The sequence below is a fragment of the Pseudoalteromonas rubra genome (assembly GCF_005887115.1).
GTDB lineage: Bacteria > Pseudomonadota > Gammaproteobacteria > Enterobacterales > Alteromonadaceae > Pseudoalteromonas > Pseudoalteromonas rubra_F.
In genome coordinates, this window is sequence record NZ_PNCJ01000017.1 from 346,028 (window position 1) to 403,698 (window position 57,671).

The following is a 57,671-nucleotide window of genomic DNA, read 5'->3' on the forward strand; positions in this document are numbered from 1 at the left end:
TTGCCTGTGTTTCATTATCCACCGCCGTGATCTGTGCCTGAGTTTGTGTTGCCAGCAACTCAGTCGCAAAGCCTTTACCACAGCCGATGTCCAGCACGGTTTGAGGGGCAAAGGGAACATGCGTCAACGCTTTGTGCGTATCGGTATTGCTGCCCGGTCCCCAGCGTTCTAACTGATGAAAGACCGCCATAAAGTCGGCCATATAAGAATCGTGTTCATTCATGTCTTTTGATAACCATTTTAAGTACAGGGCCTGCTGTTCATCAAACCCTTGTTGTTCAAGCCAGTGTCGATGTGCATCGGGTGCCAGTTTGTCGGCCTGTGCATGCCAGTCGCGCAGCGAGCCGTGCCCAAGCAGCGCCGATAACAAGGTATGCGCCTGTTGCTTGTGCGCTATCTCGGCTTCCAGCTCAGCCAGCCTGTGGCTGAGCACCGTGCGGTCTAGCTTAGCTTCCAACGCCTGCTTGCACTCGCTCAGTGTCAGCCCTCCGGCCTGTAACTGTTGCAGCAGCCGCACCTTTTGCAGATCCAGCTCGCCATATAGTCGATAGCCATTACTGGCGCGACGGCCACTGAGCAGTCCGCGCTTTTCGTAATACAACAAAGTCGAGCGCGACAATCCAAGCTGCGCAGCCAATTCAGAAATCCGATACACCCGTTGGCTCCCTATGTATGCCTGACCGGCACGAAATAAACGCAGCCAGGCTGTAACAAATGAAAACGATAAACTATGAAGTTATAGACAGGTCAACGATTGAGAGCAAAAAATTGGGATGTTTAAAGTACCTATTTAAGCGTGTCTGTCTTCGCTTAAATGCAAGAAAATTGCCTTACAGCACATTCGTTGAATGAGCTGATTAAGATCATAAAAGTATTCATAAAGAGCAGGTTGGGTGTTAGTTGTGTTTCCAAAATGTTGCGTTTTGTAATTTGCTTGCTAGTTTAGCGACAATAATAAATAGGGAGATGCATACGCGTTAGGAACAGTCCTGACAAGCGCAATTACAAAGTGGAGAATTTCAGGCGCTATGTACAGCGCTTTTTTTATGAAGATATACATAATCTTGCTTTAGCCCGTGAATAGCGCTGGACAATCAGCTAATAACCTGTTTTATCAGTTTTTATGCTTTACACTGGGAATTATTACAGCGAGTTATCAAGACTGGTTAGGCTGGTTTCGAAGTCATCCGCTGGGACGCATCAAGTATGCTAACTATCACCAACTTATCTAAACATTTCGACAGTCATTGCGCGCTTAAGCAGGTTTCTTTTTCCGTAGAGCCGGGCACGGTATTAACCATTTTAGGCCCCAATGGCGCTGGCAAAACCACCTTGTTTAAAATACTGGCCGGCTTATCTCACGACTATCAGGGCAGCATCTGTTTTGGCCCGGACCAAAAGTTGCAGGCGCATGATATCGGGTTTGTATTTGACTCTTCCAGGGCGTTTTACCCCAAATTGACGGCATTTGAAAACCTTCGCTACTTTGGCGTTTTAAAAGGGTTATCACGGCGGGTTGCAAAAGACACTGCGCAGCAACTTCTTTTGAAGTTTAACTTATCAGACAAAGCCCGGCAGCAGGTGCAACTGCTATCCAGAGGTATGCAACAGCGCCTCGCATTGTGCCTTTCACTGATCTCCAGCCCTAAAGTTTTGTTGCTTGATGAGCCCACGTTAGGGCTAGATATTGAGAGTCAGAAAGAGCTTGAAGCATGTATTGAACAAGTCAAAGAGACAGGCACTATTGTCCTGATAGCGACACACCAGATGGATACGGCGCAGCGACTCGGTAATTATTCATTACTGCTTAATAAAGGGGAAGTGGTACGCTTTGGCAATACACAAACCTTACTGGCTAGCACTAGCGGTGAGCAGTACACCATTACAACGCAGCATACGCTTCCTGAGGTGCTCCCTATGCAGTGTGAGCGATTGTCTGAGCAGTCACTCAGGTTTGACACCGCTGTGAGCAGCCTTAATGAGATGCTGACATTGCTCACGCGATTTAACATCGTCACCGTTGAAAGACATCAGGCCAGTCTGGAAGGGTTGATCCGCAGGGAGTTAAACTTATTATGAATTTTATGACTTTACTCGGGCTGGAGCTCCATCGAAAGTGGGTGACTTCAAAGCGATACCCGCTGAACTTTTATGCCAGTATTGTCTTTGCTGCTGTCATTCTCATCCTGGTTATTTCGGGCGCCTCTTATCTGTCTGGCGGGGCATTATCTTTGCAGCGGATGGAATCTTTGGTTTTGGGGTATTACCTGTGGACACTGACGGTGGGTATTTCATCTGCCGCCGCTGAAGAGATTGTTGAAGACGCCAAGTTAGGTACGTTACCACATATTTTAACGTCAGCGACATCCCTGTTTAGTGTATTGCTGGCACGCAAAGTGGTGCTGGTTCTGTATCAGTTGCTGGTTGTGGGTGTTGGGTTTGCATTTATCAATTGGTATTTTGACCTGCAAGTGCGCTTTCATCCGTTGATGCTGCTGGTCTTTTTGCAGGTAGTCGTTGCTGGGTTTGCGGTGTCTTACCTGTTAGGCGCCATCGCCCTGATAAATAAGCAGATGAGTACCTTTGTTGCTTTTGTTCAGCTGCTCCTGCTCATGGTGTTTTTGGTACCAATAGAGAGTGAGCTAAGCCTCTATATCCCCGTCAGTGGTTCGATGTATTTGCTCAGATCTTTAGCCGGTGGCATACCTGTCGAAGCAAGCCAGATGGTGCTCGCAAGCCTGCCCAGTGTTATTTTATTTATGCTGAGTTCGCTGTTTTTCCACTTTATGTATAAACAGGCCAAGCGCCGGGATGTGGTCACTCAGCTGTAACGGGTAAAACCAGCGCCAAAGAGCCCAAGTTTACCGGGCTTTTTGCTCTGCCAGATACGCCTGCACATCTTCGCATTGCGCACAAATAGATGGCCTCACCGTAATGGTGACGTCAATGGAGTCAAAGTGGATCTCTTCGCCTAAGAATAATGTGGCATCGACTAATGCAGATGCCGCAGCTATTAATTCCAGTTGAGCAGAGCGATATTGGCGTTACCTTCGTAACGGAAGGTTAGGTTTACTTTGGCACCTGTTGCTCGCATAGAATACAACTGGTCACAGTCTACATATTCGGTGCAGGTAAAGGGTTTACCCAAGAAACGATAGCCTTGTTCTTTGTCATCATACACCAGAGTATCTGGCTGTAAATTTACATCTGACAGAATGTATTCAGTCCCAATATTATCCTCTTTTACCGAGCTTATGGCTTTGAGTTGAACCTTTTTGCTTGAAGCGTCGGCAGGCGTATTATTGACCTCTGACTCTGTCACCTCTAGCTGGTAGTGGTGGCCCCATTGATATTCAAACCCTTCAATCAAGCCATAATGCAATGAATAGCTTTCCTCATCAGAGGGTTTGACCCTGAGACATAATTGTTGTGCCACTCCGGTACAATGTTGAGCGTAAGCATCAATGCTCCAAACCTGTGTTTTTGTTTCTGCACGCTCATTTTTATTCTGTAACGATGGTGCAGCGCTGGAGTCTGATGAGCCGCACCCTGCGAGATAAAGCACCGCCACGCTGGAGATGAGCGCTTGCCTGCTGAGTAATGTCATTTTTGTCATGTCCATATTCCTTGTTTATTTGACTACACGATGATGTTAACTGTACCCCGTTTGTGTTTCAATTGGTGTCGACAGATTAATCGGGCATATTTAAAAAAGGCACTAATGTGTATGACTTGCAGAAATTATTCAGTCACTTGAAAAAATTAACCTTAAATAGAAATACTCAACCGGAGCAGGTAGTGACTATTGAAGAGCTCATTAAATTGAGTCAGGATTATGACGGTCACAAACGAGAAAACGCCGTTTTAAGGTTAGGTATGATGGGCGATCCGGTGGCTATTCCCTGTCTAATTATCCGGGTGAATGATTGGGTGCCTCACGTTAGAGGTGCGGCAGTAAAAGCGTTGAGCAAGTTGATGGTAGACGAAAATGTTGAGGCCTTTATTCAGTGCCTTCCTCAAGTATATCATCTACAGGACTGCCATAGAGCCAGTCATCAAGATGTTATTCGGCAAGTAGAGACTTTTCTGTTAACAGAAACAAACCGAGGCCATTTGTTGGCAGCTGTTCAAAGCGCAAACAGTTATGTAGCCAGGCTCTGCTTGAATTTAGTCATTGAACATCAGATTGTTGATGCCCAAACGCTGTTACCTATGGCCTTTGCGAGTAAAGATGTCTTAGTCAGGGCCCATGCTTTTCGCTGGTCTGGCGTTCACTATCCGCAAGTGCTGGAGAAGTACTACCTAAGCTTATTAAATGATAAGTTTATGCCAATCCGAAAGGCCTCATTAAAGCACCTACTAATGGCCACTTACAGTGCTCAGGTAGCTGAAAAAGGACTAGTTGATCGCCATTCGTCGGTACGTGAGCTGGCTGTAAAGCACTGCCTGGAAAATGGTAATGATGTTGTGGCATTTTACAGGGAGCATCTTACTAAAGACTCAAGTACTAAGGCGGCTATCTGGGGGCTTGGCTATCTTAAGTGTGTTGATGCACTAGACAAGATCAAATTCTTTTATCAGCATGGCGCACCCTCTCTCAGAAAGCAGGCGCTAAACAGTTTATTGAAGTTAGACTCCCACAATAGTAAGGCTTATCTGTTGAACGGGCTAAAAGATCCCTCTCCTTCAGTATGCAAGGAGGCAGCAAGACTGATTGTAAAAACACGGGTCTACCTGAATGCGAAAGCGTTGATGGATATCATTTGTGGCTCAGATCATCCGCATACCGCACGAGCATGTGTCGCGCTGTCTCATCAAATCAATAAGTGGGAAAGAGTGGTATTTTTACTGATGCTAATGTCAAACGAGCAGGTCGTTTCTATATTTGATGAACGTCATATTAAATCAGAGCTGGCGAATTGGGGGGATGACTATAACCGTTCATTTATCCAGCCTACGCAAGCGCAAATTTATGAGATCCGCGTGTTAATGGCGGGAGTGCCCGCAACCAGGTTTAGTGAACACTTCCGCAGCTTTGCGCACGCCCTTAAAACGTTGGGCATTCATTAAAGAGTAATTTAATCATTTTGTTATATCTGCATGAGGGGCGGCAGAGGCAATGAAGTGCGGGAGTGTTGAACTAAAAAGCCCCAACAGCTGGGGCTTTTCAACGAGTTTAGTTTTAATCACTCAATATTCTGGATCTGCTCGCGCATTTGCTCAATCAGTACCTTAAGTTCAACGGCGGCGTTGGTGATCTCGGTATTGATGGATTTAGACGCCAGGGTGTTAGATTCACGGTTGAACTCTTGCATCATAAAGTCCAGACGTCGGCCACATGCGCCGCCTTTTTTCAAAATCTTATGGGTTTCTTTAACGTGTGACTTGAGGCGGTCGAGTTCTTCTGCCACGTCCTGTTTTTGCGCCAAATAGATAAGTTCCTGCTCCAGGCGGTTCTCGTCGATTTCGGCTTTCAGGTCTTCCAGCTTAGCGGTGAGTTTTTCACGCTGCCATTTGGCGACTTCCGGCATATGGCCTTCGACGATGGCTACCTGCTCCAGAATACTGTCCAGGCGGGTAGTGATCATGGTTTCCAGGTTGTTACCTTCACTGGCGCGTGCGGCTTTAAAGTCTTCAACCAGCGCATCAAAGCCTTTTAACAACTCGCTATTCACTGTGTCCAGATCCACTTCTTCGGCTTCCATGACGCCTGGCCAACGCAGGATATCAGTAGGATTGATCTCGCCACCGCTGTGCGATTGCACCCACTTGGCGTTTTCAATCAGCTGCTTGCTCAGGGTTTCGTTGATCGACAGCTGACCTACGTGCGCCGGGTTGGCGGTGAACTTTAAAAATACTTCCACTTTACCGCGCTGTAAGTGTTTGCGCAGGCGCTCGCGAATAACCGGCTCCAGGCCACGGAATTGCTCCGGTGCGCGGATAAAGGTTTCAAGATAGCGTTGGTTTACGGAGCGGATCTCCCACACACCGGTGCCCCAGTCGCCCTTGATCTCTTTACGGGCATAAGCGGTCATACTATGGATCATATAAGTTCCTAATCTAATTTAAGGTTGTGGCGTGTCTGCATGTGGTGACCAAAGGGTCAGCGCTGTCGTTGCTGAACACACACATCGCCATGAACGAAACACCGCCATTATAGCTGAAACATCGGCCAGCTCTAGTGGCTGGGCGTGAATTATTCGCGATCCGCATGGCATAGCGCCTGGGAACCCTTTATAATATCGCGAAACTTTGATCATAGGGGAAGGTGGATGCGTCCAAGCGAAAGAACTGCAAATCAAATCAGACCGGTAACTTTTACACGTAACTATACTATGCATGCCGAGGGCTCGGTGCTGGTAGAGTTTGGCAACACTAAGGTGTTGTGTACTGCCACGGTTGAAGCGGGGGTACCGCGTTTTATGAAAGGCCAGGGCAAAGGCTGGATCACTGCAGAATACGGGATGCTTCCGCGTTCTACTCATACGCGTAATGGTCGTGAAGCGGCAAAAGGCAAGCAGGGCGGTCGTACTATGGAAATCCAACGTTTGATCGCGCGTGCATTGCGTGCCGCGGTTGATTTGAGCGCGCTGGGTGAAAACACCATTACTATCGACTGTGATGTCCTGCAGGCCGACGGTGGTACACGTACTGCGTCTATCAGCGGTGCTTGTGTTGCTTTGGTTGATGCGCTGACGCACATGCGTGCCAAGGGCATGATCAACGCGAACCCGCTGAAGTTTATGATTGCGGCTATCTCTGTGGGCGTATACAACGGCGAAGCCATTACCGATCTGGAATACCTGGAAGACTCAGAAGCCGAGACCGACATGAACGTGATCATGACCGAAACCGGCAAACTGATTGAAGTACAAGGTACAGCTGAGGGCGAACCTTTCTCATTTGAAGAGCTGGATGAGTTGCTGGCACTGGCTAAGCATTCAATTCGTGAGATCATCGACCTGCAAAAACAGGCACTGGCATAAGTATTCGTAAATAAGAAGGTATCGTATGAAACAGTATCAAAAAGACTTTATTGAATTTGCTCTGCAAAAGCAGGTGCTGAAGTTTGGTGAGTTTACGCTTAAATCTGGCCGTACCAGCCCTTATTTCTTCAATGCGGGCCTGTTCAATACGGGCCGTGATCTGGCACGTTTAGGTCGTTTTTACGCAGCCGCATTGGAAGATGCTGGCATTGCGTACGATGTCCTGTTTGGTCCGGCGTATAAAGGGATCCCAATTGCGACCACCACTGCCGTGGCACTGGCAGATCACTACGACAAAGACGTACCATACTGCTTTAACCGTAAAGAGAAAAAGCAGCACGGTGAAGGCGGCAACCTGGTAGGGTCTGAGCTGACTGGCCGTATCATGCTGGTGGATGATGTGATCACGGCAGGCACGGCTATCCGTGAGTCGATGGAGATCATTGCTGCCAATGACGCCGATCTGGCCGGTGTGCTGATTGCCTTGGATCGTCAGGAAAAAGGTAAAGGTGAGTTGTCTGCCATTCAGGAAGTTGAGCGTGACTTTAATACCGCTGTGGTATCTATCGTGAAACTGGCTGATTTAATCACTTACCTTGAACAGCAAGGTGATATGGCCGAGCACCTGGAAGCGGTAAAAGCGTATCGTGACCAGTACGGTGTTGCTTAATTAAGTAGACCGTTAAAATCGTATTTAAAAACCGGCTTGGGTGACGTACTTAAGCCGGTTTTTTCATGCCTGAAAAAGCGACTTTGTACCAGCTGCAAAAGTGTTTTGTGTGGTTCTGCTCACAAAACCAGCCAAGGTTCAGGCGAGTATGATAACCTAAGCGGGTTAGTCAGCTTATTAGTTAATAAAATCATGCATATTCACATTCTTGGGATCTGTGGCACCTTTATGGGTGGCATTGCGGCGATTGCGAAGTCGCTGGGCCACAAGGTGACGGGATCCGACCAAAACGTTTATCCACCTATGAGCACTCAGCTGGAGTCGCTTGGTATTGAATTAACCCAGGGCTATGATCCGGCCCAGCTGGACCCGGCACCCGATATGGTGGTGATTGGCAATGCCATGAGCCGGGGGAACGCCTGTGTGGAATATGTACTGGAGCGCGGCTTGCCTTATACCTCAGGCCCTGAATGGCTAAAACATCATGTGCTGCAAAACAGATGGGTACTGGCGGTGGCCGGTACGCATGGTAAAACCACCACCGCCAGTATGCTGGCCTGGTTGCTGGAATATGCAGGATTACGCCCGGGTTTTCTGATTGGTGGCATAGTGCAAAATTTTGGGGTGTCGGCACGCACCAGTGATACCCCGTTTTTTGTCATTGAGGCCGATGAATACGACACAGCGTTTTTTGATAAGCGCAGTAAGTTTGTTCATTACCTGCCGCGCACCCTGATCATGAATAACCTGGAGTTCGATCACGCCGATATTTTTGCTGATCTGGCCGCCATTCAGACCCAGTTCCACCATTTACTTCGTACCTTACCCGCGCAGGGTAAAGCGATTTACCCGGCAGCGGATAAACCCCTGTGCGAAGTGATAGACAAAGGCTTTTGGAGCCAGCAAGAAACCCTGGGGGGCGACTGGGATTATCGTCTGTGTCAAGCCGATGGCAGCCAGTTTGAGGTGTTACTGAACAACGAAAGTCAGGGCACTGTGAGTTGGCAGGCCATTGGTGAGCATAACGTCAAAAATGCCCTGATGGCCATTGCGGCTGCCCGTCATGTGGGGATTCCTGTGTCTGTCAGTATTGAGGCGCTCGGTGAATTTATCTCGCCCAAGCGACGCATGGAATTGCTGGGGGAGGTAAACGGCGTGTGTGTGTATGACGATTTTGCACATCACCCTACGGCCATTGAAACCACTTTGGCAGGATTACGTGCCAAAGTGGGCGATGCCCGCATCACTGCGATTTTGGAACCACGCTCCAATACCATGAAAATGGGCGTCCACCAGCAAACCCTGATGGACTCGCTGGCGGCAGCCGATGAGGTGATGTTGTTTGAGCCGCCCAACCTCAGCTGGTCATTGCAAGACGCGGCTAAGCGGGCGGGCTATGACTGCTATCACAACACAGATGACATCGTCGCGGCGGCGGCGGCCAAAGCAAAACCGGGTGAACACGTCTTGATCATGAGCAACGGTGGGTTTAATGGGATCCACACCGCAGTGTTAAGTGCACTGCGCGAAAAGAGGTCATAAAGTTATGTCACAATTTAAGCCGGCCATTACGCTGGCATTTAGCGGCGCATCCGGCGCGCCATATGGTTTGCGTTTACTCGAAGTGCTGGTGGCGCTGGATTATCAGGTTTATGTGCTGATCTCCAGTGCGGCGCGAGTGGTGCTGGACACCGAATCTAACATCAAGTTATCTGGCAACGAAGGCAAGGCCACAGCACAGCTCAGTGAGCTCTATCAGGCCAGGGCTGGGCAGATCCAGGTGTTTGGTAAAGACAACTGGTTCAGCCCGGTGGCGTCGGGCTCTGCGGCGCCCAAGAAAATGGTGGTCTGCCCGTGCAGCGCGGGTAGCGTGTCGGCGATTGCCATGGGCGCGTCCGACAACCTGCTAGAGCGCGCGGCAGATGTGGTGATCAAAGAGCGCGGTGAACTGATCCTGGTGCCCAGAGAAACACCGTTCAGTGCCATTCATCTGGAAAATATGCTTAAACTGAGCCGCCTGGGGGTCACTATTATGCCTGCGGCGCCCGGGTTTTATCACCAGCCACAGAGCATCGAAGATCTTGTCGATTTTATGGTGGCGCGTATTTTAGATCATTTAGGCATAGAACATCAGCTGGCGAAACGCTGGGGCTATGGCGATTGATGCCACTCGGTTAAACAGCGTATTGGTACAAACAAGTGAAAACAACAACATGGGGATGTGAGGAAAAACAATAAGATGACAAAGGCATTAAATATATCTGGCCTGCGTAAGGTCTACAGCAACGGCGTTGAAGCCGTTAAAGGAATTGATTTACAGGTTGAGCAGGGCGACTTTTTCGCGTTGCTGGGCCCAAATGGTGCAGGTAAGTCGACGACCATAGGGGTTATTTCTTCTTTGGTGAACAAAACGGCGGGTCAGGTTGACGTATTTGGCCACAGCATAGATACCGACCTGGAAGCGGCCAAGTCTCACCTTGGCCTGGTGCCGCAGGAGTTCAATTTTAATCAGTTTGAAACCCTCAATCAGATTTTGGTCAATCAGGCCGGCTATTATGGTGTGCCGCGGGCGCTGGCCCATGAACGCGCCGAAAAATACCTGAAGCAACTGGGCTTGCTGGATAAAAAAGACAAGCAGGCACGCACCTTATCGGGCGGTATGAAACGCCGCCTGATGATTGCCCGTGCTTTGATGCATGAGCCAAAGCTGCTGATTTTGGATGAGCCCACTGCCGGGGTAGATATTGAGCTGCGCCGCTCTATGTGGGACTTCCTGCGTGAGATCAACGCGCAGGGGATCACCATTATCCTGACCACCCATTATCTGGAAGAAGCTGAGCTGCTGTGTCGTAATATCGCCATTATCGATCAGGGCAAAATCGTCGAACATACGACCATTAAAGCCTTGCTGGCAAAGCTGGACAAAGAAACCTTTGTGCTGGACCTTAAAGCGCCCATCAACCCGGTAAAACTAGAGGGCTATGAGTATACCCTGACGGATGACCACACGTTGGAAGTCGAGGTGGCTAAGTCTCAGGGTCTGAATGGGGTGTTTACCCAGCTCAATGAGCAGGGCAATACGGTGCTGAGTATGCGAAATAAGGCAAACCGCCTGGAAGAGTTGTTTGTCGGATTACTGGAACAGGGGCGCAGCGAATGAAAATCTTAAACTATGGCGTAGCACTGAAAAGTATCTGGATCAAAGAATGTATCCGCTTCTTACGTATTTGGGTGCAAACCCTGGTGCCACCGGCCATCACCATGACTCTATACTTTGTGATCTTTGGTTCTCTGATCGGCTCACGTATTGGTGAAATGGGCGGGTTTAGCTACATGGAGTTCATTGTACCAGGTCTGATTATGATGTCGGTGATCACCAACTCTTATTCCAATGTGGCATCGAGCTTTTATTCCACTAAGTTCCAGAAAAGCATCGAAGAGTTGTTAGTGGCCCCGGTGCCTAACTACATTATTGTGCTGGGTTACATGGGCGGCGGTATGGCCCGTGGCATGCTGGTGGGTCTGATCGTTACTTTGGTTAGTTTGCTGTTTGTGGATATTCAAATTCACAATCTGGCGGTGATAGTACTCACGGTATTGCTGACCTCGGCAGTCTTCGCGCTGGGTGGTTTGATCAATGCGGTGTTTGCCAATAGCTTTGATGACATCAGTATCATTCCAACCTTTGTGCTGACGCCGCTAACTTATCTGGGCGGGGTGTTTTACTCCATCACTTTGTTGCCGGAGTTCTGGCAGGGGGTGTCTCAGGTCAACCCGATTATCTACATGGTGAATGCCTTCCGTTATGGCTTCCTGGGTGTGTCTGATGTCAATATCACACTGGCCTTTGGCGTGTTGATTGGCTTTATCACTGTGCTGTTTGCAGTAGCACTGAACCTGATCAAGCGCGGCGTTGGTTTGCGTCATTGATCAGAAACGTGGCAGAGGTTGCTCTGCCACACTACCGCTTACTTAATCGGGCTGACTGAGATAAAATAGCGCCATTATTTTTCAGACTATGAGCATTGATACGCTGTTATGTCAGACGCAAATTCCAGAAGCATCACCAGTAATCAGGCTGGGCTCCACGAAAAGTTAGACGAAGTGGTTCAGAAACACCTCAACACACCATTCAAAAAGCCCATTGCGGCCCATACACAACAGGCTTTTGAGCAGGTGAATGAAAAAGTGCAGGCATTCGGTGGCCCCATTATTCTGGACTCCTGCTGTGGGGTAGGTGAAAGCACGGCAAACCTGGCAAAACTGCATTCGGATGCGCTAGTCATAGGTATCGACAAGTCGGAACATCGTCTTGAAAAGCACGATATTGAGTACAAACAGACGGAATCTGGGCAGTATATTCTGGTTCAGGCCGATCTGAACGACTTCTGGCGTCTGGCCTGTGAGGCCAACTGGCAGCCTACGCATCATTATTTACTCTATCCCAACCCCTGGCCGAAAGCCAAACACCTGCAAAGGCGCTGGCATGGTGCAGCAGTGTTCCCTTATATCGTTGAGCTGGGTGGCCGACTTGAGTTGCGCAGTAACTGGTCAATTTACGTTGAGGAGTTTGCCCGCAGCCTCGAACTGGCAGGTAAAAAGGCAGAGGTCAGTGTTTATGAAAGTGATACGTCAATGACGCCGTTTGAACGTAAATACTGGGCCAGCGGACAAAAAAGTACCCGACTTATCGCGCAACTGTAATTTATGCAGCCATATCTCAAGCGCCAGTGATATGGCAGCTTAAATCAGGCACTGGCGCGAATGTCTTTACTTATACTGCCTGAGTTAACGTTTATATGCGGCCCCGGCGCGCCAATCAGGCTTCCTTCAACCAGTTTCACGTTACAATCCAGCAGTTGTTCAAGCTGATGTTTGCTTTGTACGCCATCCACAAGCAAAGTGATTTGGCGTTCATGGCATAATTTGGCGATGTGCTCAATATATTCGTGAAGCTGGGTATCTTCGCTCAGTTGTTCAATCACGCTGGATGTTAGTTTAACGCTGTCTATGGTGAGTTTTAGTACTCTGCTGATAGTCAGTAAGCCGCTGTTACTCGATGCCACCATAATATTTACGCCTTTGCTTTTCAGTACATTGATATACACCCGCATGTCAGCAAAGTGTTCAATCACTTCCTGCTCTTCCAGTTCAAAGGTAATTTTGGCCGGTTGCGGGTAGCGTCTTAGCTGAGCAAAAATAAATTCCATCATTTGTGGATCGGCCAGGTCCTGCCAGCCTAGCTGCATACTCCAGGCATGATGCGATTTACGAAAATGTGCGGTGCACAACTCTAACATCACTTTGGTCAGCTGTGAGCTCAACCTGGAATGACGGATAACATCTGAAAAGGAGTCAGGCCGTAAGATCAGACCCTGTTCAGTCAGCACTCTGGGTGTGCAGTGGTATTGCTCAACCATTTTACTCTGTGTCCCCATTCGTGGCGTAAAATAGGGAAGAATTCGGTGTTGCTCAAACGCACTTTGCACCGTTTTTGCTATGGCAATATGAGATTCCTGAATAGTCTTTATCTGAGTCGGGTCCTGGCCATATAAGCACACGCGTTGCTGCTTTTGTTGTGCCTGACGACAGGCAATAAACGCATTTTCCAGTAACAGGCGCTTATTGCCACTGGCGATCCCTGCGGTGACCTGAATGTATAAATGTGGATCCTGCAGGATAGGCGTAGTCGTTGGGAATTCATTAATCAGGCTACTCAGATAGTGTTCTCCCTTATTGGCATCACTGAGCAGCACCAGCTTGGCAGTTGCAAGACGATAGACCTTAAATGGCACGGTGAACTCACTAAAGTGGGTCATCACTTTACGCATGATTTCATCGCCAACATCTGTGCCATAAAAGCTGACGATTTCTTCCAGCTCTTTAATTGCGATAATAGCCAGGCTCAGGTGCTGATTTGGGTTTTTGGCCAGATCCTGCTCCAAAGCCAGACGATTCGGGAATCCGGTACGAGCATCGGTTGTGAGTGTTTTCCTGACTATTAATAAATACATACCGGCAACCAGCAAAGCAATTGCAAAGAAAAAGCAAGCTGTAAACAAGGATTCTTTAACGCTTTTAGCCAGCTCAGTTTGAATATGCGAAGTTTTAATGTCAGCGCCGGTGAGGTAAACCCGCCCGTCACGTGTCACATGAGGGATAAAAATGGTTTTAAAGTGCCCCCATTTGTCTTGTGAGACTTCGTACAAAGGCTGAGTTGAGCGAAAGGCACTTTTATTAACTGCGGTGGCTTCTGCATACAAGTCCAGCTTGCGGGTGACTTTGTCCTGTAAAACGTCATTCTGAGTGTAACTGGAGGCGCTGAAACGAACAGAAGGTGCATCGTAAATCATAGCATAGACGTATTCTACACCGAGATGCTGCGCTAGCTGTGACAATTGAGCGCTTTTATGACGGTATTCTTCACTGCTGACTTCATTGAGTCTGTCATGATAATCATCGCCCAGTATCAGCTGGGCACTGCGCGCAGCCATCAACAACTTTTGATCTATGCTCTTAACTATGGTGGTACGAGTCTGATGATAGGTATAAAGCACGTACGCCGACAAAGAGGCAACAAAGATCACAAAGCCAATGACTATCCAGGTCAGTGATAGCGCCTTTAAGGCAAAATTCCGTTTATTCATGTCAGTTTCCGTTTGAGTCTTCAAGTCTGATGGCGTGGATTGTTCCTAATACTATCCATTTCTCGCATTGCTGACAAAATATTTAACGAATTCGCGCTAGTTTTGAACCCTAATCCTTACATGTATCGTACTAAAGGGTCGGGTTGACTCTTTTTACTGTGTCATCAGAGGTTCATCAAAATATCAAGCAGAGTTCATTTTTTTTGACGGTATTGCAGACTTTCCCATCGCTTTACAGTAAAGTTAGTCATTTCGTATCAACTTGGCAAGGTAACTCCCGACATCAGTTACCCACGCATGATTAGGTATTAAAATGGGTCCAAAGCGTTGTGCAGTCGCTTCTGAAGAAAGCTTAATGCGTATCTTTACCGTTCCAGAAGCACCCAGCTCCACGTTAAGTGTGATAGAGCAGGAAATTTCCAGTAATCTGGCTGGCTTTCTGAATGAAAACATCGCCGCAATCGAAAAACCATTGCATGAGATAGAAAAAGACTTTCAGTCGGCAATGATCCCGGAAGAACCGATGTTTGTGTCTGATTATGCTCAGGATATTATGGAGCAACTGGTCGCGCATTCTGTTCATACCGCGTCGCCAAGTTTTATCGGCCACATGACATCCGCATTGCCGCACTTTGTTCTGCCACTGTCTAAATTGATGGTGGGGCTGAACCAAAACCTGGTAAAAATAGAAACTTCAAAGGCATTCACGCCATTGGAGCGTCAGGTTCTGGGGATGATGCATCATCTGGCCTATGGCGAAAATGACAGTTTTTATGAAAAGTGGATGCACAGTGCTAAGACCGCGCTGGGGGCATTTTGCTCTGGCGGCACCATTGCCAACATTACGGCTTTGTGGATTGCCCGCAACCGATTGCTGGGCCCGGATGGTGACTTTAAAGGCCTTGCCAGCGAAGGGATCATGGCTGCGATGCTGCATTATGGTTATAAAGGCTTGGCAGTACTGGTGTCTGAGCGTGGCCACTACTCTTTGGGTAAAGCCGCGGATGTACTGGGCATTGGTCGTAGTAATTTTATTGCTGTCAAAACCGATGATAATAACAAAGTGGATGTTAGTGCGATGCGTGTTAAAGCGCAGGAACTGGCTGAAAAAGGCACCAAAGTGATGGCGATTGTCGGGGTCGCGGGTACCACTGAAACGGGTAACATAGATCCGCTGCCAGAAATGGCGGCACTGAGTCAGGAGTTAGGCTGTCACTTTCATGTCGATGCAGCTTGGGGTGGTGCAACCTTGCTGTCTGCCAATTATCGCCACTTACTTAACGGTATTGAGCAGGCTGATTCCATCACGATAGATGCACATAAACAAATGTACGTGCCTATGGGCGCAGGCATCGTGTTGTTTAAAGACCCCACTGCTACAGATGTAATTGAGCACCATGCTGAGTATATCTTGCGTAAGGGCTCAAAAGATTTGGGCAGTCACACACTCGAAGGCAGTCGGCCTGGTATGGCAATGCTGGTGCACGCATGTTTACGCGTGATCGGGCGCAAAGGCTATGAGATGCTGATCGATAAAGGGATCGAAAAAGCACAGTACTTTGCAGCGTTGATCCGTGAAGAAGAAGATTTTGAGCTGGTGTCGGATCCTGAGCTGTGTTTGCTGACCTATCGCTATGTACCAAAGCCGATCCGTCAGGCAATTGAGCGTGCAGACGAACAAGAGCGCATCGACATTTATGCTGCGTTAAACCGCTTTACCGCCAGTATGCAGAAACGTCAGCGCGAATCGGGACGCTCGTTTGTTTCCCGTACCCGCTTAACGCCACCTCAGTATCAACATCAGCCCACAGTAGTATTTCGAGTGGTGCTAGCTAACCCTTTAACGTCAAAGCAGATGCTAAAAGAGATTTTGGCAGAGCAAAAGGGACTGGCTCAGAGTGATCCGGTATTTAAGAAATATCTTGCAAAATACATGGCCTAGTTCGGCCATCTGCTCTTGATGCACACGCTCTTGGCAAGAAAACAATGCATTTTGTCGCAGGCGAGATATTATTAGAGTATAACAACGGTATGGCATCGCAGTAAAACGATGCCCTAATTCATCAGCTTTGCGACTTGGTAGTACCTTTGAATCGATTAACTCAGAGCACGCAAAAATTGCGGCGGATCAGCTCGCAAGAGGTCGATGTTTCCGGTGAGCATCAGAGCTTTTTACGAGATATCATTTTTGAGGCAAAGTCTTTGCTTCAAGTCGATCGTGTGTCGGTGTGGTTGTTTGACGACATGCATCAGCCGACCAAGTTACTCAATTACGCCAATACTGACTGGCAGGCGGTGCCGCAGCAGTTGCCAGTGTTGACGATTGAGGATTTCCCTACCTATTTTGCAACCATCATCAGTGGCCAGTCGATTGCTGCTGAGGATGCATGCACTGACCCTCGTACCTGCGAATTTACCGAAATCTACCTCAAGCCTCACAATATAGCGACTATGCTGGATACGGCCATTTTTAAAAACGGTATTGCATTAGGTGTGGTGTGCTGTGAAGGGCTTGCTGATGTGCGTCAGTGGCAGGAGTGGGAAGTGACCATCACGGAGATGGTTGCTGATTGCTGTAGCCGTCGGTTGTTGGTGCATGAGTTATATCAGATGCAGCAAAAGCTCACTAAAATGGCGTTCCAGGACATGCTGACGGGCCTGAACAACCGCCGTTTCCTGATGGAGCATGCAAAGCGTGAGATGAGCCGTCATCAGCGTACGGAGCGACCAATGAGCCTGATCATGATGGACCTGGACAGGTTTAAACGCATCAATGACGACTTTGGTCATGATGCAGGCGACAAAGTGCTGCAAAAGTTTGCTCAGTGCTGTCTGGATGTGGTGCGCGTCGAAGACTGTTTTTGTCGCTTAGGAGGTGAAGAGTTTGTCGTGCTGTTACCAGAAACCTCGGTCAGCGATGCGCATATGGTGGCCAACCGGCTATGCACAGCCGTCCGCGATATGGAGGTGCGCCAGGAAAACATGTTGATCCACGTCACAGCCAGCTTTGGGGTTGCTGAGGTTAACCCCAGTATGCCATTTAGTCATGCCCTTAAAATGGCCGACCAGGCGGTTTATCGCGCCAAGGCCAATGGCCGAGATCAGATCCAGCTTGCTTATTAGTTACGTCTGATTGTATTAACTACTATGGCTAAGTAACGCCTTTAGCTTAGCCGGTTTCAGCGGTTTACTCAGGTAATGGATCTGTGCCTGCTTGGCCTGTAGTTTCAAACTGTCATCACGGACCGCGGTAATGAGTACGGCCGGGATCTTTGCATTCCAGCACTGCCTTAAATCCTGGATCAGGCTGACGCCATTTTCATCATTATCGAGCTGATAATCCATCAGGATAAAATCCGGTGCTGGATTATCTGCGGCATATTCCCGGGCCTTGTTTGCCCTGTCAAACATCTGATAACTAAATTGCCACTTATCCAGCAAACTGGCCATGGCGGCCAGGTTTTTGGGGTCGTCATCCACCACCACCAGATTAAGTTGTGCCTTACTGGTAGTCTTTTGCTCCACGCTGCCAGCTTTTTGCTGGAGCTGCTGATGATCTCCCAGTGGCACTTCTACGCTGAAGCGACTGCCTTTGCCCGGAATGGAATGCATTTCCAGTGGCATGCTAAGCAGCTCGCACAGCCGTTTTACAACGCCGAGCCCCAGCCCGACGCCTTTATTGTCGCCACTTTGAATGCGATAAAAGTCATTAAATATCTTCTGTTGTTCGTGTTCGGTGATACCCGGGCCGGTATCCCAGACTTCAATACGAACACTGTGGCTGCGGCGACGACAAGCCAGCAGGACACGACCTTGCTCGGTATACTTGACGGCATTGGAGACCAGGTTTTGCACGATACGACGCAGATAAGTAATATCGCTGTGGATCACCTGGTGACTGGTTCTAACATGCAGTGCCAGACCTTTTTCCTGACACAAAATGGCATATTCACTGGCCAGAGGCGACATGATCTCATCGATATCAAAATGGCGAGGAGTGGGTTTCATCGCGCCTTGTTCCAGCTTAGCGATGTCCAGTAGCGCGGACATCAGATGAACAGTCGAATCCAGACTGGCACCCAGCTTTTCCAGATTACTGCGGTCGTTACCTTCCAGCTTATCTTCATTAATTGCAGCCAGGTAGAGGCGAGCTGCATTCAGCGGTTGTAAAATGTCGTGACTGGCCAGTGCCAAAAAGCGGGTTTTACTGTCATTGGCGCGTTCTGCCTCTTTTTTTGCCGCAACCAGGGCCTGCTCTGTTTCCTCCCGGCTGGCAATTTGGGCTTTGAGATCCTGGTTTATCAGACGCACTTCCTGTGTTCTTGCCTCAATGCGGTTTTCGAGATCCATGTTGATCTCTTCCAGTGCGTTCTGCGTGTCGATATGGCTGGTGATATCAGAAAAGCTGGTGACAAAACCGCCCTCTGGCAGCGGGTTACCCGTCATTTCGAATACCTGGCCGTTGCTGCGGTGTCGAATAAAGTGGTGCGATGTACCATTTCTCAAATGCTGTACGCGCTTTTCAACCAGTTTTTCAAGCTCTCCAGGGCCACATTCGCCGCGCTCAGCGTTAAAGCGGATCACTTCCTCAATGCTCTGGCCTACTTGCAAAAAACCATCCGGGTATTCAAACATTTCATGATAACGGCGGTTCCAGGCAACCAGGTTGAGATCTTTATCCACCACCGAAATTCCATGACTGAGGTTTTCCAGTGAGGTGAAAAGCAGGTTCTGGTTGAATTGCAATGCCTGCGTGGTTTCATCGAAAAAGTTGACCACTTCTTCAAAGGCGAGTTGTTTGCCTGAGGAAACGGCATGGATCAGTGCGCGTGCAGAAGAGGCACCTAGAACCCCTGTAAGTGCCCGCTCACAAAAGGCAATGAAATCTGCACTGGGGTAGGCATTGCTGTCTTCAATATCGTGATTGATGGCATAGTGACTAAGTAACTGCTGACTGCGCTGGATCCCTAAAAAGGTTTGCAATAGCACAGTAAAGTCATACACCGTTGCTTTAACGTCTTTGTTGAGACGTTTGGCAGCGCTAGCCTGTTCCCAGGGACTGACAAAGGCAGCCGCCTGAATTTTATCTATCAGACGCTCATATGCGCCGAGCGAGAAGCTGATATAACAGCTGATATTGGCCAGCAGTGCCAGCAAAGTACCGCGCGTAATGATGGTCTGGCGGGTTTCAAAGTCCAGGCTGCTGCCTGCTTCGATTACCGGAAACATCAGAAATAACATCCAGCATAAAAAGCCGGCCAGCAATCCGGCATACACACCATAGGCGTGGCCTTTGCGCCAGTATAGTCCGCCCACAATGGCCGGAAGTAACTGAGTCACCAGAGAAAAGGCGACCAGGCCCATGTTTGCAAGGGCTTCACCATGGCCAAACCACTGCTGGTAGAGAAATGCCAGTACCAAAATAGCGGCAATGATAAAGCGCCGGATCAACAGGATACGGGTTTTATAGTTACTGGTCAGGCGGTTTTTTTTAAACTTACGCTTTAACAGCAGAGGCAGTACAACGTCGTTAGAGAGCATGGTACTGAGTGTCAGGGTTGCCACCACTATCATGGCTGTGGCGGCGGATAAGCCCCCGATAAACACAAAGGTGGTGATCAGCGGATGGCCCTGCATCATCGGCAGCGCTAGTACAAAGCTATCTGCTGCCATGCCCTGGCCTATATTAGGGTGAATGGCGGCACTGGCAATGGGCAAGATCATCGCGGCTATCAGGATCAGATACAGCGGAAATGCCCAGCGAGCGGTGCGCAGATGACGGCGGTCCTGGTTGTCGACCACAGTCACGTGAAACTGGCGGGGTAAGCAGATGATAGCAGCGGCTGCCATCAGCGTCTGGCCGATAAAGTTGAAATTGGTAAAGTCAAACCCCTGCCAGTGAGTCAAGTTTACTGTTGTGAGGCTGTTTTGCGTTAACAGGGCTTGCACAGCAATTACGGCTACGGCCATCAGTGCCAGTAATTTGATCAGAGATTCAAACGCGATGGCAAGCATGAGGCCGGAGCGATACTCGGTGACATCGACTTTGCGGGTACCAAAAAAGATGGCAAACAGGGCCATCAGCAAAGTCCCTGTCATGGCCAACATGCCGCCAGAGATTGGGGTACCCTGTTGTAACAATAAAAAGCTGCTGCTCAGTGCTTTGAGTTGTAGTGCAATATAAGGAATGGTTGCCAGCAACGCTATCATAGTGACCATCACCGCTGTGGTCTGACGTTTACCATAACGTGCTGAGATAAAGTCAGCGATGGTGGTGATGTTCTGCTTTTTACTGACCAGGATCAACTTGCGCAAAAAGCCCTGACCAAACATAAAAAGCAGGGCCGGACCAAGCAAAATGGGCAGATAGTGCCAGCTGCTGGTGGTGGCGGTTCCCACTGAGCCATAATAGGTCCAGGAGGTACAATAGATACCCAGGGCCAGGGCGTACACAAAAGGGTGATGGCTGATCCGGGTGGCCACGGGAGTGGTCTTATCTCCCCAGTTGGCGAGCCAAAATAGTAAGCCGATATAGGCGATGGCAACGAGGATCAGTGCAGCCGTCATGATGAGCCCTTGCGTTAATGCTTGTTATTGTCTTTGTGCCTTTAAAGTAGCATCACTTGCGGATAATCCAAAGTGACATAATCATCTGATTTTAAAAAATTATTCGATTTTTATTGAGTTAATTAGACTAATGTCTTATCTCCCGCACTGGTGTTCCTGGAACGACTCATTTCCCAGTGTTATTGTTCTAACTATTTGAATTTAAATTACTTAATGGTGATTTAAAAATTCTTATTCAGCAGTTTACGTAAACGTAATCTTGTTGTTACGACTAAGGTCTCAATTTCTTATTGACGGGCCATTGCTACAGTCAAAAGGTCATTAACACCAGCACATCGGCGACAGGTGTGCGAAAGGGGACTTATCATGGCTTTTAAAAGTGAAGAACAAGCAAAAGCATATTGGTCAGAAAATCTAGCCTTAATGTTTAAGCTATTAGTAGTGTGGTTTGTGGTGTCTTTTGGATGCGGCATTCTGCTGGTTGATGTACTCAACGAGGTCCGTTTCTTCGGCTTTAAGTTGGGTTTTTGGTTTTCGCAGCAGGGCGCAATTTATACCTTCGTTGCTTTGATTTTTGTCTATGTATTCAAAATGGATGCGCTGGACAAAAAATACGGCGTGGATGAATAAGGAGCGCTATGATGGATGTTCAAACTCTCACCTTTATAATTGTTGGGCTCAGTTTTGCCCTTTACATCGGCATTGCTATTTGGGCCCGTGCCGGTTCGACCAATGAATTCTATGTGGCCGGTGGCGGTGTACCGCCTGTGGCAAACGGCATGGCAACGGCCGCGGACTGGATGAGTGCTGCGTCGTTTATCTCCATGGCGGGGATCATCTCATTTGCCGGTTACGACGGCGGCGTATATCTGATGGGCTGGACTGGTGGTTACGTGTTGCTGGCACTGTGCCTGGCACCTTATCTGCGTAAGTTTGGTAAATTCACTGTGCCCGATTTTATCGGCGACCGATACTACTCGCAGGTGGCACGGGTTGTGGCCATTCTGTGTGCGATCTTTATCTGCTTTACTTACATCGCCGGACAAATGCGTGGTGTGGGCGTGGTATTCTCTCGCTTCCTCGAAGTTGACATCGAAACCGGTGTGTATATCGGCATGGTTATTGTGTTCTTCTACGCCGTACTGGGTGGCATGAAAGGCATTACCTATACTCAGGTTGCACAATATTGTGTGCTGGTATTCGCCTACTTAGTGCCTGCTATCTTTATCTCTTTGATGATGACTGGTCACTTACTGCCGCAAACCGGTTTTGGTGGCACCCTGGCGGACGGTTCCGGGACCTACTTACTGGATAAACTCGACGGGCTCAGTACCGAACTCGGCTTTGCCCAATACACCGAAGGCTCAAAGAGTATGATTGACGTGTTTGCTATCACAGCGGCGTTGATGGTCGGTACTGCTGGTCTGCCACATGTTATCGTGCGTTTCTTCACCGTACCCAGAGTAAAAGATACCCGTATTTCAGCGGCCTGGACATTAGTGTTTATTGCGATCGTGTACACCACAGCCCCGGCTGTTGCATCCTTTGCCCGCGTGAATATGATTGATACGATCAACGGTAAAGATGGCAGCGGTACGGCCTATGCCGAGGCGCCACAGTGGGTGAAAAACTGGGAAAGAACGGGCCTTATCGTATTCAATGATAAGAATGGCGACGGCAAAATGTTCTACTCAGCAGGTAAGATTGACGACCCTGCGAGCCGCAATGAAGTTAAAATTGACCGTGACATCATGGTACTGGCGAATCCGGAAATTGCCGATTTACCAGCCTGGGTGATTGCACTGGTCGCGGCAGGTGGTATCGCAGCGGCACTGTCGACAACCGCGGGTCTGCTACTGGTTATCTCGACCTCCGTTTCCCATGACTTACTCAAACGGACACTCAAGCCGAATATCAGCGATAAGCAGGAGCTGCTGGCGGCACGTTTGTCGGCGATGATTGCCATTGCAATCTCAGCTTACTTTGGTATTAACCCGCCCGGATTCGTGGCGTCGGTGGTAGCCTTTGCCTTTGGTCTGGCTGCGGCAAGCTTCTTCCCGGCAATCATTATGGGGATCTTCTCCAAACGCATGAATAAAGAGGGTGCCATCAGTGGCATGGTATGTGGTATTGGTTTCACAGCGGCTTACATTATTTACTTTAAGTTTGTCAGCCCGGAACTGAATACACCTGCTAACTGGTTATTTGGTATCTCGCCGGAGGGGATTGGTATTATCGGTATGCTAGTCAACTTTGGTATTGCAGCCATTGTGATGAAGCTGACTGCGGAAACACCACTTGAAGTAAAACAAATGGTGGATGGGATCCGTAACCCGAAAGGGTCATCAGCTGCACACGCACATTAATATTGATTACCTCGGATTGTGACTCGGTCCGATGACAAAGAAACCAACTACTCCATGGCGCAAGCTATGGAGTAGTTGTCATTTTTGGAGGGGTTATGACGGCTCAAGTACAGGACGTGCTGACCTTTGTGCAGCAACAGGCGCCATTTGATCAGCTAACCCACAGCGCGACGGATTATTTTGTTGAACACTTAGAGATCATCTATGTCAGCGGACAAAACCAGGCGCAGTGGTTTAAAAGCGAACAACCTCAGCTGTATCTGGTGCGCTCTGGCCATTTTGATTTACGCTCCGAGCGTGGTGAGCTCGTAGCCCGGTTGGCCGAAGGCGATTATTTTGGTTATCCCTCGTTACTGACGGGCGAGCCGATCAGTAACCAGCTGGAAGTCGTGCAGGCGGGGCTGGTCTATGTGTTGCCGCAAGATGCGTTTGATTATCTGCGCCGAGAGTACAAACCATTTGAGCAGTATTTTGTCCGTGCCCACGCCAAGCGTTTGTTGTCCAGCCACTATAAAGAATCGGCAAGCGGCTGGTCTGAACGCCCGGTCAGCGAACTGATGAATCGGGCTGCGGTAACCCTGCAACCCCAGGCCAGCATTCAGGAAGCGGCCAAAGTCATGAAGAAGCACCGGGTTTCATCGATCATGGTCATCGAAAATGCGCAGTTAACCGGCGTGGTGACGGATCGCGATCTGCGTAACCGGGTACTGGCCGAAGGCTTAGATCCCGCGCGGGCGATCCGTGAGATCATGACGGTCAGGCCGAAATACATCTTTGAGAACAACCGGATCTTTTCGGCACTGCATCTGATGCTGAAACACAATATCCATCACTTGCCGGTGCTTAACGAAGATCGCACCCCCATAGGGATGATCACCAGTACTGATCTGCTGCGTCAGCAAAAAAGCGATCCGGTGCAGCTGATCGGACGGATCTACAAAGCACGCAGTTATGGAGAAGTACAGCAGCTTGCCAAAGAGATCCCCGATCTGTTGAGTGATTTTGCCAATAAGATAGAAGACATTTCTTTGATAGGTCAGCTGCTGAGTGGCCTGAGTGACGCGCTGACCGGACGTTTGATCGACTTATATCAGCAGCTGCATGGCACTGCGCCCACGCCCTTTGCCTGGATCTGTTTTGGCTCACAGGCCCGTGAAGAGCAAACCCTGCATTCCGATCAGGATAATGGTCTGCTGTTGCCTGAGGGGGTTACGGATGAGCAACGAGATTACTTTGCACAACTTGGTGCGTTTGTTTGTCAGCAGCTGGATGAATGCGGGATCCGAACATGTCCGGGGAACATCATGGCAAGCAACCCAGCGTGTCGGGGCACGCTCAGTGAATGGTGTGACCGATTTACCTCCTGGATCCACGCGCCAACGCCACATGCCATGCTCAACTGTAAAATTTATTTTGATCTGCGTTTTATAACCGGATCCGATGTTTTATTCGGGCAATTTTTACATCACCTGAATGAGATCCCGAAAAATGAATTGTTCTATGCTGCGATGGCCGCCGATATCAACGTTAATACCGTGCCTATCGGCTTGTTCCAGCAGTTTAAGTTGCAACAGGATAAGCACAAACACAAATATCTGGATCTCAAAAAGCGCGGTGTGGTGATCATCAACGACGTAGTGCGTTTGTATGCGCTGCAAGCGGGGATCAGAAAAGCCAATACGCTGCAGCGCTTGCGGGCGCTCAAAAGCCACCAGGTGCTCAGCGGCGAGGATATTGCTAATTTGCAAGACTGCTGGCGCTTTTTAACTCAGCTGCGTTTACGAACGCAGATAGACCGCGAAGGGCTGCCTGAGAACTGTATTAACCCGGAGCAGCTAAGCTCACTGGAACGTCATCAGCTCAAAGAAGCGTTTCAGTTGGTTAAGCAGGCCCAGCAAGCCTGTGCTTTCAAATTTGCCAGAGGCAGTCTTTGAGCTGGTTAACCCGCTTGCGCAGCTGGCATGCCGACCGTCACCTGCGACTGGCGGATGTCAACCTGGTGGTGTTGGATCTGGAATTGACCGGGCTGGATCCTAAGCGGGATGAAATCGTCTCGGCCGCCTGGGTCGAAGTTCGCCAGGGTCGTATCGTCCTCAGCACGGCCCGCCATGTCGTCAACAAAGAAGTACGTCAGCTGGGTCAAAGCCCGGTGATCCATGGAGTCGATGACGACGCACTGGCGCAGGGCCTAAGTTTGCGCACCTTATTACAACAACTGACTGGCGTGCTGGAGCAAGGTGTCTTGGTCTGTCACAACGCCATGCTTGACTGGGGGTTTCTCAAGCGAGCTTTTGCAGAGCACGAGATGACGGTGCGCCCTCTGCGGATCCTCGATACGATGCAGATAGAGAGAAACCGCTTGCTGAGACAAGGGCAAACGCTTGGCGCAAATTGCCTGACATTGTCAGCCTGTCGTGAGCGTTATGCTTTACCGGCTGCCTGTGAGCACAATGCGCTCAGTGATGCACTGAGTACCGCTGAGCTGTTACTGGCACAAAATAGTCAGCTTGGCGGGGCACCGTGGGCGTTACTCAGGCAACTGACATAATTATTTTTGCATATCTCTTACACATTTGTGCCTGGTCGATTACAATAGCGCCATCTTAATACGGAAAGCTTGGGAAATTTATTCGCACGCGGCCTATGCACCGGATGTGTGGCACAATTGAGCCCAAATTTTCATAACGTGGTGGATCTTCACTTTAATGACTATCAAACTGGCAATAAATGGTTTTGGTCGTATTGGTCGCAATATAGTGCGGGCTTTGTATGAATCTGGTCGCCAGCGAGACATTCAAATCGTCGCGATAAACGAACTTGCCGATCCGCAAGGTATTGCCCATTTGCTCAAATACGATACTTCGCATGGGCGTTTTTCTTTCCCTGTTCACCTAGACGCGCCCTACCTGACGGTCGGTGACGATAAAATCCAGCTATTTAGTGAAGCTGATCCCAGTCACTTGCCCTGGCATGCATTAGATGTTGATGTTGTCTTAGAATGCACAGGTGTCTTTCATTCTCGTTTTCATGCTCAGTCACATTTGCGTGCGGGGGCAAAAAAAGTACTTTTTTCTCACCCCGCCGACGCGGATGTCGATGCGACCATAGTGTTTGGTATCAATGACACAGAGCTTCTCCCAGAACACACCATTGTATCTAATGGTTCTTGTACAACTAACTGTATTGTCCCTGTCATAAATGTGTTGGATGATGCTTTTGGCATAGGCTCTGGCACCATTACGACGATCCATGCATCAATGCATGATCAACAGGTGATCGATGCATATCATCCTGATCTTCGTCGTACTCGTGCAGCGAGTCAGTCTATCATACCTGTGGATACAAAACTGGCGAGAGGGATCGAGCGGATCCTGCCAAAATTTCATGGATGTTTCGAAGCGATTGCCGTTCGGGTGCCAACCATTAATGTCACCGCGATGGATCTGAGCGTTACGCTAAACAGCGATGTGACTATTGAGCAGGTGAATAATGCATTACAACAGGCCGCAAGAGGTCCGTTGCAAGGGATACTGGACTACACTGAGGAGCCATTGGTCTCGGTGGATTTTAATCATGATCCACATTCCAGTATCATAGATGGGACCCAAACACGCGTCAGCCAGAAGCGGTTGGCGAAATTGTTGGTGTGGTGCGACAACGAGTGGGGATTTGCGAATCGCATGCTCGATACCGCAGCAGCAATGACACAAGTTAATTAAAAACCAAGTATCGTTCTTGAAGGAGATGTCAATGTCAGTCATTAAGATGGCGGATTTAGATTTAAACGGCAAACGCGTTCTGATCCGTGAAGATCTTAACGTACCGGTGAAAGAAGGCAAGGTTACATCAGACGCCCGTATCAGAGCGTCTTTACCTACCATCAAACTAGCCCTTGAAAAAGGTGCCAAGGTCATGGTGATGTCTCACCTGGGTCGCCCAACGGAAGGGGAATACGATGCGCAGTATTCATTGCAGCCAGTTGTAAATTACCTGAATGATGCGCTTGAGCAAAACGTGCGTCTGGTTGACAACTATCTGGATGGTGTTGATATCGCAGATAATGAAGTTGTGGTATTCGAAAACGTGCGCTTCAATGTGGGCGAGAAAAAGAACGATGAGGCCCTGTCGAAAAAGCTGGCAGCACTGTGTGACGTCTATGTAATGGATGCATTTGGTACTGCACACCGTGCACAGGCATCGACACATGGTGTTGGTTTATTCGCTGAAGTGGCTTGTGCAGGCCCGCTATTGGCGGCTGAGCTGGATGCGTTGGGCAAGGCCCTTGATAATCCGGCACGTCCTCTGGTTGCCATTGTAGGCGGCTCTAAAGTGTCTACTAAACTGACAGTACTGGATTCATTATCGAAAGTAGTTGATCAGCTGGTTACCGGTGGTGGTATTGCGAATACCTTTATTGCCGCGGCGGGCAACCCGGTTGGTAAATCTCTGTACGAACCAGACCTGATTGCTGAAGCGAATAAGCTCAGTGAAGCGGCACGTGCAAATGACGGTGACATTCCTGTTCCAACGGATGTGGTTGTTGGTGACGAGTTTTCTGAATCTGCTGTTGCTGAGATCAAAGATGTGGCGGAAGTACGCGACACTGACATGATCTTCGATATTGGCCCGGAGACAGCAAACACTTTGGCTAAAATCATTGCCAACGCGGGCACTGTGGTCTGGAATGGCCCTGTTGGGGTGTTTGAATTTGACCAGTTCGGCAACGGTACCGAAGCAATTGCCAATGCCATTGCTAAATCTAACGCGTTTTCAATCGCGGGTGGTGGTGACACATTAGCTGCTATCGATAAATATGGCGTAGCCGATGAAATTTCATATATCTCGACCGGTGGTGGTGCGTTTTTAGAGTTCCTTGAGGGGAAAAAACTACCAGCAGTCGCTATGCTTGAACAAAGAGCGAAAGCTTAATCAGGCAATTTGCTGTGGCCGGTGCCACAGCATCATGTTTTCGGGCCGATATATTGGTCCGGTTTTGGGACTCTCTCACATTTAACTCCCGAAACAAATTGAGTGTGTAGCACTTAACATCTATCCCGTTCAAATCGATGAGTATGAAGGCTGAACCGATAATATCAGCATCACTCATCAACAATTGGAGAAAGCACAATGGCTTTAATCAGTATGCGTCAATTGCTGGATCATGCCGCAGAGCATGGTTACGGCGTTCCTGCCTTTAACGTAAATAACCAAGAGCAAATGCGCGCTATCATGGAAGCGGCAGACAAAACCAACAGTCCGGTCATTGTTCAGGGTTCGGCAGGTGCACGTAAGTACGCAGGGGCACCGTTTATTCGCCATATGATTTTGGCCGCAGTAGAAGAATGGCCACATATTCCGGTTGTTATGCACCAGGATCACGGTACGTCTCCGGGTGTGTGTCAGCGCTCAATCCAGCTTGGCTTTTCATCTGTCATGATGGATGGTTCTTTGCTGGAAGATGGCAAGACCCCTTCAAGCTATGAGTACAACGTTGATGTGACACGTCGTACCGTTGATATGGCACACGCATGTGGTGTATCAGTAGAAGGTGAGCTGGGTGTGCTGGGTTCACTTGAAACAGGTGAGGCAGGTGAGGAAGATGGTATTGGTGCTGTTGGTAAGCTAACGCACGATCAGCTACTGACTGATCCGGAAGAAGCCGCTGACTTTGTTAAGAAAACGGGTGTTGACGCATTGGCAATCGCCTGTGGTACATCACATGGCGCTTACAAGTTCACACGTCCACCAACAGGCGACATTCTGGCAATCAACCGCATCAAAGAGATCCACGCCCGTATTCCGAATACCCACCTGGTAATGCACGGTTCATCATCCGTGCCTCAGGAGTGGCTGGCAGTGATCAACGAGTTTGGTGGTGAGATCCCGGAAACTTATGGTGTACCTGTTGAACAGATCGTCGAAGGCATAAAGCATGGCGTACGTAAGGTGAATATTGATACTGACTTACGTTTGGCAGCAACCGGTGCTATCCGTCGTCACCTGGCACATAATCCGAGTAACTTCGACCCTCGCAAGTATTTAGCGGAAGCAACGAAAGCGATGACAGAGATCTGTGTTGCACGTTATGAAGCATTTGGTACAGCGGGTCAGGCCGGTCGTATCCAGCCTATCTCATTAGACGATATGCACCTGAAGTATCTATCTGGCGAGCTGGCTCCTCAGATCAAATAAATACTAACGATTTAAATTTGGTTAGTAGCAAATGCCGCAACTCTTCTGAGCGCGGCATTTTTGTATGTGCAGCCGCATCAGATCAAGCCGTTTCATTCACTTCACAGCCTAACAATGCTGCCCTATGATCTTGCTGGGATCACGATTATACCTACCCGTAGGAGCAGAGATCAGATCTTGACTAAGTTGAAGTCTAATTGGGATCCTGAGATCGAGATCTTACTAACTAAAGCCTGGGATCTGCGTTTATCTGGCACTGGAACAGATCTAAAATCAATGAGTTAGTAGGCTTACATGTGCGGCTCTGCAAACTTAGTTGGTAAAAAAATGATCCCAAGAGGATCCGCTTGGTATAAATTTGATCTCAGACATTCTATCTTAGAAAAACTCTGATCCGGCGGTTCATCACTTGATCTCTGAAGTAGAGCGTCTAGCTTTAAAGAATACTCTATTTTGCTCACATTCTTTTCATTGGGGTCATAGTATGAAGAAATGCTATATGGCTGCCGTTATCGGCTGCTCGGCGCTAATAGTTTGTGCCCAAACACAAGCTGAAGAACTCAAAGTATACGGACGTGCACATTTGGGTGTGGAAAACAGTGATACAGGCAGTGGATCAGATACTTCTGTAGAAAGCTATGCCTCCAGGATGGGGATCAAAGGGAGTGCGGATATAGACACCGGGATCTCGGCTTTTTACAAGCTGGAGTTTCAGGTCGAAATGTCTGAAAACGACAACGATGGTAAATCAGAAGAGAACATCACGGCACGTTCGCAGTATGTTGGTGTAAAAGGCCGATTTGGGCAGCTCTTGCTGGGCCGGGATGATACGCCAATGAAGAAATCTCAGGGCAAAGTCGACCTGATGAATGATTTCAGTGCGGATATTAAAAGCTTCTTTGTGGGCGAAAATCGCCTCGGGGATACCCTGCAATATACGACACCATCACTCAATCATTTGAAATTCACTGTCAGCTATATTGCAGAAGACAACAGTAAGCAAAATGGCGAAAGTGGACTGTCCATGGCGGCAAGCTACGGCGATAGTAAGCTAAAGAAAACCGCCCTCTATGCCAGTGTAGCTCGGGATGAAGAAGTTGCAGGTCAGGACATTACCCGTGTCACGGTTCAGGGCAAAGTGGCTAAGGTTACGTTGGGGGCCAGCTATCAGCAGAGCGAGGCGATTGGTAGTAACGAGACCGTGGATAGTTATATGGCCAGCGCATCGCTTAAGCTTGATAACGGCTATAAGCTGCTGGCGCAGTACCAAAATTCCGATGGCGCCTCGGGCAAGCTTAAAGATTCCGGTGATGCAGCCTCTATCGGGGTTGAGAAGAGCCTGTCTAAACAAGCCAGGATGTATCTGTGGTACACCAAGATAGATCTGGACAATAATCCTGATCAGGATCATATGGCGTTGACGCTGCGTTATGATTTTTAGACCCCTTTGTTGGGTCTACATTTGATAAGGCGGAGCCAGAAATCTTGCCTGGCTCTGTGTTTCGCTGTGTCGGGGCGGGGCAATACGATCATATTGAGCAGGCTGGTAGAGGCTCGATGAGCTGTGTTAGCGGTTTTTATGGCGACGAAGCCGCGTTGCAATGTAAATGAACTTAAATGGCCTGTATGGCAAGCCTTACGCCTCCTTTACAGCGACAGAACTGTACTTGTTTTTACAGTGCATTTGAAACAAACCAGCTTAAACAAGCATTTAAACCGTTTGTTGTTTAAGTTGAAGTCTAATTACAACGAAACTTACGCTTTTTCAGTGCCATAGCTTTATGAACGCTTGGCCCTATTTTTTTCCCAATTGTCATCTTTTATCACTTGGTATTTCATAAAACTGTCATACTTAGTCATAATAATGAAACCCACTTCGGTAACGTAAGAGATAAATGGGAATGTCACGTAAAGTACTGGTAGTTGATGACGAAGCGCCGATCAGAGAAATGTTGGTGTTTGTGTTGGAACAAAATGGTTTTCAGGCCATTGAAGCTGAAGACTATGATTCTGCAATTGCAGCTATGGTTGAGCCTTATCCTGATATGGTGTTATTAGACTGGATGTTGCCAGGAGGCAGTGGAATTCAGATCGCCAAAAAGTTTAAACAAAGTGAATACACCAGACAAATTCCTATTATCATGCTAACAGCACGTGGTGAGGAAGAAGATAAGGTCAAAGGATTGGAAGTGGGTGCAGACGACTACGTTACTAAACCTTTCTCTCCAAAAGAGCTAATGGCACGGATCAAAGCGGTAATGCGTCGCGTATCGCCAACATCACTGGAAGAAGCCATTGAGGTGCATGGTCTGCGCCTTGATCCAATTTCACACCGAGTGACCTCTGCCGGCAATGAGCTGGAAATGGGGCCAACGGAATTCAGATTACTTCACTTTTTTATGACACACCCTGAGCGTGTATACAGCCGAGAGCAGCTGTTGGATCATGTATGGGGCACTAACGTGTATGTTGAAGATCGTACGGTAGACGTTCATATTCGTCGCCTGCGCAAAGCAATAGCACCACTGGGTCATGATCGCCTGGTACAAACAGTACGTGGTGCGGGTTATCGCTTCTCAAGTAAGCTGTAAAGCATCCGGCGCTATGGTAGGCTAGCCATGGCGCATTCTCTTTAGGATCATTTTGTATGTATAGGGTGATTGATAAACAGGCGTTATTGAAACGCCTGTTTTTGTATTTTCTGCCATTAACCCTGATTGGGATCTTGTTAGGCGCACCATTTGTCTTGCTCTTTATCGGTGCCATGGTGTTGTTGATCTGGCATTACCAACAGCTGTATCGATTGAGTGACTGGTTGATCAATCAGCGCAGCTTTAATCCGCCTGAGGGATCGGGTGCCTGGGAGCAGATCTTTGAAGGGATCTACCAATTACAACATCGCAATCGTAAAAAGCGTAATGAACTGGCGGAACTGATCAGACGTTTCCGTGAAGGTGCCGAAGCGGTACCTGATGCTGTGATAGTGATGCAACAGGATCTCAGTATTGTCTGGTGTAACCAACTTGCACTAAAAGTACTTGGGCTGCAATGGCCAACGGATCATGGTCAGCGTCTCGATAACCTGATCCGCGACCCCAAGTTCGTAAAATATATGCAGGCCCATGATTTTCATGATCCCCTGGAAATGGAATCAGGGCATGGCGGCGAGCGCGTTTTGGAATTTCGGGTTATGCCTTACGCCGAGCAGTTAATGATGGTGGTGCGTGATATCTCCAGACTGAAACAGCTCGAGCAGATGCGCAAAGACTTTGTTGCTAATGTGTCTCACGAACTGCGCACCCCCCTTACGGTGGTCACCGGTTATCTGGAGATGATGGAAGGCGATCAGATGCCGCCTCCCGCAATGTGGAACAAAGCGCATCACACCATGATAGAGCAGTGTAAGCGAATGGATAGTCTGGTTAATCAGCTGCTTTCGTTATCTCGTATTGAGGGGCAGCGAAACCAGGACAATGACAAAGCGGTAAATGTGCCCGCCATGCTGACCTTGATTCAGACCGAAGCGAACTCACTGAATCAGGATAAGCATCATGAGATTGAGTTTAGTGTCGATCAGGCGTTGGATATTAAAGGGTGTATTGACGAACTACGCAGTGCCTTTTCCAATCTGGTGTTTAATGCAATCCATTACACTAAACCTGGTGGCAAAATCACGGTCAACTGGTATCTGGATGGCGAACGACCGCGTTTTTCTGTCATTGATAATGGCGATGGTATTGCGCCTGAACACATTAACCGACTCACTGAACGATTCTACCGAGTCGATAAGGCGCGCAGCCGTAAAACGGGTGGTTCAGGGTTAGGCCTGGCTATCACCAAACACGTCTTGTCTCGCCATGATTCACATCTGGAAATAGACAGCACACTTGGCAAGGGCTCGTGTTTCTCATTTGCCTTCGAAAAAGAAAAACGTATTTTTATGACAAATACTGAAAGTCATAAAAGTGTCATTTGAGAGTAATTTTATTGTCATTTGTTTTCTGCACAATGTGCTCAGAAATTAAATGGGAAGAACATTTGGAGTGACCCCAATGAAATTTAAAAGCTTAGTTGCCGCAATGGGTGTGGCTGTAACAACACTGGTATCTGCTCAAGCTTCTGCACTTGATAAGAATCTACCTGAGTACAACAAAACCAGCGGTATCTCAGGTAACTTTTCATCTGTGGGCTCTGATACGCTGGCTAACATGATGACGTTCTGGGCAGAAGAGTACAAACGTATTTACCCTAACGTAAACATTCAAATTCAGGCTGCTGGTTCTTCTACAGCGCCACCGGCTTTAACAGAAGCAACAGCAAACTTCGGCCCTATGAGTCGTAAGATGAAGTCTAAAGAAATCGAAGCGTTTGAAAAGCGCTATGGTTACAAGCCGACTGAAGTACGTGTTGCAATCGATGCACTGGCAGTCTTTGTACACAAAGATAACCCAATCCAGGGTTTGCGTATCGACCAGGTTGACGCGATTTTCTCATCAACTCGCAAGTGTGGTGCTTCTGAACAGGTTGAGCGCTGGAGCGACTTAGGTCTGTCTGGTGACTGGGGCAGCAAAGACATTCAGTTATATGGCCGTAACTCAGTATCGGGTACTTACGGTTACTTTAAAAAGAAAGCCCTGTGTAAAGGTGACTTCCGTAACAACGTGAACGAGCAGCCTGGTTCAGCTTCTGTAGTACAGTCAATCTCTTCATCAGTGAATGCGATTGGTTACTCGGGCATTGGTTATAAGACATCAGGTGTTCGTACCGTACCGCTATCTAAGAAAGGCGACAACTTTGTTGACGCAACGCTGGATAACGTTGCAAAGGGTAAATACCCGCTGTCTCGTTTCCTATACCTTTATGTGAACAAGCACCCGAACAAGCCGCTTTCTCCAATTGAAGCAGAGTTCCTGAAAATGGTGTTGTCAAAAGAAGGTCAGAAGATCGTAGAGAAAGATGGTTATGTACCACTTTCAAGCCAGCTTGCGAGCAAAGAGCTTAAGAAGCTAGGCCTGCTATAAGTATTGCATGGAAAGAAAAAACCGCTCACTGAGCGGTTTTTTTATATCTGTATTTTGAATTATCAATACCGTGGTTTATTGCGCAGTTGCTGAGAAAGTTGTTCAGCTTGCGCTTTGCACTGATTAAAGGACTCGATGCAACCATCGCTGCACACTTGCATAGCCAGAGACTGGGGGTTAGCGCGTTGTTCACAACTTTGCTCACACTGATAGTTTTGCTGTGCGCACTGATTCAGTTCTGGAGAGTTGGTATTGCTACAGCCTGCCAGTAACAAGGCAATCATTAATATCTGTGGTTTCATGAAACAAGTCCTGCAAGAGAGTAATAAAAGTGAGGATCCCGCTTAAGCTCACAGGGTGATACCGAGGATCCTATTCATTGTTATGCTTCAGTTAGGACCTGGATATTGTCGATTAGTCTCACCTGATTCAGGTAAGCCGCAGCCAGGATCACAAACTCACTGTCTTCCAGTGTAGCAGGTTTTAGGCTGTCTCTTTGTGCGATAGAGAAGTAATCAGGCTTCAGGCCAGCAGCTTCAAGAATCGAGCTGGCGGCTTGTTCCAGTGCAACGAAATCGCGAGCACCCTGTATCAGTTGCTGAGCTGTGTCATTTAAAGTTTGGTAGAGTACTTTGGCCGTGTCTTTTTCCTGCTCTGACAAGTAGCCATTGCGAGAACTCATGGCTAAGCCCGAAATCTCTCTTTGAGTCGGTACTCCGATGACTTCAATGGGCATGGATAAGTCGCGCACCATAGTTTTTATCACCTGAAGCTGCTGGTAGTCTTTTTCACCAAAGCAGGCAAAGTCAGGTTGAACCAGGTTAAAGAGTTTGGTCACAACTGTGGCAACCCCTCTGAAATGACCACTACGGCTGCCACCACAATACCCTTCGGATACGCCCGGCACATCAACAAAACTTTGTGTTGCAAGGCCATTTGGATAGATAGCGTCAACACTGGGCGTGAAGACAATGTCGGTGTCCAGCTCAGCCAGCCCTTGTTTGTCCTGCGTCAGCGTACGGGGATATTTATCTAAATCTTCGTTGGTACCAAATTGCATTGGGTTGACAAAAATACTGACAACCACTTTGTCTGCCAGTGTTTTGGCTTTTTCTACCAGTGAAAAATGTCCCTGATGCAGGTTACCCATAGTAGGCACAAACGCAATGCTCTGACCTTGTTGTCGCCAGGCTTTAATTTGACTGCGCAGAGATTTGATTTCTGTAATTGATTGCATTAGTTAAACTCATGTTCCTGAGAGGGAAATGCACCACTTTTAACGTCAGTGCAGAACTTTTCGACCGCAGCGGGCATGTTGCCTGTCTCGGCGAGGAAGTTCTTAGAGAACTTGGGTATATAACCCGCTGAAATTCCAACTAAATCATGCATAACCAATATCTGACCATCGGTATCTTTACCCGCACCAATCCCTATCACAGGGATAGTCAGTGCTTCGCTGATGCGTTTGGCCAGTGCAGATGGAATACATTCAATGACCAGTAACTGAGCGCCAGCCTGCTCCAAAGCAATGGCGTCAGCGATCATTTTCTCTGCCTGGGCTTCTTCACGGCCCTGGATCTTGAAACCGCCAAAGACGTTCACAGATTGTGGAGTCAGGCCTAAATGACCACATACTGGAATACCTTGTTGCGTCAACAGTCGAATAGAGTCAAGTAACCATTCACCGCCTTCCAGTTTGACCATATTAGCGCCAGAACGCATTAGCACCGCCGCATTTTCACATGCTTGTGCCGGGTTGGCATAACTCATAAAGGGCATATCGGCTACCACAAACAACTCTTTGCTACCGGCACGAACACAGCGCGTATGGTATGCAATATCTGCTGTGGTCACAGCCAGGGTATCTTCGCCACCTTGTAGCACCATACCCAGAGAATCACCTACCAGAATAACGTCAACGCCGCAGTCGTGGAACAGCTTTGCAAAGCTGGCATCATATGCGGTTAATGCTGTGATTTTGGTTCCTTCACGTTTTTTCTTGGCCAATGTTGAAACGGTTACTTTAGCCATATTTCCCCCTTTGTGAACAATTCAAAGCTGGGCGTTTTTTGTCGCCCAAGGTCTTGCTATGCAATCGATTTTGTCATGCGATATTGGGCGACAGCAGTAAGCCCATTGCGTGGCAGTGAAGTGGCAATAGTGGCCAGCAACTGCCCATTTGGCAAGGTGAGTTCGGGTGCAATTTCTAACAGTGGAAAGACCACAAACTCACGTTCACACAAACCATAATGCGGCACGATTAATCGCTGTGTGTCTATCTGTTCATCGTTGTATAGCAGAATATCTAAATCTAATGTCCGTGGGCCCCAGCGTTCTGCTTTACGAACCCGGCCATGTTGCAGCTCAATCTCTTGCAGTACGTCGAGCACTTCTATGGCGGGCAGGTCCGTCATCAGTTTGGCAACTGCATTGATATAATCGGGCTGGTCCTGCGGGCCCATAGGCTTTGAGGCATAAAAGCTTGATACGCTTGCCAGCGACAGTGATGAGGATGCATTCAGGGCTTGCAGCGCATTGCGTAATTGTGCCTCAGGGGCGTTCAGATTCGCCCCTAATCCAATATAAACTGTGTTCATGATTCTGGGTTTGGTTTTCTACGCGGTTTATTTCTGGGGCGACGGCGGCGTCTTTCCGAGCCACCAGAGCGTTGACCCAGTGCCTTCACCATCTCTTTTTGTCCATTGACGTCCTGTTGCAAATAGTCGGTCCACCAATGTGCCAGCTCTTGCTGCTCGGTTTCGCCACTTTCTACCCGCAACAGCAAGAAGTCATAACCGGCTTTAAATCTCGGTTGCAGGCTGAGACGGTAAGCGCGCTGACCGCCGCGTTTATCGAGACGCTGTTGGATATGCCAGATATCTCTCGCACCCAGCGTAAAGCGTTTTGGCACGGCAATATGACGGGCGTTTTCTGCCAGAACCTGGCTGATGGCCTGCATAAAGGCATCATACTCGTTCATGCCCTCGGCTATTAATGCATTACTGCGGTCTCGCAGCGGGAACCATAGCAGTGCTGCATAGATAAAGGCCGGAGTGACTTTTTTATCGGCGTTAATTCGCTCATCTGTATTGGCAAACATTTTTTGGATAAATGTGCTTTCAAACTCACTGTCTGCATTGTCCAAAATAGCGTCAACGGCCGGGAAAAGTTGTTTAAACAGGCCATATTTTCTGAGCATCAGGAAGTTAGCTTCCGCCTTACCACCTAAAAAGAGCTTCAGTGTTTCTTCAAACAAACGTGCCGGAGGGATATTACTCAGCAGAGGGGCGAGTGCTTCAATTGGCGCTTCGGTTGGACCAGCAATGGTCATATCTAACTTAGTGGCGAAGCGCACGGCACGCAGCATACGTACCGGATCTTCTCTATAACGGGTTTCAGGGTCGCCAATCAGTTCAATTTTACGTTGCTCAATGGCAGCAATACCACCGGCAAAGTCCCGGATACTGAAGTCGTTAATCGAGTAGTAAAGTGCATTGATAGAAAAGTCACGACGCTGTGCATCTTCTTCAATGGTGCCATAGACGTTGTCGCGCAGCAGCTGGCCCTGATCGCTTGACTGGCTGGTTGGATCCGGGTTGTCCTGTGCCTGGTGGTGTCCACGCATGGTTGCCACTTCGATGATTTCACGACCAAAAACGATATGGGCGAGTCTGAAGCGGCGGCCGATTAGCCGACAATTGCGAAATAACTTTTTGACTTGCTCAGGTGTTGCATTGGTAACAACATCAAAATCTTTGGGCTCAATGCCTAACAAAATATCACGAATACAACCACCGACCAGATAGGCGTCATAGCCACCATCTTTAAGTCGGTACAAAACTTTGATTGCATTGGGGCTAAATTGTTTGCGCGAGATAGCATGTTCACTGCGCGGTATCAACGCAGGTGTAGCACTACATGTCACGGTTCCTACCGGATCCTTGCCTTTAACTATCTGACGGCAAAGCTTTATAATTTTGGAAATAATAACCACTCTCCTAACGACCCTGAACAATCCAAATTGCGTGCAATAAAGCGTGCATAATGCACCTATATTCACCATACGGCCATAGAACTTTGTTTTAGTTTGTATAGTGTAGGTGAATTAACGAGGCCCGCTATCATATACTCAAATGGGGTCAAATTGAAGGAGCGGGGACGTATTCATGATTAAAAATCCGACATTAGTTTGACACCAATGACAGCAGCGAATTTACGGGGACGGGCTCAGGCCGTTAACCCAGTGAAATCATAGCATCCGTCGGCTTGCAGCGAGACCTGAATTTCACGGTGGCGTGGTAAGGCACGCAGTGAAAAATGCTGTTCTGCCCAGTGCAAAATATTGCTCACCGAATCATGGTGTAACTCAGTGGGAACTGGCAGGCCCAAAAAACCAAGTGCAGCACACAACGCAGGCTGTGGCTTGGTCGTGTCGATGGCGGGCGCGTGGTTTTGTTTTGACAGTTTAAACCCCGGTTGTGCCACAGCTAAAGACACATGTGCGTATTCTGGGGCCTGGTAACCCAGCTGGTTAAACAGACTTATCTGACGAGCCGTCGGTTCCAGTAAATCGGCACCACGTACGACACGCGTAATTTTCTGCTCAATGTCGTCAACCACCACGACCAATTGATAGGCAAACAGGCCATCCCGACGTTTTACAATATAGTCTTCTTCGGCCAGAGAAGCAGGCAGATTGACTTGCCCCTGCAACAGGTCGTCAAATGAATACACTGGCTGGGTTTGGATCAGTCTGTGGGCATTGCCTTCAGGCGCAATTTGGCGATCCCGACAATGATTGTCATAGAACCCACCTCGTTGCTTTAGTGTTTTTCGGGTACAGCTACACGGATAAGTGAGCCCGGCCTTGTTCAGTTGCGCCAGGATATCTTGATACAGGGCATGACGCTGGCTTTGATAGACGACTTCGCCGTCCCAATGCAAACCGTATGCTTCCAGGGTTCTGAGGATCTCGTCTGCGGCACCAGGGACAATTCTGGGTGTGTCTATGTCTTCCATTCTTACCAGCCATTGGCCCAGATTGGCTTTGGCGTCGAGGTAACTGGCAAGGGCGGCTATCAGAGAGCCAAAATGAAGAGCGCCGGAGGGAGAGGGAGCAAATCGACCACGATAGCTCCCAGACAGATAATCGCTATTAAACTGGGGTAGCATAGCTAAGACGAGCGTGTGTTAGCCTCGACCTTGTTGTTTTTCTTTTATTTCAGCAATTGATTTACAGTCTACGCATAAGTCCGCAGTCGGGCGGGCTTCCAGGCGGCGAATGCCAATTTCAATGCCACAAGAATCACAATAACCGAAATCATCGTCTTCGATCAGTTGTAGTGTTTTTTCAATTTTCTTGATCAGCTTACGTTCACGGTCTCGGGTACGTAGTTCCAAAGAGAACTCTTCTTCCTGTGCCGCACGGTCGACTGGATCAGGGAAGTTTGCCGCTTCATCTTGCATGTGGTTTTTGGTGCGGTCAACTTCGTTACGAAGATCGCTACGCCACGCTTCCAGTAATTTTTTGAAATGCGCACGCTGTGCGTCATTCATATATTCTTCACCCGGCTTTTCCTGATAAGGTTCTAAACCGGCTTGAGCCAACAACCCTAGTTTTTTCTGGTCTGGCATAGCATTCTCCTAAATCCTTAATAAACAACCCCAGCTAACGCCGGCGGCTATAGATAGCAAAATCTTAACCCCTTGGCAAACACTTTTTGCTTGTATGACCACTCCGGGTTAGAAGGTATGATCGGCATCATAAAGTCTCGACTGACGGGGGTCACACTGACATTTGCAGCTATATGGAGGCAAATTTTTCACTTTCAAGCTTAATACTCATTATACTGCACTATTTATGCCGGAAGATCACTGCAACTGTGATGCCGATTCACTTCGCGCTAAAGGGGAGGGGGTGAGTTAGTATGACCTCCTGCGTCGACACTTCGGCCTGGTAGGCGTAAATCTCTACCCCTTGTTGCAACGCCTCTGCAATCAGTAAGGCGTACTTGTTATCGATGTGTGCAGCCGGTTTTACACTGTGGATGCCATTGTGCATGACGATAAATAGCAAGACTGCGCGCATGCCTTGTTGTCGCATCTGGATCAACTCACGCAGATGTTTTTGTCCCCGAGCTGTCTGGGCATCCGGAAAATAACCTTGATCGTTTTCCAGTAAAGTCACTGATTTTACTTCAATATAGCAGTCAGGCTTATTGTCATCCTGGAGTAAGATGTCGATGCGGCTGTTTTCTGTGCCGTACTTTACTTCGCTGCGCAGTGTCTGATACCCCGTTAACTCCGAAACACCGTCACGTTCGATGGCTTCAATGGCCACCTTATTGGCCATCGCCGTATTGACACAGATCAGGGCGCCGTTCTGGTTGGCTGTCAGTTCCAGTGAATGAGGATATTTACGTTTCGGGTTGTCACTGGTTGAGTAATAAGCACTGAAGCCGGGATCGGCGCAGCCGGTCATTTTACCGGTGTTTGCACAATGTACGGTAAATTCCTGTTGCGTCTCGTCTTGCAAGTCTACCAAAAAGCGTTTGTAGCGTTTAAGTAAGGTGGCTTTGGCCAGTGGGGCGTGAAACTTCATAGATTAATCGCATTCGTTTGGGGCATTTAGCCCGCTAGTGTACACTGCAAGTTACTAATAAGCGCAAGAGTGAAATCATATATGGCTGACAAATTTATTGTTCGACTGACGGATCAGGCCCCGGCTGCACACTGGGGTGGCAATGCGACTTTATCGTACGATCAGGACGGTGCGCTTGTGCACCTGAGCGAACACGACACACTGAAGACTATTCAAAAAGCAGGCCGCAGTGTGGCACAGCAAGGGATCCTGGCAGTTGAATTACAGGGTGATGCCTGGTGCACTGAATCTCAGTGGGCATTTTATCAGGGCTTTGTAAGTCCGAAACAACTTGATGGTGTGACCTTCTGTGACAACGCACAGTCAGATCTGGCTGAGTTGCAGGCGCTGAAAACCGCTGCTATCTGGACGCGTCAGATGATCAATGGCACGGCTGAAGATATTTACCCTGAAAGCCTGGCGGGTAAGGCGGCTGAGTTCATTCAGTCTTTGGCGCCTGAACATGTGAGTTACCAAATCATTAAGGGTAACGCGTTGCTTGAGCATCAATGGATTGGGATCCATGAAGTGGGTCGCGGTAGTGAGCGCCCACCTGTGTTACTGGAGCTGGACTTCAATCCGACCGGAAATGAAGACGCACCGGTTGCTGCGGCGCTGGTAGGTAAAGGGATCACCTTTGACTCGGGTGGTTACTCGATTAAGCCTAGTGAGGGCATGCTGACCATGAAATGCGACATGGGTGGTGCTGCGACAGTGACTGCGGGTCTGGCGATTGCCATTCAGCGTGGGATCGACAAGCGCATCAAATTGTTCCTGTGTTGTGCTGAAAACTTGATTTCAGGCCATGCTTACAAACTGGGTGATATCCTGACTTATAAAAATGGCACCACAGTTGAAATCGTCAACACTGATGCAGAGGGACGTCTGGTTCTGGCTGATGGCCTGATGGCTGCCGGTGAAACAGGTGCACCTTTGATCATCGATGCAGCAACACTGACAGGCGCTGCGCTGGTTGCGGTCGGTCAGGAATACAATGCACTATTTGGCCTGGACAAAGAGCTGGTCAATGACGTACAGCAGTTTGCTCAGGAAGAGTTTGAGGCGGCCTGGCCGTTACCATTAGAAAAGTGGCATCAGAATAACTGTCCATCGGCGTATGCAGACACGGCCAATAGCCGAGCACAAAAAGGTGGTGGTTTTGGTGGCGCCTCGAATGCAGCAGGCTTCCTGTCTCGCTTTGTGCCAAATGAAGGACAGGGCTGGGTGCATATCGACCTGGCGGCGTCATTCCAGAATAATGCCGGCTCACAGTGGGCATCAGGCGCTACGACATTGGGCATGCGCACGGTTGCACGTACCCTGCAAGCGAAAGCCTGATAATCAGAGTAAGCAATAAAAAAAGCCCCGTGACGGGGCTTTTTTTATGACAGTAAGGCGGCGGCCAGGCGGACAAAGTCTGAAGAGGTCAGAATTCCCAGCAACTTGCCATCCTCGTCTGTGACTGGCATACAGCCATGGCGGTTATCAACAAAAAACCGTACCACTTCCTGGAGGCTCTGATGTGGCCGTACACTGGCAAAATCGGTGGCCATCACTTCGGCAACCTTTTGTTGTTTTTCTTTGCGTTCGAGTGCGTTAGTGCCATAGGTGGCAATGATCCCCATGACTTTCGCAATCATGATCTTCTGTGTCAGCATACCAACCAGCATGCCATCGTCGTCAATCACGGGAATATGGCGAATGTTCTTTTCGCGCATCAGGTTATGCGCATCGTTGAGGTTATTGGTTTTACTGACTGCCAGTGGATCTGGGGTCATTAGATCGGCAACTGTGGTTAACATAAGCACTTCCTTAAAACGAACATGAAATCTGTATTAAGTCTAGCCGACGCAGGCGGCACATGAGTGGTGCCAGATCAATTTTGGCTGATTTTTATTCCGAGGTTTGGGATGTGTGCTTGACGGCTGCCAGTTGGATGTACTTGTGTTCAACCAGCTGTGACAGCGGAACCAGTTCAATGCCTTCGCTGGTCAGCTCGCTCAGTGCCGTGGCAAGAAATGCCCGGGTTTGTGGGTAGGGATGCGCTATCCCGATGGCATAGCCTTGCTGACGGGCTAAGGCTTTGAGCTGCTCAAACTGTTTGCGCAGCGCATCCGGATGAGTTTGATTGTCTAAAAACACATGGCGGGCGACATTGGCCACGCCATACAGGTTTGCCACATGCTGGGCCTGACTGAGCTCTGTAGTGCGGCTATCCAGAAAATACAGCCCACGTTTTTTCAGCAACTCCATGGTCCATTTCATTGGCTCAACATATTGGGTTAGTGCCGAACCCATATGGTTATTAACCCCTTTGACTTGAGGTAAGGTTGCCAGGGCATGACCCAGCGTGGTTTGCAGTTGCCACTTACGCATACCCAGCGTAAGGCCGCCTGGCCCCAATGCTTTGTCTTCGAGGGCCTGCATGGGTATGTGCAACAGTAGCTCGCGGCCTTTATGACTCGCTTGATAAGCAAAGCGCTGTGAAAACGGGGTGTGTGGTAAAATGGCGTAACTAAGTTGGCCGGGCAAATCCAGCAGTTCTAAGTCACGTTCGTGGTATCCGATGTCATCGATGACGATGGCAACCTGGTTGCCATAGCTTGGTGCCGCGCAGAGAAAAAGCACCAAAAAGCTCGTTATAAGTAAGCGCACTATCCTGAATTATTGTTGTAAATTATGGTTTTGTAATAGTTGTTCCGCTTCTTGCCAATGTTTATCAAGGTTGGCAATAAAGGTTTGTCTGACCTTTTTTTCACCAGCCATTATAGCGTCTTTATCCAGTTCTAAAAGTACTTGTTTGCTAAAAACCACGTCGGGTTGTATCCCTGTGCCCTCGATAGATTGGCCCGAGGGTGTAAAATAGCGTGCTGTAGTCAGTTTCAGTGCCGTGGTGCCGTTGCCTATAGGGATGAGCGATTGCACAGAGCCTTTGCCGTAAGAGCGGTTACCCAGTATGAGCGCTCGGCTATTGTCTTGCAGTGCGCCTGCGAGTATCTCAGCCGCCGATGCCGACTGCTCATTGATAAGTACCAACATGGGCGCGCCGTTGAGTATATCGCCCTGGGCGGCAAAAAAGCGTTGGTTTGCATCGTAAAAACGACCCCGGGTACTGACAATAGTGCCGCTTTGTAAAAACAGATCTGAAATGGCGACGGCGCTGTTCAGTGTACCGCCTGGGTTGTCTCTTAAATCGACAATGAGCCCTTTGAGCGGCTCACCCAGGTGGCTATTAAGCATACTGATGTGCCGGGCAAAATCATGATAACTATGATTGTTAAAGCTACTAAGCAGGATATAGCCAATGCCGCCGGACAACAGCTGGCTGGACACGCTGTGAAGAGTGATCTCTTGGCGCCTGAGGGCGAGGGTGACTTCTGCATTGGCGCGCTTTACGGTGAGCCGAATCGTCGAAAATTGTGCTTCACGCAGTAACTTTGAGACTTCAGCAATAGATTTTCTTTTTACATCATGAGTGTTGATGGCTAGCAATTTGTCACCCCCTTCAATACCGGCGGCTTCCGCGGGCGAGCCGGGCAGAGTGTCTACAATCACAACACCGTCTTCAACTTCCTCTACTTCGATCCCAAGGCCGGTATAGCGACCATTGGCAGCGCTAAACAGGGCTTCCAGTTCATGTTCATCGAGGTACTTTGAATAGTCATCTAGCTGGGTGAGTAGCTCGCCAAAGTTGTCTTTTTTAACATGGCTGAGCGGCAAGTCTTCAACATAATAGGTATGGATATGATACAGGATTTCATCGATTTGCTCGCTGGAGAGCTGTTTGGCACCGAGCGGCATGCACAATAAGCTGAGCATCAGGCCAAATGCAATCAGCCATTGCCATACGACGTTTTTATTTGGTTGAACACATGGAGTCATCATATGCTGCTCCTCACTGGGGGGCAGCATCGGTTAGTCAGTTAACTGGATCTGCACCATTTTACTGGATCAACAGCGCTTCCCTTATGCCGTATTTCGAAGTATAGACCAGGATCGGTTTGTCCGCCGCTTTGTCCTACCAGGGCAATGGGTTCGCCCGGCATGACCTGATCGCCTACATCTTTAAGCAGGGTCTGGGCATGACCATACAGGCTCATAAAGCCCTCCCCGTGATCTAATACGATGACCCAGCCAAAACCGTTCAACCAGTCGGCATAGACCACCTGACCCGGTGCCACACTGTTAACGGGAGCGCCATTGCTGCCACGGATCACTACGCCTTTCCAGTTCATACCAACGTGTTTGCGCTGGCCGAAACGGTGCTTCAAGCGGCCATCCAGCGGCCAGGCGAGCTTGCCTTTTAAGCGCTGTAACCCTTGCAGCTGTGCCACATAGTGTTCAGGACTGGCAGCCTGCTCGGCGGCTAAGGACTCCAGGGTCGAAATTAAGGTTTGCTCGTTTTCTTCCAGATAGGCAATCGCGGCTTTGGCCTGACTGAGTTTATCGTTGAGCTTTGCCAGGTGGGTCTTGCGTGCGTTTTGCGCCAGCAGCAATTCGTCCTGACGGGCTTTTTGCTGACCTTGTAACGCTTGTAGTTGCTTCTTTTTACGTTCCAGCTGTGCGCTGTTTTCCGCAAGTTTGGCAAATACAGTCTTTAGCGCTTCAAGCTGAGCAATGCGGGCCTGATTAAAGTAGTCATAGTAGCTGATGGTGCGTTCCAGCGCCGCAGCATGCTGTTGGTTCAGCAACATCTTAGAATAATCGTGACTGCCCGTGACATAGGCACTTTTAAGTTGCGCAGCTAGCAGGCGCTGGAGGCGTTTTTTTTGCTGCTCAAGCTGCTTGGCTTCGCGTTGTAGCGTGTATTGCTGCTGTTTGTTTTCGCTGATCCCTTGTGCGGTCAGTGCCAATGCTTTCGCACTTTTAGCAATTTCCAGCTCAAAAGATTGCAGTGTGCTCTGCAGGGCGCTGAAGCTGGCCTGTTGTTGCTGATACGCAGCCTGACTCTTTTTTAGCTCGGCCTGCACCGCAGCCAGATCGGCTTTGGTGCGGGTTTCGTTCGCCTGCCCACTCAGGGGCAGGAGTAAACAGGCCGACAGTACAGCAAGCGTAAGACGCATAGGTTACTTCAGCCGCATGACAGGTGAACCGGTCATCTCCTCAGGCTGAGGCATGCCCAACAGGTGCAATATGGTCGGTGCCACATCACTCAGTGTTTTACCTGCTTGCGGTTCCGCATCACGGCCAACATAAATAAATGGTACTGGCTCACTGGTATGTGCTGTGTGGGCCTGACCAGTTTTGTTATTCACCATTTGCTCAGCGTTACCATGGTCAGCCGTAATGAGTGCCTCACCGCCAGTTTCCTCAAGCGCTGTAACAACGCGGCCTATACAGGCATCAACGGCTTCACAGGCTTTCACGGCAGCTTCAAAGACACCTGAGTGGCCGACCATGTCACCATTTGGGTAGTTACAGATAATCACGTCATGCTCGCCACTGTGAATCGCTTCAACCAGTTTATCAGTCAGTAGTGCTGAATTCATTTCCGGTTGCAGGTCGTAGGTGGCCACCTGAGGTGATGGAATTAACTCTCGTTTCTCACCTTCAAACAAATCTTCACGCCCGCCGCTAAAGAAAAAGGTGACGTGCGCATATTTTTCAGTCTCGGAAATACGCAGTTGCGTTTTGTTGTGTTTTGCCAGCCATTCGCCCAGTACATTGGTGAGTTTTTCCGGGGCAAAGGCGATGGGGGCATCAATATCGGCAGCGTATTCTGTCATCATCACAAAACCACTTAACGCTGGGGCTTTTTGTTTGCTGAAACCATCAAAATCGGCATCCACAAAAGCGCGGGTCATCTGGCGTGCGCGGTCAGCACGGAAGTTGAGAAAGATCAGCGTATCGCCATCATTAATGGTGGCCGCTTCCTGCGCTTGCGCGGCAATCACGGTGGCCTTCACAAATTCATCGTTTTCGTCGCGTTCATACGCTGCGTTCAGAGCACTGACCCCATCAGCATAACGATATTCAGCCTGACCGCAAACCATCAGGTTGTAAGCGCTTTCAACGCGCTCCCAGCGGTTATCACGGTCCATAGCGTAGTAACGACCCACGATTGACGCCAGGCGGCCACACTTGAGTTCTGCGAACTTTGCTTCAATGCGTTCAATCGAAGCCAGGGCGCTGCGTGGTGGCGTGTCACGACCATCTAGGAAAGCGTGGAAGTAAACCGCTTTGGCACCGCGCTTGGCGGCAAGCTCAATGGCTGCAACAATATGGTCTTCATGGCTGTGTACGCCACCCGGGCTCAACAGTCCCATCAGGTGGACAGCTTTACCTGCAGCAACCGCCTTGTCGATGTTTTCAACCAGTGCAGGGTTGTGCTCAAACTCGCCATCATCAATGGCTTTGGTGATGCGTGTAAAGTCTTGATAAACAATACGGCCAGCACCGAGGTTGACGTGGCCGACTTCGGAGTTACCCATCTGACCATCCGGTAGTCCTACATCTAAACCTGAACCAGAGATCAGCGTACGTGGACGCGTTTGCCAAAGTTCATCCAATACCGGGGTGTTGGCCGCCAGAATTGCATTGCTCTCAGCGTCTTCGCGGTATCCCCAGCCATCTAGGATCATTAATACCAGAGGTTTTTTCTTTGCAGTCATTTGGGCTCCTGAAACGTGCACGAAATCTGGCCATAGGATACCTTGTTTGATATGAATATTCAGCCCTCTGGGCGTGATTTATCCTCAACCGCTTTAAAATTCATATCAGCCACTGGAAGGTACTAAGCAAAGCAGCGTGGCTACCAAGGGGAAGCGCGTGCTATGCCTTGCTGGTGAGGCATTACATCACAGATGTTTGTACCAGCGCCCGTAAGAAAGTATACTCGCGAGCAATTTCATTTTCCTGGTTGGTAAAGACAATATGGAACAATACATCGAGTTTTTAGGTAGAAACCCCATTCTCAGCATTATCTGGCTGGTTTTGGCGGCTATGTTGGTTTCAAGCTGGTTAAAAGGCATGTTTTCCAAGATCCGTCAGATCAATCCACAGCAGCTGACTATTCTGGTAAACCGTCAGGATGGTCAGGTGTTTGACATGCGTGCGCAAAAAGAGTTTAACAACTCACGCATTGCGGGCAGTGAACACATGAATGTGGAAAAAGCCAAACAAAATGATTTCGCCGGACTTGAAAAGTTCAAAACTAAGCCCATTATACTGGTGTGTAACACTGGCATGACCGCATCTGGCATTGCCAGCAATATGTACAAAGCTGGCTTTGAGCAAGTGTATGTGTTGTCGGGTGGATTTGGCGCCTGGCAAACTGCTGGCCTGCCAACAGCCTCGGGTAAATAGGAGCAAATATGAATCAAGTTGTTATTTATACAAAGGATTACTGTCCTTTCTGCCATCGCGCAAAAGCGTTGCTGGACAGCAAAGGTGTCACATATACCGAGTATGATATCGGTGCGCAACCCGAGCTGCGAGAGGAGATGATCAGCAAAGCAAATGGTGGTCACACGGTACCACAGATCTTCATTAAAGAGCAGCACATTGGTGGTTGCGACGACATGATGGCGCTTGAATCACAGGGTAAGCTGGACGCATTACTGAAGTAATTTTTAGCACTCCGGGTACGGGCCCGGGATGCTGCCCCACTTTAAATAAAGATGAATAATTAGGAAGAACAATGACAGAGCAAAACAACGCAGCTGCTGCAGAAGAACAACAAGGTCCACAATTTAACATTCAGCGCATCTACACCAAAGATGTGTCTTTCGAAACGCCGAATTCTCCGGCTATTTTCCAAAAAGAGTGGACACCTGAAGTGAAGCTGGACATGGACACGCGTTCTGCCAAGTTGGACGAAGGTGTATATGAAGTTGTTCTGGCATTGACTGTGACTGCGTCATTAGGCGAAGAAACAGCATTCCTGTGCGAAATCCAACAGGCAGGTATTTTCTCTATTGGTGAGCTAGAAGAACTGCAAATGGCACACATGTTAGGTGCATTCTGCCCGAACATTCTGTTCCCTTACGCACGTGAAGCGGTTGCAAGCCTGGTTAACCGTGGTACTTTCCCACAACTAAACCTGGCGCCAGTAAACTTTGACGCGCTATTTGCTCAGTACATGCAGCAACGTGCTGCGCAAGAGCAACCTGCTGACGCATAAATGATGAATACAGCACAATCAGCTGTGACCGTATTAGGGGCGGGGTCTTATGGCACCGCCCTTGCTATTTGTTTTGCCCGCAACGGTCACCAGGTTACTCTTTGGGGACGTGACAGCACTGCCATCACGCAGTTGGCAAGTTCGCGTCAAAATGCCCGTTATTTACCGGATATTGACTTCCCTGAGTCACTGCAATTGGAAGCCGATCTGACTCAAGCCGTTCAGGCCAGTCAATTGGTTCTGGTGGTAGTACCCAGCCATGCGTTCGCGCAAACACTGGAAGCGATTAAGCCGCATTTGTTACCGGGTGCGAAAGTCGCCTGGGCAACAAAAGGGCTGGAACCTGATACTGGCCGATTGCTTCAGGATGTGGCATTGGACGTACTTGGTGAGCAGGTTCCTCTGGCTGTATTGTCCGGGCCTACATTTGCAAAAGAAATGGCCGCCGGGTTACCGACTGCGATTTCTGTGTCGTCTCGTTGCGAAGCATTTCGTGGTGAACTGGCTAAGCTGCTGCATTGTGGTCGCTCGTTCCGGGTTTACAGTAATGATGACTTTATCGGTATTCAGCTTGGTGGCGCGGTGAAGAATGTGATTGCTATTGGTGCAGGTATGTCCGATGGCTTTGGTTTTGGTGCCAATGCCAGAACCGCACTGATCACCCGCGGGTTAGCTGAGTTATGCCGTCTTGGATTATCACTTGGTGCACGCTCGGAAACCTTTATGGGTATGGCCGGGCTTGGCGATTTAATCCTGACCTGTACCGATAATCAATCGCGTAACCGACGTTTTGGTCTGGCACTGGGCCAGGGGAAAAACGTCGAAGAGGCGATGCAGAGCATTGGCCAGGTGGTGGAAGGGTATCGTAATACCAAAGAAGTATATCTGCTGGCAAAGCGCACAGGCATCGAAATGCCGATCACGGAGCAGATCTATCAGGTGCTGTATCAACAAAAAGACGTCAAAGAAGCAGCCATGGCGCTGCTTGGCAGAGAGCAGAAGTCGGAGTGATCAGGCTTTTGATAATAAAAAACCGAGCCAGTGTGCTCGGTTTTTTATTGATATTACTAGGCGATCTGTTTTTCTGCCAGCGTTAGTTCCATGGTCGCCTTGAGTAAACGATACAGGTTGATCGATGCATCAATTTCTTCTTTGCGGTTGGTCAGACTTTCTATATTCAGTCCCAGCGGGACATCCAGTTGAGCACAACTACGCAGAATTGAATCCAGGTTCTCACGGCAAATGCGGATTGATTCACTCAGGGTATTGTCTGCATCCAGCATACGCCATTTAGTTGCCTCAGGAACTGAAATGCCCAGCCACTCCATAAATTGCAGCGTCTTTTCACCTCCACACGGGGTAAAAGTCAGGATCAGTCGCTTTGGCTCAATGCCTTGCTGTTTGCAGGTGCGGGCATAGCTGGTGATCAGGTCTATGGTTGCCTGGGCATTGTATACAGCCTGAGAAATAAAGAATTCACAGCCCTGAGCGGTTTTTTCAATCAAACGCTCATGCTCATTGCGTTTTGAAGCATGACGTTCCGCAATGGTGACACCACCGAGGAAAAAGTCTGCCTGATGTGCAGCCAGGGTCTGATAAGCGTCTGGCAGCGGCAAGTTAATTTTCCCCTGTGATGAGGGAGAGCCAACCAGCACCAGATTGTTCAGGCCAAACTCTCGCTTGGTGTTGCTAAGCCACTGATTAAACTCGTTGCTGTCACGTTGTGCGACACTTTTGTAGGTGATCACATCCAATTGTGACAACGACTTAACCAGCCGACTGTACTCACATGGGTCGACAGTTTCCTTAAATGGAAAAGGACGTGGCACGTTGGTACGGCTGCTTTCGTCCTGAATGTCGTAAACGATTACACCGTCATATTCAATTTCATGCAGGCGATCCAGCAGCTTCGTCGCAATACGCTTAACTTTGTCTTGCTCCGTACCAGATTTGGGCGGAGTCGTACCAATCAAATATACCCCTTGGTTCGGGTCTAAGATTTTCTCTTGTAGTGATAACGCCATGGTCTAGATTCCGGCAAAAATTCAGTTTATGGGATCTAATATAGCAGCCATTTAGACGTCTAGATAGATTTTTTTTCATGAAACAAATTCAATGCAGATGAATTTGTTTCAAGGTGTTTTCGGCATGTTGGAACAAGCTGTTGTTTGCCAGTCAGTTTCTTAAGGGTCGTCTAGTTCATATTTCTTTACATAATTTGGGCGAGTAAAGATGAATTAAGGTGGGATTGCGGCATAATTGGGAGCTATGAGTCCCAACGAGAATGGGACCAGAATAAAAATTTATACAAAATTAAGGGAAGCATATGAAATTTAAACTACTGGCGACCAGCCTGGCCGTGTCATTGGCTCTGGCCGGCTGCACCGCAACGCAACAATCGGCTCAGCAGGTACCAAGCGGTATTGAAGCACAGACCAGCAATAAAGTGTTTGCGCAGGATTATGTCCTTGAAGAGCTGGATAATGGCTTACGCGTGATGGTAGTGAAAACCGACTACCCAGATGTTGTGTCACTACAGATCCCCGTATCTGTTGGATCGCGTAACGAAGTTGAATCAGGCAGAACCGGATTTGCTCACTTCTTTGAACACATGATGTTTAAAGGCTCTGAGAAGTTCCCACAGGATGTTTACGCCGACATTCTAAAGAACTCCGGAGTCGATAACAGAGCTTATACAACGAATGATTACACCAACTATCACCTGAATTTCTCAAAAGAGCACCTGGATAAGGTCCTTGAGATCAAAGCGGATATTTTCCAGAACCTAAGCTACAGTGAATCTCAGTTCCGTACTGAGGCGCTGACAGTTAAAGGCGAATACCTGAAGAACAACGCCAGCCCGATCCGCAAGTTATTGAGTGCGGTGCGCAAAGAAGCCTTTGACAAGCACACCTACAAGCATACCACCATGGGCTTTTTTGAAGATATTGAAGCCATGCCAGATCAAATGGAATATGGTCAAATCTTTTTTGAACGTTTCTATAAGCCTGAGTACGTGTCTATCGTGATTGTGGGTGATGTCGATCCGCAGGAAACCATGAAAATGGTTAAAAAGCACTGGGGTGGCTGGCAGCGTGGTAACTATGTTGCCGATATACCGGTGGAGCCGAAGCAGCAACAAGCTCGATATGTGCACGAACAGTATGAAGGTTTGCCAGGCCACTGGTTACTGGTTTCCTATAAAGGTGCCGCATGGGAGCCAAAAAAGAAAGACCGTGCCGCATTGGACCTGATATCTCAACTTTATTTCTCTGAAAACTCCGAGCTATACCAGGAGCTGGTCGTCGACAAGCAAATTGCCAGCCAGATGTTTACTTATAATCCGGAGACCAAAGATCCGGGTCTGCTTCATGTGTTTGTAAAGGTCAATGAGGAAAGTGACTTAGCTGTGGTACGCGATGCTATCAATCGCACTTATGCTAATGCGCGCACGGAACTGGTTGACAGTGATAAGCTGGCTGCACTGAAGTCGAATCGCAAATATAGCTTTGCCAACGGTCTGGACTCGTCGCAAGCGATTGCCGGGATGTTGGCGCAGTACATGCATTTCGAGCGTGATCCTGAAGTCATCAACACCTTGTATGCGACCAGTGATTCCATCACTGCTGAAGACATTCGCGATGTTGCTAACCGATATTTCGTAGACAGTGGCCGTACTACAGTGACTATGTCGGCGTTGGCTAAAGTGGCAGGGTTTGACAAAGAAGTTGAACTGGATGCTCTGGTGTTGCAGCAAAACCAACCAAAGCAACAGAAATTCACCGTACTGGATAAAACCAATGCTTCTCCTCTCGTTGATGTGAATCTGCTGTTTTATACGGGGGCCGCTGCGGATCCCAAGGGTAAAAAAGGCGTGGCAGCTCTGACTGCTGCAATGATTGCCAATGGCGGCTCACAAAGCAAGTCGTACAAAGAAATTCAAAAAGCGCTGTATCCCATTGCAGGTAGCTTTGATTATCAGATTGATAAAGAAATGCTGTCACTGCGTGGCCGGGTGCATAAAGACAATGCAGCGCAATGGTATGCTTTGGTTAGTGAGCAGTTACTCAATCCTGGCTTCAGAGAAGATGACTTTAAACGTCTGAAAAAAGAACTGATCGACAACATCAAAGCGGGCCTTAAAGCCTCAAACGATGAAGAGCTGGGCAAAGAGGTGCTGTATCATAAATTGTATCAGGGCCATCCGTACGAGAGTTACAATCTGGGTGATTTGTCTGATCTCGAAGCGCTGACGCTCGATGATGTCAAAGCCTTCTACCACAGCCAGTTTACTCAGGCAAAACTGAACGTGGGGATCACCGGTGCGCTGGATGAGCAGCTTAAAGCACGTATGCTCAATGACCTGGCTAAGCTGCCCAAAGGGAAGGAGTCTCGGCTGACGGTCCCGGATGCGCCAGCATTAGAGGGCCGACATGCCACTATCGTTGAGAAGAGCGCGAAATCGACTGCAGTATCGTTTGGTTTCCCAATCGATACCATCCGTAGCAGCAAAGACTGGACTGCTCTGTGGCTGGTGCGTTCTTACTTTGGTGAGCACCGTAACTCAAACGCTTATCTGTTCCAGCGTATTCGTCAGGTGCGTGGTATGAACTATGGTGATTATGCTTACATTGAGTATTTCCCGCGCGGTATGTTCCAGACCAAACCGGATGCCAACCTGGGCCGCTCCGAGCAAATTTTCCAGGTATGGTTACGTCCACTGCGCTCCAATAACGACGCCCACTTCGCCACGCGGGTTGCACAGTTTGAGCTGGATAAGCTGATCAAAGAGGGTATGACGGAGGGCGATTTCGAGGCGACCCGCAACTTCCTGAGCAACTTTGTGCCGCAGATGGTGGCCAGTCAGGACCGTCAGCTGGGTTATGCGCTGGACAGCCAGTTCTATAATACGGATGAGTTTGTGACCTATGTGCGTGACCAGCTGGCATCGCTGAGCGTGGAAGACGTCAATCGCGTGATCCGTGAAAATCTGCAAAGTGACAACATTCACTATGTCTTTGTGACCGGCGATGCGGCTGATATGAAAGCGCGTCTGGTCAATCAGACTGAATCTCCGATGCATTACAATGCAGAAAAACCGCAAGCGCTTATCGATGAAGATAAGCAAATTGCCAACTACAAACTGGCTATTCCGGCTGCCAACATCGAGGTGATGAACGCAGAAGCGGTCTTTAAGTAACGCCCCATCAGAGCCCTCGACCGGGCTCTGAGTTTGTCAGGCGGGTCTGGTATCCGCCTGGTTTCCCATCCTCTGTTCGCTATTTCGGGTTATAATTAATAACAAATTGATGCAATAAGCATTTGACTATCACTGCTAATTTACCGCGTTGCAGGGTAAGATAGAAAAAGGCTTTGGAATAATTGAAATAGTGCAGTTTATGAGACACGAGATCTGGCAAAAGCTTCGTCAGGAAGCGACCGAATTAGTAGACCGCGAGCCGCTGCTCGCCAGCCATGTTTACTCAAGTATTTTAAATCATGAATGCCTCGGTGCGGCATTGAGCTTTATTGTGGCGAACAAGCTGGCAGACGCCGTGGTGTCAGCGTTCACCATCCGCGAACTATTCGATCAGGCCTTTGTGGATTGCGACCGTATGCTGACCCATGTGGCACATGATATAAAAGCGGTTAAAGATCGTGACCCGGCTGCCGATAGCTATCTTAACGTTATTTCAAACCTTAAGGGCTTTCATGCAATACAAGCACACCGACTCGCCCATTGCTTATGGCGACAAGACAGAAAAGAGCTCGCGCGTTTTATCCAGAGCCGTACATCCGAAGTATTTGGTGTTGATATCCATCCTGCTTGTAAAGTCGGCCATGGCATTATGTTTGACCATGCGACTGGTATAGTCATTGGTGAAACCGCAGTAATCGAAAATAATGTCTCTATTTTACAATCGGTGACCTTAGGGGGAACCGGTAATGAACAAGGGGATCGTCACCCGAAAATACGTGCCGGCGTATTGATCGGCGCAGGTGCAAAAGTACTGGGTAATATTGAAGTGGGCGAGGGCGCGCGTATCGGCGCCGGCTCCGTGGTACTCAAAGCCGTCGAGCCACACACCACTGTGGTAGGGGTACCGGCAAAAGTGGTGGGCAAACCGCCATGTGCCTGCCCGGCCGAATCGATGGATCAGAACTTCCTTGATGAGGATCTGATTGCCCGCAACGAATCTCATACCAGTGCGATGCTCTAGCATCTGACTGAATAAATCGGCAATGCTTTATGGATAGCCTGAACCAAAAGTTTTTATGGATGTTTTTGGGGGCAGCCATGGCTGCTCCGTTAACCTGGTGGTTTGTATCAGAAAACCCAGTACAGCCTGCCACTGTGATTGTGGCCAACTCTGGCGATGCCGTTCAACATCTAGCTCCTTTGCCGTCAGATCAGGCTCAGCTAGATAGCGCCTCTGAGCCGACTGGCGGTACCGAGCTGGTAGCGCTGCAGCAGCAAATACATCAGTTACAGCAAGAGCTTAAGCAGGTTCAAAGTCATACACCATTGCTGCCGGAGCAATCAGAGCAACAGCAGCGACCAAGTTCATCTGGCAATATAAATCGTCAACTGGCTGATATCTTTCAAACCGAATCGCGAGACCCCGTCTGGGCCGATGAGCTGGAATTGCAGCTTGGGGACTTTTTGTACACCAGTGATCTCAGTACATACTTTACTTACGCCAGTTATGGCTGCAAGCGTCATGTTTGTCAGCTTAGTTTTGTGCCGCGCAGTGAGGATATCGATGCCATGCAGTGGCAACGCCTGAATGACAGCCTGTTCAATAGCCCCTGGATAAAGCAATTTAAGGTCAGCTCAGCGCAGCAAACGGCGCAAGGCATGCTGGTGCATTTTAGCACTAAAAGCATGCGCGAGCTGGCGACTGAGTATTAAGTGCTCTCGTCATTTGGGTTGGCTGGTGTGACATCAATGACCTGGGCTTGCAAACGACCATCGTGCAATTCAGTGGTGAGTATATCGCCTGTCGTTACATCCCGGGTCGATTTCACCACTTTTTCGCCAGATTTCGTAATGCTATAGCCTCGCGACAAAACGGCCAGCGGACTAACACTGTCGAGCCTGGCCGCGAGCAAAGCCAGCTGCTGTGTACGCTGTTGCTGTGACGCCTGCAATGTTCGGGTGAGCTTTTCTTTCAGACTGTCCAGATGTTGATGTGCGTATCGCAACTTTTGCTCTGGATGAAACTGCGCCAAGCGGTGTTGTGCCAGGGTAACGCGACTTTGAGCACGGTGTTGCTGGTGGTGCATTGCCCTATGCAATCGGCTACTCAGTTCATCTACTTTTTGTGCCTGCTGCATTAGCTGTGCCTGTGGATGTTGGAGTAACAGCCGCTGATGTGAATTTTGCAGTTGCTGAGTATGGTGTGCCAGATAGCGCTGCATCGCACTGCTCAGGCGTTGTTTTTGTTGACCTAACTGGGCCTGAATTTCTGCCCCATCCGGGCTGACCAGCTCTGCGGCGGCAGAAGGGGTTGGAGCACGTAAGTCGGCGACATAATCACTGATGGTGGTATCTATTTCATGCCCTACGGCGCTGATCACAGGCAGTTGACTGGCAAAGATTGCCCGTGCCACGGTTTCTTCGTTAAAGCACCAGAGATCTTCAAGCGAGCCGCCGCCACGACCAACAATCAGTACATCTACTTCTTCACGACGATTCGCCAAGCCAATTTGTGCCCCAATCTGATGATGCGCTTCCTGCCCTTGCACTTGAGTCGGGTAGATCACCACCTCCAGCTGTGGGGCTCGTCGCTTAAGAACCGACAGAATATCACGCACAGCTGCGCCGGTTGGGGAGGTTACGACGCCGACCCGGTTTATTCGTGCAGGCAGTGGTTGTTTGTGCTGGCTGCTGAATAAGCCTTCACCGGCCAGACGTAGTTTGAGTACATCGAATTGCTGTTTTAGCAGACCTTCACCTGCCGGTGCCATCTGTTCGACGATCAACTGATAATCACCACGGGGTTCGTACACCGATACCCGGGCCTGCACCAGTACCTGTTCACCATTTTGTGGCCGGTAGCGGCAGTAGCGGTTGTTGCCACGCCACATGGCTGCCTTGACCTGGGCTTTGTCGTCTTTGAGCGAAAAATACCAGTGCCCGGATGCTGGGGCAACAAAGTTGGAGATCTCGCCCGTCAGCTGTAAAGAAGCGAACCCCTGTTCCAGCAAACTGCGGATCTCTCGATTCAGGTGTGACACCGAATAAACTTTTTCTTGTTGTGGCAACGACATACTCAGCTCCATAAAAAATTCACGAACACTCTAGCATATTTTTGCTAAATTTTATTTACTCGCATAAGGAACGCTGATAAAATGCGCTCGCAATTCCTTATACTCAGTTTCACTTGAGAGATGCCGCACACATGTTAAGAATTGCAAAAGAAGCCCTTACCTTTGACGACGTACTTTTAGTACCCG

52 protein-coding genes (2 of these 52 running past the window's edge) are annotated in these 57,671 nt (G+C 48.9%); 32 read left to right on the plus strand and 20 right to left on the minus strand.

From position 1 onward, the window contains the following. Nucleotides 1-655, minus strand: partial view of a MerR family transcriptional regulator gene (locus tag CWB98_RS13705; protein ID WP_138545376.1) — the 5' portion only. 518 nt of this gene lie to the left of the window's left edge; only the first 655 of its 1,173 coding nucleotides appear in the window; the start codon lies at nt 653-655; its stop codon lies beyond the left edge, outside the window. Nucleotides 656-1,206: 551 nt separating this feature from the next. Between CWB98_RS13705 and CWB98_RS13710 the strand changes: the two genes are divergently transcribed. Together CWB98_RS13710 and CWB98_RS13715 are read left to right on the plus strand one after the other, a co-directional pair. Beyond that, on the plus strand, nt 1,207-2,079 hold the full coding sequence (locus CWB98_RS13710; protein ID WP_138545377.1) for an ABC transporter ATP-binding protein: 873 nt from the start codon (nt 1,207-1,209) through the stop codon (nt 2,077-2,079). Beyond that, the gene (locus CWB98_RS13715) at nt 2,076-2,831 is read left to right on the plus strand and encodes a hypothetical protein (protein WP_138545378.1); all 756 of its coding nucleotides are present in this window, start codon (nt 2,076-2,078) and stop codon (nt 2,829-2,831) included. The genes CWB98_RS13710 and CWB98_RS13715 overlap by 4 nt, the downstream gene beginning before the upstream one ends. Nucleotides 2,832-3,013: 182 nt before the next feature. Here the strand turns inward: CWB98_RS13715 and CWB98_RS13720 are convergent, their stop codons facing one another. Further along, entirely contained in the window at nt 3,014-3,616 is a 603-nt protein-coding gene (locus tag CWB98_RS13720; RefSeq protein ID WP_171045655.1) for a DUF4377 domain-containing protein, read from the minus strand. A 182-nt stretch (nt 3,617-3,798) separates the two neighbouring features. On the opposite strand from CWB98_RS13720, the gene CWB98_RS13725 reads away from it, so the two are divergent. After that, the gene (locus CWB98_RS13725) at nt 3,799-5,070 is read left to right on the plus strand and encodes a HEAT repeat domain-containing protein (protein WP_171045656.1); all 1,272 of its coding nucleotides are present in this window, start codon (nt 3,799-3,801) and stop codon (nt 5,068-5,070) included. A 116-nt stretch (nt 5,071-5,186) separates the two neighbouring features. Here CWB98_RS13725 and CWB98_RS13730 read toward each other — a convergent pair whose 3' ends face one another. Then, the gene (locus tag CWB98_RS13730; RefSeq protein ID WP_130244905.1) at nt 5,187-6,047 is read right to left on the minus strand and encodes a YicC/YloC family endoribonuclease; all 861 of its coding nucleotides are present in this window, start codon (nt 6,045-6,047) and stop codon (nt 5,187-5,189) included. Nucleotides 6,048-6,272: 225 nt separating this feature from the next. Here CWB98_RS13730 and rph point away from each other — a divergent pair, with 225 nt between their 5' ends. The 7 genes from rph to trmB all read left to right on the plus strand — a co-directional run bounded on the left by rph (nt 6,273) and on the right by trmB (nt 12,360). Further along, nucleotides 6,273-6,986 carry a ribonuclease PH gene (gene rph / locus CWB98_RS13735; protein WP_010383487.1) on the plus strand — a complete coding sequence of 238 codons (714 nt, stop codon included), beginning with the start codon at nt 6,273-6,275 and terminating at the stop codon, nt 6,984-6,986. A 25-nt stretch (nt 6,987-7,011) separates the two neighbouring features. Next, entirely contained in the window at nt 7,012-7,656 is a 645-nt protein-coding gene (gene pyrE, locus CWB98_RS13740; protein ID WP_125559088.1) for an orotate phosphoribosyltransferase, read from the plus strand. 192 nt (nt 7,657-7,848) lie between these two features. Continuing rightward, on the plus strand, nt 7,849-9,198 hold the full coding sequence (mpl, locus tag CWB98_RS13745; RefSeq protein WP_138545381.1) for a UDP-N-acetylmuramate:L-alanyl-gamma-D-glutamyl-meso-diaminopimelate ligase: 1,350 nt from the start codon (nt 7,849-7,851) through the stop codon (nt 9,196-9,198). A gap of 4 nt (nt 9,199-9,202) precedes the next feature. After that, nucleotides 9,203-9,820, plus strand: a complete 618-nt coding sequence (locus tag CWB98_RS13750) for a flavin prenyltransferase UbiX (RefSeq protein ID WP_138545382.1) — start codon at nt 9,203-9,205, stop codon at nt 9,818-9,820. A 75-nt stretch (nt 9,821-9,895) separates the two neighbouring features. Further along, nucleotides 9,896-10,816 (plus strand): ABC transporter ATP-binding protein, encoded by a 921-nt coding sequence (locus CWB98_RS13755; protein WP_138545383.1) that lies wholly within the window; start codon nt 9,896-9,898, stop codon nt 10,814-10,816. Nucleotides 10,817-10,818: 2 nt separating this feature from the next. After that, on the plus strand, nt 10,819-11,586 hold the full coding sequence (locus CWB98_RS13760; protein WP_125717196.1) for an ABC transporter permease: 768 nt from the start codon (nt 10,819-10,821) through the stop codon (nt 11,584-11,586). Between the two features lie 108 nt (nt 11,587-11,694). Further along, nucleotides 11,695-12,360, plus strand: a complete 666-nt coding sequence (gene trmB / locus CWB98_RS13765; RefSeq protein ID WP_138545384.1) for a tRNA (guanine(46)-N(7))-methyltransferase TrmB — start codon at nt 11,695-11,697, stop codon at nt 12,358-12,360. Nucleotides 12,361-12,404: 44 nt separating this feature from the next. Here trmB and CWB98_RS13770 read toward each other — a convergent pair whose 3' ends face one another. Beyond that, nucleotides 12,405-14,303, minus strand: a complete 1,899-nt coding sequence (locus tag CWB98_RS13770; protein WP_138545385.1) for an EAL domain-containing protein — start codon at nt 14,301-14,303, stop codon at nt 12,405-12,407. 313 nt (nt 14,304-14,616) lie between these two features. On the opposite strand from CWB98_RS13770, the gene panP reads away from it, so the two are divergent. Together panP and CWB98_RS13780 are read left to right on the plus strand one after the other, a co-directional pair. Then, on the plus strand, nt 14,617-16,245 hold the full coding sequence (gene panP / locus CWB98_RS13775) for a pyridoxal-dependent aspartate 1-decarboxylase PanP (protein ID WP_138545386.1): 1,629 nt from the start codon (nt 14,617-14,619) through the stop codon (nt 16,243-16,245). Nucleotides 16,246-16,391: 146 nt separating this feature from the next. Next, nucleotides 16,392-17,426, plus strand: coding sequence for a sensor domain-containing diguanylate cyclase (locus CWB98_RS13780; protein WP_138545387.1), 1,035 nt, complete (start codon nt 16,392-16,394; stop codon nt 17,424-17,426). Between the two features lie 15 nt (nt 17,427-17,441). On the opposite strand, the gene CWB98_RS13785 is transcribed toward CWB98_RS13780, so the two are convergent. Then, the gene (locus CWB98_RS13785; protein WP_138545388.1) at nt 17,442-20,870 is read right to left on the minus strand and encodes a PAS domain-containing hybrid sensor histidine kinase/response regulator; all 3,429 of its coding nucleotides are present in this window, start codon (nt 20,868-20,870) and stop codon (nt 17,442-17,444) included. A gap of 366 nt (nt 20,871-21,236) precedes the next feature. Here CWB98_RS13785 and CWB98_RS13790 point away from each other — a divergent pair, with 366 nt between their 5' ends. From CWB98_RS13790 to CWB98_RS13840, 11 genes are all read left to right on the plus strand, one after another. Then, complete coding sequence (locus tag CWB98_RS13790; RefSeq protein ID WP_010383473.1) at nt 21,237-21,500, plus strand: DUF4212 domain-containing protein; 264 nt, start codon at nt 21,237-21,239, stop codon at nt 21,498-21,500. A gap of 11 nt (nt 21,501-21,511) precedes the next feature. Beyond that, nucleotides 21,512-23,236: a sodium:solute symporter family protein gene (locus CWB98_RS13795; protein WP_138545435.1), complete on the plus strand. Its 1,725-nt coding sequence runs from the start codon at nt 21,512-21,514 to the stop codon at nt 23,234-23,236. Between the two features lie 95 nt (nt 23,237-23,331). Beyond that, nucleotides 23,332-25,170: a DUF294 nucleotidyltransferase-like domain-containing protein gene (locus tag CWB98_RS13800; RefSeq protein ID WP_138545389.1), complete on the plus strand. Its 1,839-nt coding sequence runs from the start codon at nt 23,332-23,334 to the stop codon at nt 25,168-25,170. Beyond that, nucleotides 25,167-25,784 carry a 3'-5' exonuclease gene (locus CWB98_RS13805; RefSeq protein WP_138545390.1) on the plus strand — a complete coding sequence of 206 codons (618 nt, stop codon included), beginning with the start codon at nt 25,167-25,169 and terminating at the stop codon, nt 25,782-25,784. The genes CWB98_RS13800 and CWB98_RS13805 overlap by 4 nt, the downstream gene beginning before the upstream one ends. A 157-nt stretch (nt 25,785-25,941) precedes the next feature. Then, nucleotides 25,942-26,955 (plus strand): erythrose-4-phosphate dehydrogenase, encoded by a 1,014-nt coding sequence (epd, locus tag CWB98_RS13810; protein WP_138545391.1) that lies wholly within the window; start codon nt 25,942-25,944, stop codon nt 26,953-26,955. A gap of 31 nt (nt 26,956-26,986) precedes the next feature. Further along, a complete protein-coding gene (locus CWB98_RS13815; RefSeq protein WP_138545392.1) occupies nt 26,987-28,165 on the plus strand; it encodes a phosphoglycerate kinase in 1,179 nt (392 codons plus the stop codon). A 198-nt stretch (nt 28,166-28,363) separates the two neighbouring features. Further along, nucleotides 28,364-29,428, plus strand: a complete 1,065-nt coding sequence (fba, locus tag CWB98_RS13820; RefSeq protein ID WP_054014697.1) for a class II fructose-bisphosphate aldolase — start codon at nt 28,364-28,366, stop codon at nt 29,426-29,428. 484 nt (nt 29,429-29,912) lie between these two features. Then, entirely contained in the window at nt 29,913-30,869 is a 957-nt protein-coding gene (locus CWB98_RS13825; RefSeq protein ID WP_138545393.1) for a porin, read from the plus strand. Nucleotides 30,870-31,329: 460 nt separating this feature from the next. Next, nucleotides 31,330-32,019: a phosphate regulon transcriptional regulator PhoB gene (gene phoB / locus CWB98_RS13830; RefSeq protein WP_010383464.1), complete on the plus strand. Its 690-nt coding sequence runs from the start codon at nt 31,330-31,332 to the stop codon at nt 32,017-32,019. A 56-nt stretch (nt 32,020-32,075) separates the two neighbouring features. After that, a complete protein-coding gene (gene phoR / locus CWB98_RS13835; RefSeq protein ID WP_138545394.1) occupies nt 32,076-33,404 on the plus strand; it encodes a phosphate regulon sensor histidine kinase PhoR in 1,329 nt (442 codons plus the stop codon). A 76-nt stretch (nt 33,405-33,480) separates the two neighbouring features. Next, nucleotides 33,481-34,449, plus strand: a complete 969-nt coding sequence (locus tag CWB98_RS13840) for a PstS family phosphate ABC transporter substrate-binding protein (protein ID WP_010383461.1) — start codon at nt 33,481-33,483, stop codon at nt 34,447-34,449. Nucleotides 34,450-34,511: 62 nt separating this feature from the next. Here the strand turns inward: CWB98_RS13840 and CWB98_RS13845 are convergent, their stop codons facing one another. From CWB98_RS13845 to sfsA, 8 genes are all read right to left on the minus strand, one after another. Next, a complete protein-coding gene (locus CWB98_RS13845; protein WP_138545395.1) occupies nt 34,512-34,751 on the minus strand; it encodes a hypothetical protein in 240 nt (79 codons plus the stop codon). Nucleotides 34,752-34,831: 80 nt separating this feature from the next. Next, nucleotides 34,832-35,686, minus strand: coding sequence for a pantoate--beta-alanine ligase (gene panC / locus CWB98_RS13850; protein ID WP_138545396.1), 855 nt, complete (start codon nt 35,684-35,686; stop codon nt 34,832-34,834). Further along, nucleotides 35,686-36,480 carry a 3-methyl-2-oxobutanoate hydroxymethyltransferase gene (gene panB / locus CWB98_RS13855; RefSeq protein WP_138545397.1) on the minus strand — a complete coding sequence of 265 codons (795 nt, stop codon included), beginning with the start codon at nt 36,478-36,480 and terminating at the stop codon, nt 35,686-35,688. The genes panC and panB overlap by 1 nt, the downstream gene beginning before the upstream one ends. Nucleotides 36,481-36,536: 56 nt before the next feature. Continuing rightward, on the minus strand, nt 36,537-37,046 hold the full coding sequence (gene folK / locus CWB98_RS13860) for a 2-amino-4-hydroxy-6-hydroxymethyldihydropteridine diphosphokinase (RefSeq protein ID WP_138545398.1): 510 nt from the start codon (nt 37,044-37,046) through the stop codon (nt 36,537-36,539). After that, nucleotides 37,043-38,374 carry a polynucleotide adenylyltransferase PcnB gene (pcnB, locus tag CWB98_RS13865; protein WP_138545399.1) on the minus strand — a complete coding sequence of 444 codons (1,332 nt, stop codon included), beginning with the start codon at nt 38,372-38,374 and terminating at the stop codon, nt 37,043-37,045. The genes folK and pcnB overlap by 4 nt, the downstream gene beginning before the upstream one ends. Nucleotides 38,375-38,676: 302 nt before the next feature. Further along, complete coding sequence (gene gluQRS / locus CWB98_RS13870; protein WP_138545400.1) at nt 38,677-39,621, minus strand: tRNA glutamyl-Q(34) synthetase GluQRS; 945 nt, start codon at nt 39,619-39,621, stop codon at nt 38,677-38,679. A gap of 18 nt (nt 39,622-39,639) precedes the next feature. Then, on the minus strand, nt 39,640-40,083 hold the full coding sequence (gene dksA, locus CWB98_RS13875) for an RNA polymerase-binding protein DksA (protein WP_054014689.1): 444 nt from the start codon (nt 40,081-40,083) through the stop codon (nt 39,640-39,642). Between the two features lie 259 nt (nt 40,084-40,342). Next, nucleotides 40,343-41,050 (minus strand): DNA/RNA nuclease SfsA, encoded by a 708-nt coding sequence (gene sfsA / locus CWB98_RS13880; RefSeq protein ID WP_138545401.1) that lies wholly within the window; start codon nt 41,048-41,050, stop codon nt 40,343-40,345. A gap of 81 nt (nt 41,051-41,131) precedes the next feature. Between sfsA and pepB the strand changes: the two genes are divergently transcribed. Beyond that, a complete protein-coding gene (gene pepB, locus CWB98_RS13885; RefSeq protein WP_138545402.1) occupies nt 41,132-42,427 on the plus strand; it encodes an aminopeptidase PepB in 1,296 nt (431 codons plus the stop codon). Nucleotides 42,428-42,471: 44 nt separating this feature from the next. Here pepB and CWB98_RS13890 read toward each other — a convergent pair whose 3' ends face one another. The 5 genes from CWB98_RS13890 to gpmM form a co-directional block, all read right to left on the minus strand. After that, a complete protein-coding gene (locus CWB98_RS13890; RefSeq protein WP_046006187.1) occupies nt 42,472-42,891 on the minus strand; it encodes a CBS domain-containing protein in 420 nt (139 codons plus the stop codon). Nucleotides 42,892-42,982: 91 nt separating this feature from the next. Beyond that, nucleotides 42,983-43,717 carry a divergent polysaccharide deacetylase family protein gene (locus CWB98_RS13895; protein ID WP_432765888.1) on the minus strand — a complete coding sequence of 245 codons (735 nt, stop codon included), beginning with the start codon at nt 43,715-43,717 and terminating at the stop codon, nt 42,983-42,985. 36 nt (nt 43,718-43,753) lie between these two features. Then, complete coding sequence (locus CWB98_RS13900; RefSeq protein ID WP_138545403.1) at nt 43,754-44,974, minus strand: S41 family peptidase; 1,221 nt, start codon at nt 44,972-44,974, stop codon at nt 43,754-43,756. A gap of 38 nt (nt 44,975-45,012) precedes the next feature. After that, nucleotides 45,013-46,152 (minus strand): murein hydrolase activator EnvC family protein, encoded by a 1,140-nt coding sequence (locus CWB98_RS13905; RefSeq protein WP_138545404.1) that lies wholly within the window; start codon nt 46,150-46,152, stop codon nt 45,013-45,015. A gap of 3 nt (nt 46,153-46,155) precedes the next feature. Beyond that, entirely contained in the window at nt 46,156-47,700 is a 1,545-nt protein-coding gene (gene gpmM, locus CWB98_RS13910; protein WP_138545405.1) for a 2,3-bisphosphoglycerate-independent phosphoglycerate mutase, read from the minus strand. Nucleotides 47,701-47,962: 262 nt separating this feature from the next. On the opposite strand from gpmM, the gene CWB98_RS13915 reads away from it, so the two are divergent. The 4 genes from CWB98_RS13915 to gpsA all read left to right on the plus strand — a co-directional run bounded on the left by CWB98_RS13915 (nt 47,963) and on the right by gpsA (nt 50,222). Continuing rightward, entirely contained in the window at nt 47,963-48,394 is a 432-nt protein-coding gene (locus CWB98_RS13915) for a rhodanese-like domain-containing protein (RefSeq protein ID WP_138545406.1), read from the plus strand. 8 nt (nt 48,395-48,402) lie between these two features. After that, entirely contained in the window at nt 48,403-48,657 is a 255-nt protein-coding gene (gene grxC, locus CWB98_RS13920; protein ID WP_138545407.1) for a glutaredoxin 3, read from the plus strand. Nucleotides 48,658-48,728: 71 nt separating this feature from the next. Then, nucleotides 48,729-49,211 carry a protein-export chaperone SecB gene (gene secB, locus CWB98_RS13925; protein WP_046006181.1) on the plus strand — a complete coding sequence of 161 codons (483 nt, stop codon included), beginning with the start codon at nt 48,729-48,731 and terminating at the stop codon, nt 49,209-49,211. Between the two features lie 3 nt (nt 49,212-49,214). After that, on the plus strand, nt 49,215-50,222 hold the full coding sequence (gene gpsA, locus CWB98_RS13930) for an NAD(P)H-dependent glycerol-3-phosphate dehydrogenase (RefSeq protein ID WP_138545437.1): 1,008 nt from the start codon (nt 49,215-49,217) through the stop codon (nt 50,220-50,222). A gap of 56 nt (nt 50,223-50,278) precedes the next feature. On the opposite strand, the gene CWB98_RS13935 is transcribed toward gpsA, so the two are convergent. Continuing rightward, nucleotides 50,279-51,235, minus strand: coding sequence for a methylenetetrahydrofolate reductase (locus CWB98_RS13935; protein WP_138545408.1), 957 nt, complete (start codon nt 51,233-51,235; stop codon nt 50,279-50,281). Nucleotides 51,236-51,537: 302 nt separating this feature from the next. On the opposite strand from CWB98_RS13935, the gene CWB98_RS13940 reads away from it, so the two are divergent. The 3 genes from CWB98_RS13940 (at nt 51,538) to CWB98_RS13950 (ending at nt 56,124) form a co-directional block, all read left to right on the plus strand. Further along, a complete protein-coding gene (locus CWB98_RS13940; protein ID WP_138545409.1) occupies nt 51,538-54,411 on the plus strand; it encodes a M16 family metallopeptidase in 2,874 nt (957 codons plus the stop codon). 199 nt (nt 54,412-54,610) lie between these two features. Next, nucleotides 54,611-55,432 (plus strand): serine O-acetyltransferase, encoded by an 822-nt coding sequence (gene cysE / locus CWB98_RS13945; RefSeq protein WP_046006177.1) that lies wholly within the window; start codon nt 54,611-54,613, stop codon nt 55,430-55,432. 29 nt (nt 55,433-55,461) lie between these two features. Continuing rightward, nucleotides 55,462-56,124 carry a hypothetical protein gene (locus CWB98_RS13950; RefSeq protein ID WP_138545410.1) on the plus strand — a complete coding sequence of 221 codons (663 nt, stop codon included), beginning with the start codon at nt 55,462-55,464 and terminating at the stop codon, nt 56,122-56,124. On the opposite strand, the gene xseA is transcribed toward CWB98_RS13950, so the two are convergent. Beyond that, on the minus strand, nt 56,121-57,485 hold the full coding sequence (xseA, locus tag CWB98_RS13955; RefSeq protein WP_138545411.1) for an exodeoxyribonuclease VII large subunit: 1,365 nt from the start codon (nt 57,483-57,485) through the stop codon (nt 56,121-56,123). The two genes, CWB98_RS13950 and xseA, sit on opposite strands and share 4 nt — an antisense overlap. 131 nt (nt 57,486-57,616) lie before the next feature. On the opposite strand from xseA, the gene guaB reads away from it, so the two are divergent. Further along, on the plus strand, nt 57,617-57,671 hold the 5' end (the start) of the coding sequence (gene guaB, locus CWB98_RS13960; RefSeq protein ID WP_138545412.1) for an IMP dehydrogenase. 1,415 nt of this gene lie beyond the right edge of the window; 55 of the gene's 1,470 nt are visible here — the first part of the coding sequence; its start codon is at nt 57,617-57,619; its stop codon lies off the right edge, out of view.

What these genes read in the sequence shown, in the direction of transcription:
- secB (WP_046006181.1), top strand. Translation starts at nt 48,729, where the DNA reads ATGACAGAGCAAAACAACGCAGCTGCTGCAGAAGAACAACAAGGTCCA.
- CWB98_RS13950 (WP_138545410.1), top strand. Translation starts at nt 55,462, where the DNA reads ATGGATAGCCTGAACCAAAAGTTTTTATGGATGTTTTTGGGGGCAGCC.
- xseA (WP_138545411.1), bottom strand. Translation starts at nt 57,485, where the DNA reads ATGTCGTTGCCACAACAAGAAAAAGTTTATTCGGTGTCACACCTGAAT.
- sfsA (WP_138545401.1), bottom strand. Translation starts at nt 41,050, where the DNA reads ATGAAGTTTCACGCCCCACTGGCCAAAGCCACCTTACTTAAACGCTAC.
- CWB98_RS13720 (WP_171045655.1), bottom strand. Translation starts at nt 3,616, where the DNA reads ATGACAAAAATGACATTACTCAGCAGGCAAGCGCTCATCTCCAGCGTG.
- CWB98_RS13935 (WP_138545408.1), bottom strand. Translation starts at nt 51,235, where the DNA reads ATGGCGTTATCACTACAAGAGAAAATCTTAGACCCGAACCAAGGGGTA.
- phoR (WP_138545394.1), top strand. Translation starts at nt 32,076, where the DNA reads ATGTATAGGGTGATTGATAAACAGGCGTTATTGAAACGCCTGTTTTTG.
- gpsA (WP_138545437.1), top strand. Translation starts at nt 49,215, where the DNA reads ATGAATACAGCACAATCAGCTGTGACCGTATTAGGGGCGGGGTCTTAT.
- CWB98_RS13710 (WP_138545377.1), top strand. Translation starts at nt 1,207, where the DNA reads ATGCTAACTATCACCAACTTATCTAAACATTTCGACAGTCATTGCGCG.
- mpl (WP_138545381.1), top strand. Translation starts at nt 7,849, where the DNA reads ATGCATATTCACATTCTTGGGATCTGTGGCACCTTTATGGGTGGCATT.
- CWB98_RS13795 (WP_138545435.1), top strand. Translation starts at nt 21,512, where the DNA reads ATGGATGTTCAAACTCTCACCTTTATAATTGTTGGGCTCAGTTTTGCC.
- gpmM (WP_138545405.1), bottom strand. Translation starts at nt 47,700, where the DNA reads ATGACTGCAAAGAAAAAACCTCTGGTATTAATGATCCTAGATGGCTGG.
- CWB98_RS13845 (WP_138545395.1), bottom strand. Translation starts at nt 34,751, where the DNA reads ATGAAACCACAGATATTAATGATTGCCTTGTTACTGGCAGGCTGTAGC.
- CWB98_RS13825 (WP_138545393.1), top strand. Translation starts at nt 29,913, where the DNA reads ATGAAGAAATGCTATATGGCTGCCGTTATCGGCTGCTCGGCGCTAATA.
- grxC (WP_138545407.1), top strand. Translation starts at nt 48,403, where the DNA reads ATGAATCAAGTTGTTATTTATACAAAGGATTACTGTCCTTTCTGCCAT.
- panP (WP_138545386.1), top strand. Translation starts at nt 14,617, where the DNA reads ATGGGTCCAAAGCGTTGTGCAGTCGCTTCTGAAGAAAGCTTAATGCGT.
- epd (WP_138545391.1), top strand. Translation starts at nt 25,942, where the DNA reads ATGACTATCAAACTGGCAATAAATGGTTTTGGTCGTATTGGTCGCAAT.
- pyrE (WP_125559088.1), top strand. Translation starts at nt 7,012, where the DNA reads ATGAAACAGTATCAAAAAGACTTTATTGAATTTGCTCTGCAAAAGCAG.
- gluQRS (WP_138545400.1), bottom strand. Translation starts at nt 39,621, where the DNA reads ATGCTACCCCAGTTTAATAGCGATTATCTGTCTGGGAGCTATCGTGGT.
- CWB98_RS13770 (WP_138545385.1), bottom strand. Translation starts at nt 14,303, where the DNA reads ATGAATAAACGGAATTTTGCCTTAAAGGCGCTATCACTGACCTGGATA.
- CWB98_RS13730 (WP_130244905.1), bottom strand. Translation starts at nt 6,047, where the DNA reads ATGATCCATAGTATGACCGCTTATGCCCGTAAAGAGATCAAGGGCGAC.
- panC (WP_138545396.1), bottom strand. Translation starts at nt 35,686, where the DNA reads ATGCAATCAATTACAGAAATCAAATCTCTGCGCAGTCAAATTAAAGCC.
- CWB98_RS13915 (WP_138545406.1), top strand. Translation starts at nt 47,963, where the DNA reads ATGGAACAATACATCGAGTTTTTAGGTAGAAACCCCATTCTCAGCATT.
- CWB98_RS13900 (WP_138545403.1), bottom strand. Translation starts at nt 44,974, where the DNA reads ATGATGACTCCATGTGTTCAACCAAATAAAAACGTCGTATGGCAATGG.
- CWB98_RS13755 (WP_138545383.1), top strand. Translation starts at nt 9,896, where the DNA reads ATGACAAAGGCATTAAATATATCTGGCCTGCGTAAGGTCTACAGCAAC.
- CWB98_RS13890 (WP_046006187.1), bottom strand. Translation starts at nt 42,891, where the DNA reads ATGTTAACCACAGTTGCCGATCTAATGACCCCAGATCCACTGGCAGTC.
- CWB98_RS13840 (WP_010383461.1), top strand. Translation starts at nt 33,481, where the DNA reads ATGAAATTTAAAAGCTTAGTTGCCGCAATGGGTGTGGCTGTAACAACA.
- cysE (WP_046006177.1), top strand. Translation starts at nt 54,611, where the DNA reads ATGAGACACGAGATCTGGCAAAAGCTTCGTCAGGAAGCGACCGAATTA.
- CWB98_RS13905 (WP_138545404.1), bottom strand. Translation starts at nt 46,152, where the DNA reads ATGCGTCTTACGCTTGCTGTACTGTCGGCCTGTTTACTCCTGCCCCTG.
- CWB98_RS13785 (WP_138545388.1), bottom strand. Translation starts at nt 20,870, where the DNA reads ATGACGGCTGCACTGATCCTCGTTGCCATCGCCTATATCGGCTTACTA.
- rph (WP_010383487.1), top strand. Translation starts at nt 6,273, where the DNA reads ATGCGTCCAAGCGAAAGAACTGCAAATCAAATCAGACCGGTAACTTTT.
- phoB (WP_010383464.1), top strand. Translation starts at nt 31,330, where the DNA reads ATGTCACGTAAAGTACTGGTAGTTGATGACGAAGCGCCGATCAGAGAA.
- folK (WP_138545398.1), bottom strand. Translation starts at nt 37,046, where the DNA reads ATGAACACAGTTTATATTGGATTAGGGGCGAATCTGAACGCCCCTGAG.
- pepB (WP_138545402.1), top strand. Translation starts at nt 41,132, where the DNA reads ATGGCTGACAAATTTATTGTTCGACTGACGGATCAGGCCCCGGCTGCA.
- trmB (WP_138545384.1), top strand. Translation starts at nt 11,695, where the DNA reads ATGTCAGACGCAAATTCCAGAAGCATCACCAGTAATCAGGCTGGGCTC.
- CWB98_RS13790 (WP_010383473.1), top strand. Translation starts at nt 21,237, where the DNA reads ATGGCTTTTAAAAGTGAAGAACAAGCAAAAGCATATTGGTCAGAAAAT.
- CWB98_RS13715 (WP_138545378.1), top strand. Translation starts at nt 2,076, where the DNA reads ATGAATTTTATGACTTTACTCGGGCTGGAGCTCCATCGAAAGTGGGTG.
- CWB98_RS13750 (WP_138545382.1), top strand. Translation starts at nt 9,203, where the DNA reads ATGTCACAATTTAAGCCGGCCATTACGCTGGCATTTAGCGGCGCATCC.
- panB (WP_138545397.1), bottom strand. Translation starts at nt 36,480, where the DNA reads ATGGCTAAAGTAACCGTTTCAACATTGGCCAAGAAAAAACGTGAAGGA.
- dksA (WP_054014689.1), bottom strand. Translation starts at nt 40,083, where the DNA reads ATGCCAGACCAGAAAAAACTAGGGTTGTTGGCTCAAGCCGGTTTAGAA.
- CWB98_RS13800 (WP_138545389.1), top strand. Translation starts at nt 23,332, where the DNA reads ATGACGGCTCAAGTACAGGACGTGCTGACCTTTGTGCAGCAACAGGCG.
- CWB98_RS13940 (WP_138545409.1), top strand. Translation starts at nt 51,538, where the DNA reads ATGAAATTTAAACTACTGGCGACCAGCCTGGCCGTGTCATTGGCTCTG.
- CWB98_RS13815 (WP_138545392.1), top strand. Translation starts at nt 26,987, where the DNA reads ATGTCAGTCATTAAGATGGCGGATTTAGATTTAAACGGCAAACGCGTT.
- fba (WP_054014697.1), top strand. Translation starts at nt 28,364, where the DNA reads ATGGCTTTAATCAGTATGCGTCAATTGCTGGATCATGCCGCAGAGCAT.